Consider the following 57024-nt stretch of genomic DNA (forward strand, 5'->3'; position numbering starts at 1 on the left):
ACGTTCTCGGCCACGCTCAGCCCGTCCACCAGGTCAAGCTCCTGGTAGATCGTGGAGATCCCGAGCCGGATCGCCGCAATCGGGCTCGACAGCCGCACCTCCTCGCCGTTCAGCGTGATCGTCCCCTCGTCGGGCTGGTGAGCACCCGCCAGAGTCTTGATCAAAGTGGACTTCCCGGCACCGTTCTGGCCGAGCAGACAGTGCACCTCGCCCGCACGCACCTCCAGGTCGACGCCGTCGAGGGCGCGCACTCCGGGAAACTGCTTGACGATTCCTCGCATCACGAGGAGGGGTGCCGAGTCGGTTGACGGCTCCGGCATGGGGGGCCTCCGTGGATCTTTACGACGAAATCTCGATGGGGACTTCGCTGGAAACGTTGATGGAAGAGGATGAAGGGGGATCCCGCCCGTCCGGCCGGGCCGGACAGCACCAGCGTGGCGCCGCCGAGGTCGGCGTGAACGACGGCGTCACGAATCCGGTTTTCCGGTCGGACGGACGGGATGCTCAGAGGCGATACCGGGCGCTCACGAGGTATGGCGTCTCATTCGCGCTCCTTCTCGGGTGCCGGTGCCGCCAGGCGGACGTCAATGGCTGTGGGGTTGGAGAGCACCCTCTCCGTGACGATCCCGGCGGCGCCGCGCGAGGCCGCGCCGAAGCCGAGATCGGAGGCGACGAAGTCGCAGCGGGCGACGGATCCCTCCACGCCCAGCCGCTTCAGCTCCGCCTGCGCCACCGGGATGAGCCGGTCGGCGAGCTTGGCGAAGTAGCCGCCGATGACGATGACGCGGGGGTTGAAGAGGTTGACCAGCGTGGCCGAGCCCCGCCCGAGCCAACGGCCCACCTCTCCGATGGCCAGGTCGACCCGGGGATCGCCCGCGGCCCACCGCAGCTCGATCTCGGCCAGCCGCTCCTCCGGGTCGCGCATCACCCCGTCGTGCATGCCGTAGGCGTGGTCGGGGGTGGCCATCCGGACCAGCGCGGCCAGGCCGACCTTCGTCTCCCAGCAGCCGATCCGGCCGCAGCCGCAGCGCTCGCCCGAGGGGTCGACCATGACGTGACCCACCTCGCCGGCGAAGCCGTCGGCGCCGCTCAGCAGCCGCCCGCCCGAGATCACGCCGCCGCCGATGCCCACCTCGCCGGTGAGGTAGACGAGATCGGACGTGCCGGAGGCGACGCCGCCGGTGAACTCGGCGAGGGCGGCCAGATTGGCGTCGTTGTCCACGCTTATCGGCACGTTCGGGGGAACTCCGGCGCGTACCAGCCACTCCGCCACGGGGACGCCGTACCAGCCGAGGTTGGGGGCGACGTCCACGATGCCGGTGGCGGTGTCGACGAGACCGGGGACGGCCACGGTGATCCCGGCGACCCTGACCTCCAGGAGGTCGAGTTCGGTCATCGCCTCCCCTATCACCCGGGCCAGCTCCGTCAGGGAGCGCTCGGAGTCGCAGCCCATGGCGTCGAAGCTCACCCGCCGGTCGATCAGCACCCGGCCGCCCAGGTCGGTGGCGAAGGCGGCGATGTAGTCGACGTTGACCTCGAGGCCGAGGGCGCCGACGCCGGCCCCGTCCAGGGCGAGGGCCAGCCCGGGGCGGCCGACGGCACCCGCGTGCTGCGGCCCGATCTCCTTGAGGAGGCCGCGGGCCTGCAGCTCGCTGACGAGGCTGGTGACCGTGGTCTTGTTCAGGCCGGTCTCCATGGCGACGACCGACCTGGACCGCGGGCCGTGCTCGCTGACGTGACGCAGCACCAGGGACAGGTTGGACCGGCGCACCGTGGCCTGGTCGGCGGGGGTGCCGGCCGACCTGCTCGAACTCGTCGAACCGCCGTTGCGACTGCCGGTCCAGCTGCGGTGCACGTCACTCCCCTCAATTAATTTGCATGACTGGCCGAATTAAAGGCTCTGTTCCGATGGGGGCGCAAGGTTCGAAACGTTTCGATCTGCGTAACGTTTTCGTAACACGGTCGCGCGTTTACACGTGTAGGTCGCACGAATGACAGATGCAGAGTTGTTACCGGATCCGTAGTGCGCAGCAGGACACCTCTGTGTTACAAATCCAATTAATTTCTATCCGAGACAAATAAAAGCCAGGTGGCCGCGTGATCCAGGAGCAGCACCAGGCCCGCACCGTGGGCGGCACGCCCCAGGCCGCGGGCCACGCCTCGCTCCGCAGGACCAACCTCTCCCTGGTCCTGCGCCACCTGCGCGAGCACGGCTCCACCTCCCGCTCCGACATCGCGGAGGCCACGGGCCTGCACCGGGCCACCGTCTCCAACCTGATGGTCGAGCTCCTCGACCGGCGGCTGGTCCAGGAGGTGGGCGTCGACCACGCGGGCGCGGTCGGCCGCCCCCGGCGGGCGGTGGCGCTGCACGGCGCGCACATCGGCGCCCTCGGCCTGGAGATCAACGTCGACTACATCGCCGCCCACGGCGTCGACCTCGGAGGCAACGTCCTGGTCGACCGCCGCCTGGGCTTCGACGCGGCGGGCAGCGGCCCCAGCCTCTCGCTCCGCGAGCTCGGCCTGACGGCCCGCGAGGCCATCGAGGAGATGACGCGCGCCGGGGCCGTCCCGGCGGGCATCGGGGTGGCGGTCCCGGGCCTGGTCGACGTCGACCACGGGGTGGTGGCCTTCGCCCCCAACCTCGACTGGCACGACGTGCCGCTGGCCTCCCGGCTGTCCTCCGCCCTCGGCTCGCTGCGCGTGCCGGTGACGGTCGACAACGACGCGAACCTCGCCGCCCTGGCCGAATACACCTCGGGGGTCGCGGCCGGTACGGCCGACATGGTCTACCTCACCGGCGAGGTCGGCGTGGGCGGCGGCATCATCGTGGACGGCAGGCTGCTGCGCGGGGCCGACGGCTTCTCCGGAGAGGTCGGGCACCTGCCGGTCGACCCGAGCGGCGGGCGCTGCGGCTGCGGGCGGTTCGGCTGCTGGGAGACGAAGGTCGGCCTGGCCGCGCTGGTGCGCATGGCGACACCCGAGCGGGCGTACGGGCCGGGCGCGGGCCCGGTGCCCGACCCCGAGGAGCGGGTGGCGGAGATCGCCCGCGCCCTGGCCGCCGGCGACCGGCAGACCCTGATCGCGGTCGCGGAGGTCGGCCGCTGGCTCGGGCTCGGCGGCTCGATCCTGGTCAACCTCTTCAACCCGCGCGTGATCGTCGTGGGCGGTTTCTTCGCCACCCTGGCGGGATGGCTGCTCCCCTTCGCCCAGGCCGAGCTGGAGCGCCTGGTCGTCGCGGGCCCCGCCGCCCGCTGCCGGTTCGTCGCCTCCGACCACGGCTTCGGCGCGGCCTCCCGGGGCGCCGCGAACGTGGTGATCAACCAGATCGTCAGCGACCCCACCGCGATCATGCGGCCCGCGGCGCAGCCCTCCGGCGCCTGACTCGCGCCTCCCCCGCAGGGGTCAGAGCACGTCCTCCCGCAGCCGCGGGAAGACCTTGGAGACCTTGGCGAGCAGATATTCGCCGTAGGTTCCGTTGAAGGCGCGCAGGTCCTGGCCGTCCCAGCGGGCACGGCCGCCGCCGGTGGCCTCCCGCGAGGGCAGCGGGGGCACCTCCGCGTCCCAGGCGGGATCGAAGAAGAAGGGGAACGACAGCCGCTCGCGCCCGCTGACGTTGCGCACCCGGTGCGGGGTCGAGCGGTAGAAGCCGCCGGTGAGCCTGTCGAGCATGTCGCCGATGTTGCACACGAAGGTGCCGGGGATCGGCGGGGCGTCGATCCAGCCGCTACGGGCGTGCACCTGGAGTCCCCCGTTGCGGTCCTGGGCCAGCAGGGTGAGCAGGCCGTAGTCGGTGTGCTCCCCCACCCCCCACCCGTCGGAGGCGGGCGGAGCCGGAGGGTAGTGGAAGATCCGGAACAGGACGGTGGGCTCGGCGGTGTAGCCGGCGGCGAAGTAGTCTTCCGCCAGCCCGAGACTGAGCGCGACGCCGCGCATGACCGACTGCCCGAGATCGGTGAGCCGGTCGAGATATTCCAGGACCGTCTCGCCCAGCTCGGGCACCCGGGCGGGAAACAGGTTGCGGCCGTGCAGCGGCAGCCGGGCGCGGGGGGCGTCCTCGGGCAGCTCGGCCCCGAAGTAGACGCCCTCCTTCAGGTCTGGACGGCCGGAGGTCAGCTCGCCGCCCACCGGGAAGAACCCCCGCCAGGCGCGGCCTCCCCGCTCCATGGAGATCTCCGCCTTCACCTCGGGGGGCAGCGAGAAGAAGCGGCGGGCGGCGGTGTCGAGGCGGTCGAGGAGCGAGGACGGCACCCCGTGGCCGGAGACGTAGAAGAACCCGGTGTCGCGGCAGGCCCGCTCGATCTCGCGGGCGACCCGCTCGCGTTCCGCGTCGGACCCGCCCCGCACCAGGGCGCTGACGTCGATCACCGGTAGCCGCTCCATCCGGCCATCATCGCCCATCTGCCCGCTTTCCCGCGGAGGGGCGAATGGTGAAGACCTGGTCCAGGCCCACGATGCGGAAGACCCGGGCCAGGTGGCCCGGGATGGCGGCCAGCGCGATGCCGGCCTGGGCCTCCAGGGCACGGTTGCGGGCGACGAGCAGGACGGTGATGCCGCTGGAGTCGCACGCGGTGAGGCCGGACAGGTCGATGACGAGGTGCTGGCCCGGCAGCGGGGCGACGCGGTGGAGTGCCTCGCGCAGCTGGGGCGCGGTGTGGAAGTCGAGTTCACCGGCCACCTCCAGCACCGGACCGGCACCGGTGGCGCGGGCGGTGATCCTCAGCTCGCTCATCGAGCCTCCTCGCCGGCCGGGGCGGGAACCCCGAGAGCCAGGACTGCGGTGTCGTCGTCCAGGCCGTCGCCGAAGGAGCCCAGCAGGTCCTTCACCGCGGCGATGGCGGCGGGCGCGGTGGTGGGGGCGAGGGCCGCGGCGAAGGCGTGCAGGGCCTCCTCGCTGTGACGGTTGCCCTCGGCGTCGACGCGGGCCTCGGTCAGGCCGTCGGTGTAGAGCAACAGGGTGTCGCCGGGCGCGAGCCTGGTGGTGGTGGCCGCGAAGCGGGCGTCGGGCAGGACGCCGACGAGCAGGCCGCCGGGGGTGGGCTGGTAGTGGGCGCCGCCGTCGGCGCGCAGCAGCAGGGCGGCGGGGTGGCCGCCACTGGCGAGGGTGAGGGCGAAGCCGTCGCCGTCCGGGGTGAGCAGGCCGAAGATGACGGTGCAGTAGCGCAGGTCGTCTCCGGTGTACTCCTGGCGCAGCACGGTGTTGAGGGTGGCCAGCACCGCGACGGGGTCGGGAGCGTATACGGCGGCCGCGCGCAGGGTGTATCGGGTCAGGGAGGTCAGCGCCGCGGCTCCGGCTCCCTTGCCGCACACGTCGCCCAGGAAGAAGCCCCAGCGGCCGTCGCCGAGGGGGAACAGATCGTAGAAGTCGCCGCCGACCTGGTCGGCGGAGGCGATGTGGTAGTGGGCGGCGGCCTCCAGCCCCGGCACCGCCGGCAGGACCGCGGGCAGCAGGCTGCGCTGCAGGGTGGTCACCAGGCGCTTGAGGCGCTCGCGGTCGCGGTCGGCCTCCTGGCGGGCGCGCAGCAGCTCGCGTTCGTAGGCGCGGCGGTCGCGGGCGTCGAAGACGGTGGTGCGGATCAGCAGGGGCTCGCCGTCGGTGCCGGTTTTGAGTACGGAGGTGACCAGCACCGGAAGCCGGGTGCCGTCGGCGGCCCGCAGGTCCAGGGCCACCCCGCCGAGCTCGCCCTGCATGCGCAGCAGGGGCGCGAAGTGCGTTTCGTGGTACAGCTTGCCGCCGACGGTGAGCAGGTCGCTGAAACGGCGCCGGCCCACCAGCTGGTCGCGGGTGTAGCCGAGCCAGGTCAGCAGCGTGGTGTTGATTTTGGCGATCTGGCCGTCCAGGAGGGTGGACAGGTAGCCGCACGGCGCGTTCTCGTACAGGTCCTCGGCGCTGTCCTCCAGCAGCGCGTTGAACAGCGCCCGCGGAGCACTGTCGTTGCCGGGGTCGGCCGGTCCGGGGGTGGCCCCGGTGTCCGACATCACCGTGGGTCGGCCGCGAAGGAGATGATCGCCTGGGCGGTGGCCTGCGGGGCGCTCAGCTGCGGGCAGTGCCCGACGGCGTCCAAGGTGACCAGGTGGCTTCCGGGAATCTGGGCGTGCACGAACGCGCCCACCTCGCGCGGGGCGATGACGTCGCTGGCGCATTCGAGCACCAGCGTCGGCACGCCCACCTTGGCGAGGTCGGCGCGGTTGTCGGACAGGAACGTGGCACGCGCGAAGACGGACGCGATCCGCGGGTCGGTGCGGCAGAAACTGTTGGTCAGCTCCTGGCCCAGCTCGGGGCGGTCGGGGTTGCCCATGATCACCGGCGCCATCGCCGCCGACCAGCCCAGATAGTTGCTGTCGAGGGACTCCAGCAGCTCCTCGATGTCGGCCGCGCTGAATCCGCCCCGGTAGTCGCCGTCGTCGAGGTAGTGCGGCGAGGGGGTGAGCAGGACCAGCTTGGCGAACCGTTCGGGCTCGCGTGCCGCGGCCAGCACTCCGATCATGGCGCTGACCGAGTGCCCGACGAAGATCACCTGCCGGAGGTCCAGCTCCCGGCAGATCCGCAGTACGTCGTCGGCGTAGCCGTCCAGGGTCGCGTACCGCTCGGCGTCCCAGGCCGACATGTCCGATTGGCCCGCCCCGACGTGGTCGAACAGCACCAGGCGGAACTCCTCGGCCAGCGCGGGCACCACCAGGCGCCACATGTTCTGATCGCAGCCGAACCCGTGCGCGAGCATCAGCACCGGCCCGTCCTCCCGGCCGACCGTCACCACGTTGTTTCTGCCCTTCATGCTCATCGGCCCATCTTTCCACCTGTTCTCATCCCGGCGAGGATCCGGCCTCGCCGCCCAGGCCGTGCCCCGGATCGTTCCGCGGGGGCACAAAATCGTGACCGTGCGGTTGGTCCCGGCGGTCCGGGATCCGATGCGGTGGGGCGCACGCAAGCAGGCCTTGCGGGAGGGGGGCACCGGGCGTACCGTCCGGCCATGAACGTCGTTCATCACCCCCGCGTGGCCTGGGAGGGCGCGCGGGCCTTCGTCAACGCCGCCGGCGACAACGCCTACTGGTGGCTCAGCGACACGGTCGGGCGCTCCCTCGGTGTCACGCACCAGACGAAGCTCTCCGAGACGCGCCTGCGCCTGCTGCGCGAGGACGCCTGGCTAGCCGAGACCGCAGCCTGGCGGGTGCGCCTGGAGGACATGCTGCACGAGCGGCCCGACCTCGCGCCGGTCGTGCTCCAGCTGGTCACGGAGACCTCGCGCCGCCTCTCTCACTGAGAACCGGCGTGTCTCGCTGAGAACCGGTGTGTCTCTCTGAGGACCGGCACGCGAGGGGCCGGGCCGCGAGGCTTGGCGGTCTCTTCTACGATCGGGGGGTGACCGCCCCGATCTCACGTTCCAGTGCCCGGATCCTGCTGGTCGACGCCAAGGACCGCCTCCTGCTGTTCCGGTATCCGGCGCCCGCGCACTGGCCGGCCGAGCACTACTGGATCACGCCGGGCGGCGGGGTGGACGAGGGCGAGACGCTGGTCGCCGCGGCGGTCCGCGAGCTGCGCGAGGAGACGGGACTGGAGGTCACCGAGGAGCGCATGGGGCCCGTCGTGGCCCGCTCCTCGGGCCTCACCTGGTTCGGTGACGTCCGGATCGCCGCGGTCGACTCCTTCTTCTTCCTGCGCGTCGACGACCACACCGTCGACGTCTCGGGGCACGAGGAGCTGGAGCGCTCGGTGATCTCGGCGCACCACTGGTGGCCCCGGCACGACCTCCTGACCACCGGCGAAACGATCTTCCCTCTCAACCTGGGGGCCCTGCTGTCCGGTTTCCTGGCCGGGGACCTGCCCGCCGAGCCCCTCGTGCTGCCCTGGCATCACGACGAGTAGTGCCCGGCCGGCGGCGGTGAGCCGATGCCCGGCCCACCGCCGTGTCGCGTGCCGCCCCAGGGATTCGAACCCTGATCACCCAGGTCCTGAACCTGGTGCCTCTGCCGTTGGGCCAGAGCGGCCGGGCGTGCCGTACGGCACGCCGGTGTCACGATGTCGCTTGAGTCGTCGTGTCTTGAGTCGCTGTGTCTTGAGCCTTGAGCCGCTGTGTCTTGAGTCTTGTGTCGTTGTGTCGTGAGTCGTCGGAACGGCAGGGCTCGAACCTGCGGCCTTCCGGTCCCTGGCCGGATGCTCTTCCTGCTGAGCTACGTTCCGTCACGCGTCCGGGCCGGTTGGCGTGGGCCGTACCGGACGCGCCGCGGGCCTGCCGACCGGGCGGGGGTCGCCACTCCCCTCGCCGAGTCCCAGTCCCATGCCCCTCTCCTGCGAGGGCAGAGCCGCAGCGGGGGTTCGAACCCCGTCCTGCCGGGTGGAAGCCGGCTGCCTTACCGATTCGGCCTCTGCGGCGTGTCTCCCGGGATCTCCCGGGGGTGAATCCTCTCGCGCCCTCCCGGAGGAAACGCGTGAACGAATTCACGTTCAACGTGCTGCGCTGTGGAATTGTCGAGGGCGGGAAACGGGCTCCCGCACACGGTCGTCATAGCTGTCCTGCATGGTTTTCTGAAATGAAGAAGCCGCCTGGACGGGTGTCTCCGGCGGCTCGGCGGTCTCCCTCGCGAGAGTCATCCACCTGGCCACCCGGGGGGCAGATAACCGCCACTGAGCAGCGGGAACGCCCCAAGCATCCCCTGCCACACCGGTGACGCGCCGTGCTTCATCGTCGGTCCTTTCCAGGATTCGGAGCGGGTGCCCCGGCCTTTCTCCATTGAAAGGCAAAGGCGGCATCCGATGCCAATGGTTTTACCCGCGTTTCCCTCCGTCGGTGTTTTTCCGCGGCCGGTGCGGAATTCACCGGCCCTCGCCCGTGCGGGTGGCCGGCCGCCGGTTGGCGGATGGCGGGCCCCTCATCGCGGCCACCTTGCGGTTGTGAGGGAGCGCGGGGCTCACGCATGATCGATGGAAAGAGCCGACCGCGCGAACCGGCGTCCCCGTCTTCTGATTAGGTGAGTGACATGGCACTTCATCCGAACATCGATCCCGGGCTGGCGGCCGTCCTTGAGGCGAACCCCCTGCCCGTCGCGGACTTCGGCTCCCTGCGGCTGGAGGACCTGCCCGACGTCCGTCTCCAGATGGACGCGGCGCGCGCGGCGATGGCCCCGCTCGCGCCGGACGAGCGGGTCACGATCGAGGACCGGACGGTCCCCGGCCCCGACGGCGATCCCGACATCCGGCTGCGGATCTACCGCCCCGCCGGGCAGGAGGGTGCCGTCCCCGGCCTGTACTGGATCCACGGCGGCGGGATGATCATCGGCGACGTCGAGATGGAGGACGCGCGCCTCAACGAGTACACCGCCGCGCTGGGATGCGTGGTCGTCTCGGTCAACTATCGCCTCGCTCCCGAGCACCCGGACCCGGCGCCGGTCGAGGACTGCTACGCGGGCCTGGTGTGGACCGCCAAGAACGCCGCCGAGCTGGGCATCGACCCGGAGCGCATCGCGGTGGGCGGGATCAGCGCGGGGGGCGGGCTCGCCGCCGGAACCGTGCTGCTGGCGCGCGACCGCGGCGGCCCGGCCCTGGCGTTCCAGCTCCTGATCTGCCCGATGCTGGACGACCGCAACACCACCCCCTCCAGCCATGAGTTCGTCGAGGCGGTCGTGTGGAGCCGGGGGGCGAACCTCCTGGGCTGGAAGGCACTGCTGGGTGAGCGGGCGGGCGGCGACGACGTCTCCCCGTACGCGGCCCCGGCCAGGGCGGCCGACCTGTCGGGCCTGCCCCCGGCGTACATCGACGTCGGCGAGCTGGAGGTCTTCAGGGACGAGTGCTTCGACTACGCCCTGCGGCTGGTACGGGCGGGCGTCTCCACCGAGTTCCACCTCTACCCGGGGGCCTTCCACGGCTTCGACGGGATGATCCCCGAGGCGGAGATCAGCCGCCGGGCCGCCGCCGAGCGGGTGGTCGCGCTACGCAGGGCCCTGTTCGGCTGACGGCCCACCCGCCCGCCGAGGTCCCGGGGGCGAGGCCCGCACCACACCGGCGGGCGGCGTCCCCGGGCGGTCCGGCACCGGGGCCTCCGAGGACCGGGCGGGCGCGACCTTCACAGGGCCGGGCGGTGAGGTTCCCGGGGGACCTCGCGGGCGCGACCTTCACGGGGCGGGCGGCAACGTTCCCGGGGACCCCGCGGGCGCGGCCTCCGCAGGACCGGGCGGCAAGGTCGCCGGGAACTCCGCGGGGACGGGCGGTGAGGTTCCCGGGGAGCCGGGCGGCGGGATCAGCGCCAGCGCGTGCAGGAGCGCGTCGCGCTCGCCGCCGGCGCGCCTCAGCATGTGCCGGCAGATCCCGCAGATGCCGGAGAACTCCCGGCGGGCGAGGTCGCGGTAGCGAGGCAGCGCGGTCAGCGCCCCGGTGCCCAGAGTGCCCAGCACCGCGAGGAACGGGTCGGCGGCGAGGTCGGCGAGCGCCCGGCGCACGCCCTCGCGGTCGCCGGCCAGGCGATGCAGGTCGGCGGGCCCGGCCCCCATGATGACGTTCTCGTCGCAGCAGGCCGAGATCCGCCCGTCGTAGCGGACCGTCGGGGTGTGCGCGATCGCGCACCGGCCCAGCCGCTCGCCGGGCACGCGACGGGCTGCGGGGAACAGACCCCGGGCGCGGCCGTACGGCAGGGGCGCGACCGGGTGGATCTCGGCGTGATCACGCCATCCGGCCCCCAGCGCGCCCTCCAGGAGATCTCGCGCGTCCTCGATCTGGGCGGGGTCGTCCAGCACCTGGGCCACGAGCCACGCGCCCGCGTCCGCGACGGCGCGGGCCGCGGTGGCCACGGCGGCGCGCGGGCTCGTGTGGTGGGCGTCGACGCCCAGGACGACGCAGGACGACAGGCCCAGGACGGACCTGACCCATCCGGGGGGATCGCCCCCGGCGCCCCAGTGACCGCTGGTGTAGGGGACGAGCGCCTTGCCCGACTCGTGGATCCGCCGGGCGGCGTAGGCGAGCCCGCGCCGCTCCACGAACGGCTCCCCGCCGGAGACGCCGACGACCCGCAGGTCCTCGTCCGCGCAGAGCCCTTCGACGATCTCCTCGAAAAGGGCGTGGTCGGTGATGCGCGGGCCGTCGGGGCGGGAGTCGACCGAGCAGTGGGCGCAGCCGACGGGGCAGCGGTCGGTGATGAGGAGCAGCGCCGACCTCCCGCGTTGCCGCCGCAGGGCGTCGAGCTCGGCGAGCCTGAGCATGCCCCGACGGTACGCCGCCCGCGCCGCGCGGCGGTCGCCCGGCGGCGTGGACAGGCCGCCCCGCGCGGCCGCTTACGCCGTTCCGGCGGAAATCTAGGCCGTCCGTCCGTACGCGTAGGCCGCGCCCCGCGCCGGTCTGTCCGCGGGGGCGCGGCGATCGGCCGTCCGGCACCGGGCCCTTCGTCTCCCGGCGGGCCCGGAATACGCCTGCCAGGCGGTGGTTCGGGGAGCGCCGGATTCGTAACTTGATCGCGTGGGAAGCCCGAACGGCCCACGAAACCCCGTCCCATGGGAGGGACCAATGAGCGAGTCTCCACGCGTCCGCGATCTCGTGCAGCGCGCCGCATCCGACCCCGCGTTCGCCGAGCAGCTGCTCAGCAACCCGGAGTCGGTCGCCACCGAGTACAGCCTCGGCACCGACCAGATCGACCAGATCAAGGAACTGGCCGGTGCCGGTCTGCTCCAGCCCGCCGTCCAGGCGCACACGGTTCCCGTCAAGGAGCCCGGCGGCGGTGGCTACTACTAAACCGCGCGGCCACTACTAGCTCTCCAGGGGGTGTCGTGCACTTCAACTCGATACTGGTCAGCGTCACCGAGATCTGCACCGTAGGCTGCCGGCACTGCGGTTTCACCGGTTCCACGCGGGACCGCCAGCCGACCGCGGACGACATCGGGCGCTGGGTGGCACAGGCGTGCGACAGCGGCATCCCGGAGATCATCTTCACCGGCGGCGAGCCCTTCCAACGGTTCCGGATGCTCAAGTCCGGGGTCAGGGCCGCCGCCGGCCATTCCCGCCGACCGCGGATCTCGGTGTTCACCAGCAGCTTCTGGGGACGCTCGCCCGCCGCGGTGGACAAGATCCTCAAGCAGTTGCCCGGCCTCACCCGGCTGTTCCTCAGCACCGACGTCTACCACCAGGAACGCGTGCCCACCGAGCACGTGGTCAACGTGATCGAGGGGGCGATCGCCAGGGAGATCCCGGAGATCAGCCTGTGCATCACCATCGCGGAGGACCACGAGGAGGAGCAGATCCGGAGCCTGTACCGGCGCTTCGAGGACCGGGTGCGGGTGCACGTGGACCGGGTGATCCCCACGCCGTTCATCAAGACGGCCCACCAGGTGGGCCTTCCCCCCGACCCGGAGAACTTCTCGGCCTCCTGCTATCTGGAGACCCCGCTGATCAACCCGAACGGCGACCTGTCGGCCTGCCACATCGGCAAGGCCGGCGCCTACGTCACGCTGTCGGACCTGGCCTACTTCATGGGCAACCTGCACGAGAAGTCGTTCGGGGAGATCCTCGACGACGCCGACCACAACTACGAGTACCAGTTCCTGCGCGTGTACGGGCCGCAGGGCGTGGCTCGGATGGTCGCGTCCTCCCCCGCGGTGCGCAAGCTGTTCAAGGGGACGAACTTCACCAACGGCTGCGACCTCTGCTACAAGCTGCTCCGCTCGCTCGACGGGCGGGCCCGGCTGCGCGAGATCGCCGCCGACCCGTTCCAGCGCGAGCTGATCGACGCCGTCCGGCTGGTCCGGTTCGGCGAGCGGGCGCCGGAACCGCGGCGGCCCGCGCCCGCCCCGCCCGCGCCCGGCGGCCCCCTGCCCGGCGCCCCCGTGCCCGTGCCCGGCGCCCCCGTGTCCGTGGTCGGTGTTCCCCTGCCGCTGATCGACGCTCCCCAACCAGTAAGGAGTGGCATGTGACGAGCACGAACCTCGTCGGACTCGTACCCGCCGCCGGCCGGGGCACCCGGATGGCCCCGCTCCGCTACCCCAAGGAACTGCTGCCCATCGTGTACGAGCCCGCCGAGGGCGGCGCCCGGCTGCGTCCCGTCGCGGAGTACGCGCTGGAGTCGCTGGCGGGGGCCGGGGTCACCAGCGCGATCCTGGTGGTGGCCCCCTGGAAGCTGGAGGTGGTCTCCTACATCGGGGACGGGCGCCACCTCGGCGTCGACGTCGCCTACCTCTTCCAGGAGGAGGCGCGCGGCCTGGCCTGCGCGCTCGACCTGGCCCGCGGGTGGACCAGGGGACGCGACGTCGTGTTCGTCATGCCCGACACGATCTTCACCCCCTCCGACGCGCTGTCGCGGCTGCGCGGCGTCTACGAGCAGACGGGCGCGGACCTCGCGCTCGCGGTCTTCCCCACGCCCGACGCGCACCGGCTGGGCCCGGTGGTCGTGCGCGGGGACCGCGTGCACCGGGTGTTCGACAAGCCCGCCGACCCGCCCGTCATGAACACCTGGGGCGCGGCCATCTGGGGGGACGCCTTCGCGAGGCTCCTGCACGAGGAGCTGCTGCGGGACATCGGCCGGGGCGTCGCGAACGACACCGCGAACGGCACCGCGGCCGGGCCCGCGGGCGAGCCGGTGCTCGGCCACTACTTCGACCTGGCGGTCCGCAACGGCCTGCGGGTTCGGGCGGCCGAGTTCCCCGGCGGCACGTTCCAGGACGTCGGCACGCCGTTCGGCGTCCGCCGGTCCCTGGAGGGCCCCTCACTTCTGGCGGTGAGCCCGTGAGACTCCTGTTCTTCGCGATGAGCAGCGCCGGGTACGGCGAGACGCTCATCGGCATGTCGCTGGCCCGCCAGCTCAAGCCGGCCGGGATCGAGAGCTTCTTCATCGTGGAGCCCATGTCGGAGAGGCTGCTGCGCGGCAGCGGGTTCCCGTACCTGGTGCTCGACAACTCGATGCGCGGGTTCGCGACGCTGCTGGTGGACGAGACGGTCCGCGAGTTCCGCCCGGACGCGATCATCCTGTCCGACTACTTCACCTACTGCGGCGTGTTCCCCAAGCGCTACGGCGTCGACCCGTGGTTCATCGAGCGGTACAACCTGCCGATCATGCCGATCGACATCTGGGAGTGGGCCGACACCGACTTCGCGGTGGACGTCTTCCACGGCAAGTCGATGGACGTCAGCCGGAAGATCATGGAAATGCCCGCCCACCTGCGCCCGGCCCCGATCTGCCACCTCGAACCGGAACCGCACGCCTACCCCTTCCGGCTGTGGGAGGGCAACGAGCGGGTCAGCCGCCGCACCCGCCACCACCTGCGCGAGACGTTCGGCATGGCGCAGGAGGACCGGATGGTGCTGCTCGCGGTGGCCGGGTGGCAGCAGGACAAATACGCCGACGAGAACGGCGACCGGATGGCCGACCAGGTCCCCGAGCTGATGGTGCACTACCTGCGGCAGCTGCCGCCCAGTGCCCGCTTCGTGTTCGTGGGCAGCGTGCCGCCGGTGCTGGCGGGCCTGGCCGACCGCGCGCACGTCATCCCGGCGTGCTCGCCGCACCGGTTCAACGTGCTGCTGGGCTCGGTCGACCTGGTCCTGACGCTCAACCTGCCCGCCACCACCCTGGCCAGGGCGGTGCTGTCCGACATCCCCGGGCTGGTGCTGACCAACAAGTTCGACGTACCGGACAAGCCGGACATCGACCGGGTGGAGGCGGAGCTGGGCGGCCTGTCGGAGGACGTGCGGTCGTGGCTGTCGCGGACCCTGCCCATGTATCCGTTCCGGATGTGGCCGCTGGGCTTCCACAGCTTCCTCGACCCCATCCTGGCGAACAACCCCTACATGTCGACGTTCGCCCACGCCGAGCTGCTCGACGAGCCCGCCGTGCTGTCGGCGCTGCACGGGGTGCTGTACGACCGCGGGGTCCAGGACGATCTGGCGCGCGAGCGGGCCGCGTACCTGGAGAAGCTGACAGATCATCCCGGCACCCCCGAGGTATTCGCCTCGGCGGCGAGCCGCCTGGGCCTGGTGTGAGGTGGACATGAAACAGCTGAGCATGCACGTGACCGACCTGTGCAACGAGAAGTGCGGCTTCTGCGTCGTGGGGTCGCCACTGGCGAAGTCCGACAGCGTGGAGTACGGGGACCTGATCCGCTTCCTCGTCGAGAACTCCGGCCAGGACTACGCGTCGGTGAACCTGCACGGCGGGGAGCCGACGATCCACCCCCGCCTGTTCGACCTGCTGCGCACGATCAGGCTGCTGGAGTACCCGCGCGTGGAGATCCAGACCAACGCGCGGCGCCTGAAGGACCCCGAGTTCACCCAGCGCCTCGCCGACAACGGGGTCGAGCTGTTCGTGGTCTCGCTGCACGGCTCCACCTCGGTCGTCCAGGACTGCCTGACCCAGACGCCGGGCGGGTTCGACGAGACGATCGAGGGCATCCGCAACGCCAAGCGGTCGGGCGTCGCGGTGCGGACCAACACCGTCATCACCCGGCTCAACATGGGCCGGCTGATGGACATCTGCAAGCTCTGCGTCGACCTGGGGGTCGACCACGTCAACATCTCCAACCTGCACCCGGTGGGCAGCGGCTTCTTCGCCCTGGACATGCAGGCGCCCACGGTCGCCGAGACCCGGACGCACCTGCTGCCGGTGATCGAGATGATGCTCGCGTCACCGGCGCGGCTGACGCTGGAAGGCTTCCCGCTGTGCGTGGTCACGCCGCACGAGGAGCTGGCCATCGAGGACGGGACGCGCTCGATCCGGATGATGTACCAGGGCAGCGTCGTGGACGACTACGACGCGTTCATGGACGACGAGATGCGCTCGTACGGGCCGCCCTGCGACGGCTGCCCGCTGCGGGCGCAGTGCGGCGGCGTCTACAACGAGTACGCCGAGCGCCGCGGCTGGGAAGAGTTCGGCCTGCGCCGGCCGTCCCCCATCGGCGGGTGACCGGGATGTCCCAGCGGATCGCGATCTGGGCGGGCAGCAGCCTGCCCAACATCGGCGACCGGCTGCTGGCGGCGGTGACGGAGGCCCAGCTGTCCCGCCGCCTGCCGGACGCCACCTTCCGGCACTTCTGCCCGTGGAGCACCGCGGCCGGTCCCGCGCCGCTCCGGGTGGACCGGGACGGGCGCTGGCCCGGCGCGGGCTCCTTCGACGCCGTCGTGATGGCGGGCGGCCTGTGGAGCGGCCCGCCGTTCCGGCACCCGATCATGCAGGTGTTCTGCCTGGGACCCGACCCGGAGGCGTTCGATCCGGGCGTGTGGGTCGCCTGGCACGGCGTGGGGCTGCAGGACGACACCCCGGCGCCGGCGCGTGACGACTGGCGCGGCTACCTGGGGGCGGTCCGGGAGCGGATCGACCACCTGACCGTGCGCAGCGAGGCGGCCGCCCGGCGGATGGACGAGGCGACCGGCGCGCCGGGCACGGCGATCGTCCCCGACCCGGCCTTCGCGCTGGAGCCGCTGCCGCCCCGGGCCGTCCGGGCCGCACGGTCCGGGCGGCGCCGCCGGCCGCTGATCGGCGTCGCCGTCGGCGCCCCCGGGGTGACCTCGCAGCTGGTCACCCACCTCGTCGGCCGCAACCTCGCCGCGCGCGACGCGGCCGACCCCGCGCTGTGCGTGCCGCCGGAGCAGGTCATGGCCGAGGCGTCGGGGCCTGGGGAGCGCGCCGCGGCGCTGGGATTCATGACGGAGCTTGGCCTCACCCTGATCGAGCTGGCCGCCTTCGCCGACATCGAGTTCATCACGGTGCCCAACATCTACGGCGACGAGGAGGCCGGTGCCAGGTTCGCCCGGGCGGTGCCGCGCGCCCGCACCCGGGAGGTCCGCCTCCCCGGCGTCTCCGCCGACGGCGCGGGCACGTCCACCGGGGCCAACGAGCTCACCGAGGCCTTCGCCCGCTGCGACCTCGTCCTGGTCTCCCGCTACCACAGCGCGATCCTCGCGTTGCGCGGCGCGACCCCGTTCGTGGCGGTCGATCCCTTCTGGAGCCGCCGCAACGGCACGAGCAAGCTGCACGAGCTCACCGCCGAGCTGGGCATGGCGCACCGCTACTGGACGCACCACGGCACGCACCCCACCGAGGATCTCCTCGGGATCGTGGAGCGCGCGCTGGACGACGACCCGATCGAGGCCGCCGCCTACCGGGACACGCACGCGCGGGCGACGGCCGCCTTCGACCGGCTCGCCGAGGGGCTGCGCTCCGCTCGGCCGAGAGTGACACTGGGGAGATCGTCATGACCCTGAAGGCCGTACTCGTCTACTCCAACGACGACGGGTTCTCGCTGGGGGTCGAGCTGATCCGGGCGGCCGTGGCCGACCGGGTCTCCCCCTCGGAGGTCGAGCACCGGGTCTGGTTCCACGAGGACGTGGGCAGCCTGGCCGAGGACTACCTGGGGCACTACAACGCCTTCATGGCGCGGCTGTTCGACTACCGGCCGGACGTGATCTCCTTCTCCGCGTTCGTGTGGAACCACGACGAGTTCACGCGGATGGGGCGCATCGTCAAGCGGCACCTGCCGGACTGCCGCGTCGTGTGGGGCGGCGCCCAGGCCAACTCCCGGCGGATGGCCTCCCACCTGCTGCGCGAGTACCCGTGGATGGACCTGGTCCTGCGCGGCGAGGCCGAGGAGGCGTACCCGGAGCTGCTGGAGACCCTGGCGCGGGACGGCGACCTGGGCGCGGTGGCGGGCCTCACCCGGCGGGCCGACGGCGAGCCCGTGCACAACGACGACCCGCCCGACGTCGACCTGGGCGCGCTGCCGCTGGTCTTCACCGCCGACAGGCTCCCTCTGGAGCCGATCCTGCGGCGCAGGCCCGACGCGGTCCTGGCGTACGAGACGGGCCGGGGGTGCCGGCAGAAGTGCAAATTCTGCCTCTACAGCGCTCCCAAGCTCCGCGCGTTCCCCATGGAGCGGATCGAGCGCGAGCTGGCCTACCTGCTGGACGGGGGCATCCCCTACCTGCGGATGTGCGACGCGCACCTGGGCATCTCGCGGCACCGGGCCATGGAGATCTTCGAGATCGTCGCCGAGCACAACCGGGGAACGGTGGTGGACGTCTATCCGGACGTCAAGCACGTCGACCTCGACTACGTGCGGGCGATGAACCGCGCCGGGTGCCGCGTGATCACCCTGGGTATCCAGTCGTCCGACACCGACACCCTGCAGCTGGCGGCCCGCAGGTTCGACCGGGGACGGTTCGCCCAGGCCGCCTCCCTCATCCGCCGCCACCACAACCACGCCCTGGCCGCGGACATCATCATCGGCATGCCGGGCGACAACGCGGACAAGGTTCGCGACAGCGTACGGTTCGCCTACGAGAGCGGTGTGGAGAAGGTGCACTTCGCGCCGCTGATGGCCTTCCCGGGGACCGACTACTTCGAGTACGCGGAGCAGTACGGGATCGAGTTCTTCGACTTCCAGCCGCCGCTCGTCATCCGGTCTCGCGGTTTCGACGCCGAGGACTACCAGCGGGCGATGGTCTTCGCCGGGCGGGTCGAGGCGCTGCAGGACGCCGCGCCCACGCTGCTGCGCTGCCTCATCGCGGTCCCGGACTGCGACGTCGCGGCCTGGGCCGAGCGCCTCGACATGGGCTCGGGGGCCGACCCGGTGCGGCGCGTCGAGGAGGCGGGCCTGCCGCCCGAGGTGAGGCGCCTGCTGCTCGACGGGCTCGCCTGGGACGCCGCGGTCCTCGCCCAGCGGGCGACGACCGCGCAGGACCCGCCGGGGCTCGCCGACGACACGCTCGTCGAGGGCGTCACGCCGGACGCCGTCCACTGGGCGGACCACCCCGTCCACCTGCTGCTGCGCGACTTCACGCTGACCTTCGACGCGCTGGCCCGCGAGCGCCAGGGCTACCTGTTCCCCCGGGGCGGCGCCGTGGGCTACCCGCTGGGCGGGCCGCTGCTGGCGGCCTTCGAGGCGGCGGCCCCGGGGATCACGGTCGGCGAGTGGCGGGACAAGACACGGGCGGGCTCAGCCACCGAGCTGTCCCGTGAGGTATGTGACTCCGCCTTCAGGATCCTGCACGCCACCGGGGTCGTCGCGCTGCGCGGGGAGGGCTGAGACCTGACCGAGGTCCCGTCCGCGCAGGGACCTGGCGCGCGAGTCGTACTCGCGAGCCAGGTCCCTGCGCGAGGACAGACCCAGCTTGGCGAACACGCTGGACAGCTGGGCCTGCACCGTGCGGGGCGACACGAACAGCTTCGCGCCGATCTCGCGGTTGGTCAGCCCGCCGGACGCCAGCAGGGCCACCTGGCGTTCCGCCCTGGTCAGGGCCGCCCAGCCGACCCCCTGCCCGCGCGGCCCCCGGCCCCGTCCCGCGTAGGTGACGGCCTGGCCGACGTCCAGCCCCGCGCCCTCCTCCCACAGGGCGGCGAACCCGCCCGGGCCCAGCGCGGCCCGTACCCCGGCCAGGTCCGCCTCGTGCTGCGGCGCCACCGCCGGGGGCCGCGACAGCCCCAGCCGGTCGCGCAGCGACTGGGCCGCGCCGAACAGCCTCGCGGCGTGCTCGTGGCGGCGGTGCCCGGCCGCGAGCCCGGCCATGGCCTCCAGCGAGTCGGCCGTCTGGGCGCGCAGCCCCATGGCGGCTCCGGCCCGCAGCGCCGAGTGGTGCGCGGAGGCGGCACGGGACGGATCGTCGCGCCGGGTGACGCTGCCGAGGGTGAACAGGCACCGCCAGGCGAGCGGACGGTCGTCGGTCTCCCGGGCGCGCGCCATGGCCTCCTCGGCGAAGGTGAGGGCCGCCGAGGCCGAGGAGGCGCCGCCGGAGCCCAGGATCGCGGCGCCCAGCCCGGCCAGCCCCATGGCCGCCAGCCGGGCGGCGGTGCGCTCGCCCACCTCGACGACCTCGGAGAACACCTCCCTCGCCGCCTCGTACTCGCCGACGTCGAGCAGCATCCTGCCGAGCGTGTCGAGGCAGTCGCCGAGCAGCGGCGGGGAGTCCGCGGAGCGGGCGATCGCGACCGCCTCGGCGAGCCGCTCCCTGGCCGGTCCGTAGTGGCCGCGGCAGGCGGCCACCTCCCCCAGTCCCCTGAGCACCGCGGCCCTCCCCCAGACGTCGCCCATCCGGTCGGCGGCGGCCAGGCTCTGGCCGAGCGCGCTCTCGGCCTCCGCGTACTCGCCCTGGTAGACGGCCACCTGCGCCATGGCGAGCAGGCCCATCTCCAGGCTCAGCTCCGAGCCGCGCCCGCGGCCGGCGGTGACGCACCGCTCCAGGGCCGCGCGGGCCCCGGCGAGGTCGCCGGAGGCGAGGAGGGCCCGGCCCAGCAGGACGAGGGGCACGCCGCTCCACTCGTGGCCCATCGGGGCCTTGCCCCGGGCGGCGAGCTCGGTGAGGGTGGGGCCTGCGGACGCGGGCTCGCCCATCGTCCGCAGGCCCGCCAGCACCGCCAGCGCCCGCGTCTGCCCGGCCTCGTCCCCCAGCTCGCGGAACATGACCAGCGCCCGGCGGCAGGCGTCCGCGGCGTCGGCGTACTCCCCGAGGGCGCAGGAGAGCACCGCGCCGCTCAGCTCCGCTGCGGCCAGTACCTCTCCGCGGACCACGCCGCCCGCGGAGACCAGCGAGGAGATCCAGCCGCGCCCCTCGCGCGGGCGGCCCCGCAGGATCCAGTACGTCTCCAGCGCGCTCGCCAGCCTGGCCCCGACCATCGTCGGCCCTCCGGAGGTGCACCAGCGCAGCACCGCCCGCATGTTGGCGTAGGCGGCCTCGATGCGCTCCAGGTGCGGCGCGGCGGCACCCGCGCCGAGCGCCTCCGCCGCCCGCTCGGCCAGCGCCGCGTAGTACTCGGCGTGGCGCGCCCGCACGGGCTCGGTCTCGTCGGCGGCGCGCAGTTCCTGCCGGGCGTAGGCCCGCACGACCCGCAGCAGCCGGTAGCGGGTCACGGCGCCGCTGGTGTCGCACTCGACGAGGGACCTGGACACGAGCATGCCCAGGAGGTCGACGACGGCGTCCGGCCTGATGCCCGCGCCCGCGCAGATCCCCTCCACGTCGTCGATGACGAACCCGTCCTCGAACACCGCGAGCCTGCGCAGCAGCAGCCGCTCGCCGCCGGGCAGCATCTCGTGGCTCCAGCCGATCGCCGCCTCCAGCGACCTGTGCCTGGGGTGGGCGGTGCGGTTTCCCCCGGCCAGCAGCCGGAGCGGGTCGTCGAGCCGCTCGGCGATCTGCGCCGGCGACAGCATGATCGAGCGTGCCGCGGCCAGCTCGACGGCCAGCGGCAGGCCGTCGAGGCGGCGGCAGATCTCCCGCACCGCGTCCGCGGTCTCCGGGGTGGCGGGCCGCCCCTGCGCGGCGGCGCGCTCGGCGAACAGGCGGGCCGACAGCGCCACGTCCAGCGGGGCGAGGCGGCGGGTCACCTCACCGGGGACGCCCAGCGGCTCCCTGCTGGTGGCCAGCACGCCGAGCCCCGGGTAGGTGCCGAGCAGTTCCGGGACGATCACGGCGCACCGGTCGGCGACGCGCTCGCAGGTGTCGAGCACGAGCAGCGAGGGGCCCTCGCCGGGGACGACGCCGAGATCCGCGAGCTCCGCGAGGCCGGTGGCGGCCATGCCGAGGCCGAGGCCGATGCCGGTGGGGGCGGGGGCGGGGGTGGGGGTGGCGGGGCCGCCGAAGCCGGCGGTCAGGTCGCGGAACCAGACGCCGCCCGGATAGGCGTCGGCCCAGGCGCGGGTGTACGCGTGCGCCAGCCGGGTCTTGCCGACCCCCGGCGCGCCGGTGAGCGTGACCAGCCGCGCCGAACCGAGCAGGTCGCGCAGGTCGGCGAGTTCGGTGTCGCGGCCGACGGGGTCGCCGGACCAGTCCCGGGGCAGATCTCCGCCCACCGCTAGGCCACCAGACGCCGGGAGAACGACCGCAGCGACAGCGCGCCCGTGACGAGTGTTCCCACGGCGAGGACGGCCAGCGCGACCGCCTCGGGCATGTGCGGGACGGCGGGACTCAGCGCGCCGCGCAGCGCCTCGCTCACGTAGACGAGCGGGTTCGCCAGGACGACCGTCTGCAGCCACGGGATCGCCTCCAGCGCGGCCCAGGGGTAGTACACGCAGCCGAGCATCATGAGCGGGACGATGAAGATCGCGAACAGGGTGCTGAGCTGCTGGGGCGGGAGCAGCGTGCCGATGAGCAGGCCGATGCAGGCCGTCAGGAGGGACGACAGCAGCAGGACCGCGACCAGCAGCGGCCAGCGCCCGAAGTCGATGTTCGGGGCCTCGCCCGGCGCGTGCACGAACAGCACGGCGAGGAAGACGACCACCGCCGCGATCACCCCCTGGATCGCGCCCGCGACGATCTTCTCGACGCCGACGACCCAGACGGGGATCGGGGCCAGCGCCCTGTCGTCGATCTCCTTGGTGTACGAGAGCTCCATGACCAGCGGGGTCGTCACGGCGAAGATGCCCTGGAGCACGATGCCGGAGGCGACCAGGCCGGGGACCAGGATCGTGGTGAACGTCTCCGCGCGCCCGTCCGCGGAGAGCCCCTGGCCCGCCCCGTACCCGATCCTCGGCAGGACCACGGCGAAGACGAAGATGAACAGGACGGGCTGGACCACGGTGCGGGCCATGAAGGAGCGCAGGTCCCGCCGCAGCACCCGGAGGTCGCGGGCGAGCAGCGCGCCGAAGGTGCGCGCGTAGCCGCGTGACACGGCCGGGGGCGCGATGGTCGATGCCGTCATCGAATCTCCTTGTGCGTGGAGCCCCCGGGCCTCGGCTCAGGGACGGAGGCGCGGCGCGGTGCCCGCGTGGTTCGGAGGGTTCTCCGCGGGGAGGCGGTCAATCCCGGTACTCCCGTCCGGTCAGGGCGAGGAACACGGTTTCGAGGCTGGGCCGGACGACCCTGACGTCCTCCAGCGCCAGCCCGGCGTCCTGGCCCATGCTCACCAGGAGGGCCAGGACGCCCTCCGGGGCCGGGGTGAAGACGCGCAGCCTGTTGTCGGTGACCTCGGCGTCGGCGACGCCCGCCAGCTGCCCGGCCTGCGTGACGATCTTCTCCGGGTCGCCGTCGTAGGTCAGGGTCAGCACGGTCCGCAGGCTGGTGGACGCCTTGAGCTCGGCGAGCGTCCCGCAGGCCAGGACCTTCCCGTGGTCGACGATCGCGACCCTGTCGCAGAGCTCCTCGGCCTCCTCCATGTAGTGGGTCGACAGGACGACCGTCTGACCCGCGTCGCGGATCTCCCGCAGGATGTCCCACAGGTTCACCCGGGTCTGGGGGTCCAGGCCCGAGGTGGGCTCGTCGAGGAAGAGGATGTCCGGCCGGTGCATCAGCGCCCGCGCGATCATGATGCGCTGCGCCTGGCCGCCCGACATCTCGGTGATCTTGGCTCCGGCCCGGGAGCCCAGGCCGAACCGCTCCAGCAGTTCGGCCGCCCGCCGCCTGGCCTCCCGCGCGGGCAGCCCGGCGTAGCGGCCGCGGAACTCCAGGTTCTCGCTCGCGGTGAGCTGCCGGTCGAGGTTGTTGTACTGGGCCACGACGCCGATGCGGCGCTTGACCGCGATGGGGTCGCGCACCACGTCCGCGCCCCCCACCCTGGCCGTGCCGCCCGTCGGGGCGATCCTGGTGGTGAGCATCCCGATCGTCGTCGTCTTCCCCGCCCCGTTGGGCCCGAGGAGGCCGAACAGCTCGCCCCCTCGCACCCGCAGGGTGAGCCCGGCCACCGCCTCGGTCACCCCGGACGAGCTCGTGTAGGTCTTGCGCAGTTCGCTGGTCTCGACCGCGACGTCCGCCATGTCCGGCTCCCTCTTCGGCACGTGGCGCCCAGTGTGGGAGCGCCCGGTTAAGTCGCGCCTTGGTGACGGTTGGATTCCGGTTTGAGACGTCGCGGCACCCCTGGCCAGGGGTGACACCAGGCATTTCCATACCGGGTCCCAACCGTTATCCAACCGGCCGAGCCGACACTTCGTTCAGACGACGGGAGCCCGATGACACCCCCCAGCATCACCTTGCGGGCGAAGATCGACCTGACCGGCCCCGCGCTCCGGAGCGCGGGAAGCTCGCTGTGGCGGGCCTCCGACCCGCGACGGCGCTACCGCGACTACCTGTGCGCGATGCACATGGTCATCAGGGCGTCGGTGCCGCTGCTGCGGGTCGCGGCGGCCAGGTCCGCGGAGCTGGGCGAGACGGAGCTGGCCCGATACCTGGAGCGGCACGCGGAGGAGGAGGCCGGTCACGACGACTGGCTGCTGGAGGACCTGGCGCTGATCGACCCCTCGGGCGGGGACGCGCCGCGCGGCACGCCGCCCCCGTCGGTGGCGGGGCTCGTCGGGGCCCAGTACTACTGGGTGCTGCACCACCATCCCGTCGCCCTGCTCGGGTACATCGCGGTCCTTGAGGGCGAGGCCCCCTCCCCCGCCCTGCTCGAGCACATCGAGCGGAGCACGGGATACCCGCGGGCGGCGTTCCGCACGCTGTGGCGGCACGCCGCGCTGGACCCCGGGCACCGCGACGACCTCGACCGGATGCTCGACGGCCTGCCGGTGGTGCGGGAGCGGCAGGCCGCCGTCGGGACCAGCGCCCTGCACACCGTGCGCGCGGCGGCCGAGCTGCTGCGCGAGCTGGCCGGCGAGCCCGCCGGGGTGCTCTCGTGCACCTGAAGGACATCCTGGCGCTGCGCCCCGTACCCGCCGCCGCGGTGCTCATGGCGATCACCCGGCGGTGCCCGCTGCGCTGCCGCCACTGCTCGACCGGCTCGCTGCCCGCCTCCGAGGAACACCCCGGGGAGATGTTCCAGCGCTTCGCCGGGACGTTCGCGCGGGGGGACGGGCCGCGGCTGGTCATGCTCACCGGGGGCGAGCCGCTGCTCCGGCCGCGCCTGGCCCGTTCCCTGGCCGAGGCCGCCGCCCGCGGCGGTGCCAGGACGATGATCCTGTCGGGCATGTTCTTCGCCCCCCGGGTGCCCCCCGCCGCCGGCGAGGCGCTCCGGATCCCTCCCGCGATCGCCGGGGCGATCGACGCGGCCGACCACTTCTCCGCCAGCCTGGACGCCTTCCACGAGGAGGAGGTGCCCAGGGAGAGCGTCTTCGCGGTCATGCGGGCGCTGCTGGCGCGGGGCAAGGACCTCAGCTTCCACGTCACGGGGACCGGGCCCGGCGACCCCTACCTGCGCGACGTCACCGCGGCGATCCGGCGGGAGTTCGGCGACCGGGTGCCGATGCTGGTGGGCCGGGTGCAACCCGTCGGCCGGGCCCGCGCCGTCGCGCCCGGCACGCCCTCGCTCCCCGCCGCACCGGCCGGGACCGCCCCGCGCGCCGGGCTCCCCGCGCCCGCCGGAACCACCGGAACCACCGGGGCCTTCGGAACCGCCGGGGCGGTGACGGCCTCCGAGGCCGGCCCGCCCACCGGAACCGGAGCCGGAACCGCCGGGAGCGCGCTGCCGTGCGCGATGGCCGCCTGGCCGACCGTCGGGTTCGACGGGACGATCACCGCGTGCTGCAACCAGGACGTCGTCGACCACCGTCCCGTCCCCGGCCACCTGCGCCTGGGACACGCGGGCACCGACGACTGGGCCACGGTCAGGCGGCGCTGCCTGGAGTCCGGCGTGCTGCGCGCCCTGAGAACGTACGGCCCGCTGTGGCTAGCCGGCGCCCCGCCGGGGCGGGGGTACTGCGAGACCTGCCGGACGCTGGACGTGCCGCCTCCCGCGCGGACGCCCGCCGCCGCCTTCATGGAGCGGCAGGTCCTCGGCCTGCAGCTGGCCGGCGGCGGGCCGGGGTTCGCCAGGCGGTACGGATGCCCTCCCTACGACGATCTCGTGTCACTCGGCCACCCTGAGAGGGAACATGACCTTTGACCCTGTTCACGAACTGGCCCGCGCGGGGATCGACCTCACCCTCGTCAGCCCCGAGCAGCGCGAGGTCGTCCTCTCGCTGAGCGAGGCCGAGGTCGCGCTCCTGGCCTCCATCCACGAGCGGCTGAGGGACGGCGCCCCCGAGGTCGAGGCCCACATCGTCGGCGGACTCCTGTTCTGATCGGGGACGATCATGCGATGCCCTTCCTGCCTGGCCGAGACACCGGGGCGGCCCCGGTTCTGCCCGTCGTGCGGCACGCGCCTCGCCGCGCCGATGGCGGCGGAGGTGCGCAAGATCGTCACGGTGGTCTTCTGCGACCTGGCCGAGTCCACCGCGCTGAGCGAGCACCTCGACCCCGAGTCGCTCCGCGCGGTCCTGATCCGCTACTTCACGCTCATGCGCGACCAGCTCGCCTGGCACGGCGGCACCGTCGAGAAGTTCATCGGCGACGCCGTCATGGCCGTCTTCGGTGTCCCGGAGCTGCACGAGGACGACGCGCTGCGCGCCGCCCGCGCGGCGGTGGACATGCGGGCGGCGCTCGAAGGCCTCAACGACGACCTCGAACGTGACCTGGGGATCCGGCTCAGGGCCCGCATCGGCGTCAACACCGGCGAGGTCGTCACCTCGGGCCACGCCCACGGCGATCAGGCGCTCGTCGCGGGCGAGGCGGTGAACGCCGCCGCCCGGCTCCAGCAGCTCGCCGGGTCGGGGGAGATCCTGCTCGGGCCCGAGACGTGGCGCCTGGTCGGCCCCTCCGCGGTGGGCGTCGCGGTCGGGCCCCTGGTGCTGCGCGGCAAGCGGCATCCGGTCACCGCCTGGCGGCTGGACTCGATGCGCTCCGACGACCCCGCGGTGATCCGGCGGTTCGACGTCCCGTTCGTCGACAGGCGGGAGCCGCTGCACGAGCTGGACCGCACCCTGGACGGGATCATCAGCCGGCGCCACTGCCGCATCGTGACCCTGCACGGCGAGGCCGGGGTGGGAAAGACCCGGCTGGCGCGGCTGTGGGCGGAGCGCGCGGGGCGGCGGGGCGTCCTCGTCGGTTCCGGCCGCTGCCGCCCGTACGGCGCGGGGGGCACGCTGCTCGGGGTGGCCGACGCGGTGCGCGATCTGGTGACGGTGGGCACGCCCGACCCGGAGGCCCTGGCCGTGCTCCGCGGCGGCCTCCTGAAGGACGGCACGCCCAATCCCTCCCACCGGGAGACCTCCTGGGCCCTGCGCAGCGTCCTGGAGAGCCTCGGGCGCTCCACGTACGTGCTGATCGTGCTGGACGACGTGCACTGGGCCGGCGGCCCGGTCTTCGACATGCTCGGCGAGCTCGCGGAGGAGCTGCGCGACGCCGCGGTGATGGTGCTGTGCGTGGCCCGCTCCGACCTGTTCGACCGCATGCCGGGCTGGCAGCCCGCCTCCCGGCTGGCCCTGCCCCGGCTCGGGCCGGCCGACTCGCGGATCCTGGTCTCCGAGCTGGCCGAGGTGACGGCGCACGACGGCGCCCTGCTGGAGCGGATCGCCGAGCGCGCCGAGGGCAATCCCCTGTACCTGGAGCAGCTCGTGGCCATGCTCGGTGACGGCGGGGAGCCGCACGGCCTGCCGCTGACCGTGCACGCGCTCATCGCGGCCCGCGTCGACCGGCTCGGGCCCGATGCCAGGGCGATGCTGGAGTGCGCCACCGTGGTCGGCAGGGAGTTCAGCGTCGAGCAGTTGCGGGCCGTCTCGGGAACCGGCGAGCCGGGCGAGCTGCTGGAGGAGCTCGGGCGCAAGTCCTTCGTCGAGCACCGCACCGAGGCGACGTTCCGGTTCGCCAGCGGCCTCATCCAGGAGGTCGTGTACGGCGGCATGGCCAAGCGCCGGCGGGCCGAGTTGCACGAGCGGTTCGCCGACTGGCTGGCCGCGGGAGAGGGCGGGGACGAGGCCGTCGGCACACACCTGGAGCAGGCCTACCGGCACCGCGCCGACCTGGGCCCTCCCGACGAGCACACCGTGCGGTTGCGCGGCGCGGCCGCGGCACGGCTGTCCGGGGCGGGCACTCTCGCACTGCGCAGGAGTGACCTGTCCAGGGCGGAGAAGCTGCTCAGCAGGGGTGCGGAGCTGCTGGGGCCCGCCCATCCCGGCTGGCCGCAGGTCAGCGGGCGCGTCGCGGAGACCGCGATCACCCTGGGCGACGTCGAGCGGGGGCGGCTGCTGCTCACCGAGGTGCTGGAGCGCGCGACGGGCGACGCGGACGCGCTGGTGGCCGCGCACGCCTCGCTCTACCTGAGCCACTTCGATCCCGCGAGCTCCTTCGAGGTCGCGCGCCAGGCCATCCCGGTCTTCGAGGTGGCCGGCGACGACCTGGGGCTGGCCAGGGCCTGGACCCTGGTCGCCCAGGAGGCCCAGGGGCGCGGCAGGTTCGCCGAGACGAGGGGGATGCTGCAGCGCGCCCTGGAGCACGCCGTGCGGTCCGACGCCGAGCTGGAACGCGCGACGATCCTGGGCAACATGGCCGCCTCCCTCTGGCTCGGCCCCGAACCGGCCCCCGTCGCCATCTCCCGGTGCCGCGACCTGCTGGCCACCCACGGCAGGGACCGCGGGGCCGTGCGCGCGGTCGTCCGCTGCCCGCTGGCGGTCCTGCTGGCCACGCGGGGAAAGTTCGACGAGGCCAGGGCCACCCTCGCGGCGGCCGAGCAGTCCTTCGCCGACCTCCGGCACGCCTACGCCGACGCGTTCATGCCGATCTTCTCCGCGGCCGTCGAGTCGCTGGCCGGGCGCTGGGACGTCGCCGAGGACCTGCTGCTGCGGGCGTGTGCCAGGGCCGAGGCCCTCGGCGACGCCCAGCTCCTGGTCACCGCCTCGCGCGACCTGGCCGGCACGCTGCTGCGCAGGGGGGACCCGGCCGGGGCCGAGCGGTGGGCGAGCACGGCCCTCGCGGGCTCGCCGGGGGACGCGCCGATGAACACCGCCGAGCTGCACGCGATCCGGGCCGAGGTACTCGCCGCCCGGGGGGCCGAGAACCCCTCCCGCGAGCTCATGGACCTGGCCCTGCGCGAGGCCCGCGGCACCGACTCCCCCGCCTGCCGCGCCACCGTGCTGCTCGGCAACGCCCGCAGCCTCGCCCTCCTGGGGGCGCACGAGGAGAGCGGGGCGGCGGCGCGCGGCGCGGCGGCCGAGTTCGCGGCCAAGGGGCATCTGGTCGGCAAGGGATGGGCGGCGGGACGACGATGACCACCAATTCGGACCTCACCTGGCGGCTCGGCGCCGAGGACGACATCACCATGTCCGCCGCGGGCAACGCCGCCGTCACCCCGGAGTGGGCGTGGCACGGCGCCACCGGGCGCGGCGTGCGGGTCTGCGTCGTGGACAGCGGGGTCGACCGCGAGCATCCGATGCTCGCCCCGGTGCACGCGACCCACGCCGTGGTGACGGGCCCGGACGGCAGGGCCGTCGTGCGGGAGAGCGACGGCGCCGACAGCTGCGGGCACGGGACGGCGTGCGCCGGGATCATCCGCTCGGTCGCGCCCGGGTGCGAGCTGCACAGCGTCCAGGTGCTGGGAGCGGGCTTCTCGGGAACGGGCGACGCCCTCGTCACCGGGCTCCGCTGGGCCATCGAGCAGGAGTTCGACGTGGTGAGCCTGAGCCTGTCGACCAACAGAAAACACCTGGCCGAGCCGCTGCGCGAGCTCGGCGACCTCGCCTACTTCCGGCGGACGGTGCTCGTGGCGTCCGCGCACAACCTGCCGGTGGAGAGCTTTCCCTGGCGGTTCTCGTCGGTGATCTCCGTGGGCAGCCACGCCGAGGACGATCCCGGCCTGATCCTCTACAACCCCCGTCCACCCGTGGAGTTCTTCGCCCACGGATCCGACGTGGAGGTGGCCTGGCCCGGCGGCGGGCGCACCCGGTGCACCGGCAACAGCTTCGCCACCCCCCATGTCGCGGCCCGGTGCGCGCTGATCCTGAGCAAGCATCCGGGGTTGACGCCCTTCCAGGTGAAGACCGTCATGTACCTGACCGCTCAGAACGTGAGGAGGCCCGATGACAGGGAACGGTGAGATGGTCGCGGCCATCTCGGCCGCGGTCGCCGGCTCGGAGAGGGAACACCGGCTCCTGCTCCAGTCGATCGTCGACACGGCGCGCGTGATCTTCGGCGCCAAGGCCAGCTCGATCTTCCTGGTGAACGAGGAGCACGGAGACCTCGTCTTCGAGGCGGTCTCCGGCGAGGGCGAGCAGGTGCTCGTCGGGCGGCGCTTCCCCGCCACGCGGGGCATCGCCGGGTGGGTGCTGAACGCCAGGGACGCGCTGATCGTCGACGACCTCTCGGCCAGCACCGTGTTCGCCCGCGACATCGCCGAGTCGACCGCGTACGTGCCGGGCGGGCTCATGGCGGTGCCGCTCATCCACGACGACGAGGCGCTGGGGGTGCTGGAGGTCCTGGACCCCCACCCGCAGGCGCGGGCGAGCATCGACGAGCTGGCGCTGCTGACGCTCTTCGCCTCGCAGGCGTCGGCGGCGCTGCGGATCGTGCAGCGCAACCGCTACGCCCGGCGGGTCCTGGACGGCACCGGAGCCGAGTTCGGCGACCTCGTGTCCATCGTCTCCACGCTGGCCAGTGGGAGCGCGGGAAGGCGACAGGCCGGACTGCGTCTGATCGGCTCGCTTCACGAGCTCCTGGTTGACAACCAGAGCTGACCAATTCAGGCAGAATTCACCCATTTACTAATACTAAAGCGCATATATCATGACAATTCTGTAAGCCCGCCTCGACATAACCCGGTTAACCTTCCGAAATCGCCTGAACAGTCAATGGAGAATTCCCCCGTGGGTGCAACCGTAGTGCGCGAGGAGGCAGAGGCGGGAGAAACCACCTTCGCCGTGCTCGGCCCTCTCGAGGCCCGCCGCAACGGCGGCCTGGTCCCGCTCGGGCCCTTCAAACAACGTGTGCTCCTGTCCCTGCTGCTCTGCCACGCCAACAGGATCGTGCCGGTGGACCAGCTCAGCACGGCGGCGTGGAGCGAGGAGCCGCCCCGGACCGCCCTGAAGAACGTCCAGGTCTACGTGTCCGCGCTGCGCAAGAACGTGCTCGGGACGGCCAACCGCGACCGGCTGACCTACCGTCCCCCCGGCTACCAGCTGCGGCTCGGCCCGCAGCACCTCGACATCCTGGTCTACGAGACCCTGGCCCGCAGGGGCCGCCAGTACCTGCGCGACCGCGAGATCACCAAGGCGGTGGGCTCGCTTCACGAGGCGCTGAAACTCTGGCGGGGCGACCCCCTGCCCGACATGGCGCAGGTGCCGCTGATCAGCGACGAGCTCTCGCGGCTGCACAGCGAGCGCATGTCGGTCTACGAGGACTGGGCGGAGGCGGAGCTCATCCTCGGCCACCACGCCCACATCATCGACTCGCTGGAGGAGAACGTCCGCAGCCATCCGCTCAGGGAGCGGCTGCGCAGCACGCAGATGATCGCGCTGTTCCGCTGCGGGCGGCAGTCGGAGGCCCTGGCGAAGTACGAGGACATGCGCCAGACGCTGGCCCGGGATCTCGGGCTGCAGCCCAGTCCCGTCCTGGAACGGCTCTACCGGGCGATCCTCGCGGGCGCCCCGTCCCTGGACAGCCCGTTCTCCGGCGGCTCGCAGCACCTCGGCACCACGCTGTTCGGCGGCCCGCGGCGCGGCGGCGCGGTCGTACTCAGGTCGCCCTCCTCGACCGGCGGCGGCCAGGACGTGATCGCCCACCTCAGCCAGCTCCCCCGCGACCTGGCCGACTTCACCGGCCGCCGCGAGACCGTCCAGGAGGTCCTCGACGTCTTTCGCGACCGCCGGCACAGCCCCCCGGTGGTGATCTCCGGTCCGGCGGGAGCGGGCAAGACGGCACTGGCGGTGCACGCCGCCCACCTGCTCCGCGAGCGCTTCCCCGACGGGCAGCTCTTCGTACGGCTGCGCACGGCGGGCGGCCGGGAGCGCTCGGTTCCCGACGTGCTGGCCGAGATCCTGCGCACCTGCGGCTTCGACGGCGACCCGCCGCGCCGGGCCGGCGAGCGGGTCGCCGCCTGCCGGGCCTGGCTCGCGGAGCGCAGCATCCTGCTCATCTTCGACGAGGCGTCGAGCGCGGCACAGATACGGCCCCTGCTGCCCGGCACCGGCGACAACGGGGTGCTGATCACCGGCAGGAGGCGTCTGAGCGCCCTGGAGTCGGCGCACCACGTGGCGCTGGAGGGCTTCACCCCCGGGGAGGGCGTCGAGCTGCTGCGGCGGACCGCCGGCGCGGAGCGCGTCGACGCGGACCCGGCGGCGGCCCTGCGCGTGGTCGCCACCTGCGGCAACCTGCCCCTCGCCGTCCGCATCGCCGGAGCGCGGCTGGCCGCCTCCCGGCACGTCCTGCTCCCCCTGTTCGCCGACCGCCTCGCCGACGAGCACTCGCTGCTGGACGCGCTGTCGGTGGACGACCTGTCGATGCGCGCGTGCGCGGCCACCTACGAGCGCGACCTCGGGCCTGACCTGTGGGCCTCGCTGCGGCGCCTGGGCGCGCTGCCGACCGGCGAGTTCACCGTCGACGACCTGGCGGCGCTGCTCGGCTCCGACGTACGGCTCGCCGCGGGCGTCGCCGACAGGTTCGTCGAGGCCCACGTGGTCACCGCGGAGTCCCGGCCCTCTCCGGTCTACCTGATCGCCGACTGGCTGCGCCTGTACGCACGGGAGCGGCTGGAGCGGGAGGAGTCCGCGACGCAGCGCACGGCGGCCGAGAGGCGGCTGCGCGAGGCGCGCGCCCGCACCTGGGCGGGCCCGGCCCGGTGACCGGTTCACCAACTCAACAAAAGCGCACCAAAGGATAAATGTCACATTAAAGGGACTTCCTATATTTCACTTAACGGACCGAACCTCGGCGGGCTCCCACCGGGAAGCCGGAATGCCGGGAAGCCCGGGAGAACCGGTGAAGGGAATTGTTCCGGGACCGAAAATCCCGGCAACCCTTTCCCCATCTCGCCTGCCCCGTCCGTCCCGCTTTCCCGGCCCCGGAATCGGAACGGGCCGATCCCCGAAACGCGGAGATCAGCCGCCGGGCCGCCGCCGAACGGACGGTCGCGCCGCGCCGGACCCCGCCTCGCTGACGGCGGGACGCAGGCGCACCAGCCGCATGGCCAGGTGAGCCCGGAGCCGGCCCGCGGAGTCGGCGAGGGAGAAGCCGAGAACGGCCTCCGCCCGCGCGATGCGCGCGGCCAGCGAGCTGTGGTGCAGGTGCACGGCGACCGCGGCCCGGCGGACCGTCCCCTCCGCGCACAGGGCGCGCACCGCCTCCAGCGCCTCGGTGCCGTACGGCCGCCGGGAGAGCTCCTCGACGGCTCGCACGTCGGCCAGGGCGGCGATCTCCTCGTCCGGCACGTGGGTGGCGAACAGGGCCAGCGCGCCGAGACCGGTCCAGTCGACCACCCGATCCGCCGGGTGCGGGCCGGTGAAGCGCAGGGCGGTGCGGGCCGCCGCCCAGGATTCGGCGGCCCCGGCCCCGCGTGTCTCCGGCCCGACGCCGACGCGCCAGGTGTCCGGTACCCCGGGCAGCTCGCCCGGCCCGTCGATCGGGGGACTGACCAGCAGCGCCACGGTGTCACCCAGCAGGGCGGCGCGGACGTGGCGGTCGGCGACCCGCAGCCGGGTGGCCACGGCGGCCCCGTCGCGTCCCTCCCGATCGTCGTCGGCCAGGACGGCGAGCACCTGGAGGGGGGTGGCTGGACCGAAGCCGAGCAGCCGCAGGGCGCGTGCCCGCTCGGCCTCGCCGACGTCGGCCGACAGGACCAGCTCCACCAGGGCGGGGTCGGTGCCGGCCTGGGCCTGGGCGGCGGCCCGCTCCAGGATGACCTCCGCCGCGCCCGCGAAGCGCTCCAGGACGATCTCGTCGAGGCCGTGCGCCCGCCCCTCGCGTTCCATCCACACGGCGCCCAGCGCCGAGCCGAGCTGACGGCGGATCGCCGGGCCGGGAGGCTCCTCGCACGGCTCGGGCGCCCCGCCGGGAACGACCCGCGCCCGCCTGCCGGTGACCGCGTCGACGAGCCCGACCGGGCACTGCGCCAGGCGCGCGGTGGCCTGGAGCAGCGCCGGGACGCCGGCGTGGTTTCGCACCAGCACGTCGAAGTAGGCGATGACGCGGACGGCGCTCTCCGCGTCGGAATCGAGCGCCGACAGCCTCAGCAGTAGTCCCTGCACGGCTCCACACTAGGTCGCCGCCCGCGTTCCCGGCCAGGACAGCGCACACCGCACACCGGACACCGGACAGCGGACAGCGGACAGCGGATCGGACGCTCAGCGCGACACCGGGTAGTTGGCGCGGATGAGGCCGTGCGGGTCGCGGGAGCGCTTGACGTCGCGCAGCCGGGCCAGCACGTCGGCGGGGAACGCGGACGCGGCCCGCTCGCCGGGGCTCAGAGAGGTGTAGGGCTTGCGCCCGCTGGTCCACGGGACCAGGGCCGCGGCGATCTCGTCCTGGCGGGCCCGTACGGCGGCGGCGGCCTCGGGCGAGGGCGCGAGGCCGAACATGCCCAGCAGGTAGGGCTCGGCCAGGTGCCCGCAGGCGCCGCCGTCCCGGGCCGGGCGGGACAGGGCGCCGCCGAGGTGACGGATCTGCACGCTCAGCAGCGGGTCGATCGGCGCGGCCAGCAGCGCCGCCGCGACCGCGTCGTCCAGGCCGGTCAGCAGTTCCCCCCGGTTCAGCCCGGCTCCGGGGGCGACGGGCTCGGCGCAGATGGAGCCCAGCTCGGCCACCGGCAGCGGGCCCCGGCTGTCGGAGATCACTCCGTCGATCTTGTCCAGGCGGCGCAGCAGGTCCTGCGCCTCCCCCGTCTCGCCCAGGAACGTCACGTCCACGGCGACCGTGGGCGCCGCCCCGGGGAGGCGCAGCAGATCGAACCAGACGCTCAGCTCCTCGGGGGCGTCGGCGGTGATCTCCCGGAACGCCTGGAGCACGCGCGGGGCGCTCTCGCCGGGCCACAGGACGCGCCCCCCGTACAGGCGCGGCGCCGGGTGCAGGTCGAACTCGACGGCGGTCACCAGGGCGAAGTCGCCGCCTCCGCCGCGCAGCGCCCAGAACAGCTCGGCGTCGGACGCGGCACCGACCGTGGCCCGCGCGCCGTCGGCGCCGACCACGTCGAAGGCGCGCACGCCGTCGGCGGCGAAGCCGTGGCGGCGGCCGAACCAGCTCAGGCCCCCGCCCAGGGTGTAGCCCACCACGCTGGGCCCCGAGGAACTGCCGGCCAGCCCCGTCAGCCCGTGCGGTCCGGCGGCGGCCAGCACCTCGCTCCACCTCACCCCCGCCCCGACCCGTGCGGTGCGCCGCTCCGGCCGCACGTCCACCCCGCCCAGCCGCCCGGTGCGCAACAGGATCGTCCCTTCCACGTCGCCGCTCGCGCCGTGTCCCAGGGGCTGGGCGGTCACGCTCAGCCCGGCCAGGCGGGCCCAGGTGACCAGCGCGGCCACGTCGTCGGCGTCCTCCGCCTCGACAACCGCCAGCACCGGCTGGTCGACCGCCAGGTTCCACGCCCGCCCGGCCCGCTCGAACCCCTCGTCGCCGGCCGCCAGCACCGGCCCCCGGACCGCGCGCCGCAGGTCGTTCCCGATCGTCATGATGGTTTTTCTCCCTTTCGTCGTGTCCACTGTCGGACAGCCGGGCTGGGATCGAGCTGAGGTCGGGCTGAGGTCGGGCACCGAACGGCGCGAGACTCCGGCGGCGAGGATCCAGGCGGCTCTTCGGCCGCCGGACGGACCGCCGATCCATCGGGATCGGCTCAGGAACCGGGCCTCGCCGGCCCTCGGCGGCTAAGGAAAGGGGATGCCGTCAGCCGCACGGACGGCGGGCGGCCACGAGCACCGGGCCCCCCTTGACGGTGGGGAAGCTCCGGACCTCCTGGAGTCCCGACGACGCCAGGACCTCGGCCATGCGGTCCGTGTCGTAGGTGTTGCCACCGTTACGGACGGCGGTCCACCGGCCGACCGCCTGCCGCAGGGGGTCCTGGGAGGCCGGGTTGGTTCCCACGACGATCCATCCCCCGGGGAGGAGGGCGTCGGCCATTCGGGGCAGGGCGGCGTTCAGCACCGCTTCCGGCAGGAAGGGCGCGGGCAGCCAGATGAGGTCGTAGGCGGAGTGCTCGGCCACCTCGGCGACGTCCAGCCGGCGTAGCGACACGCGCTCGGCCGCCTCTCCGGCCTTGGCCATCTCGACGCGGGCGAGATCCAGGACGCGGTCCAGGATGTCGATGCCGAGGACGTGGGCGCGGGGGAACTCCTGGGCCAGGGCGACGGCGATCGCCGCCACCCCGGTTCCGACGTCGAGGATGCGGCTGCCCGCGACGTCCAGACGGTCGGCCAGGCCGGTGAGCCGGGGGACGACCCTCGTGGCGAGCGCGCGGCCGGTCGCGGCGGAGGCCCTTCCCTGGTTCAGCAGGACCTCGTCGTCCTGGTCGGCCCAGCCGCCGCCCGCGACGTCGTTCCCCTCGTGTGCCGCGGCGGCGACGGCCTGGCGCAGCGAACTCAGCTTCGCCTCCCCCGCGCTTCGAGCCGTCGGGCCTTCGCCGGGGCGGAGCGACGGATGCGGGGTGAGCTCGTCCCCGTTCCGCTCCACCAGCCCGGCCGCCTCCAGCACGGCGGTCCGTTGCGGGGCGGCGGCCAGAACATCGGCCAGCGGGGCCGTCAACGCGTCGCGCATCGTCCCGATCACGGCGGCCAGAGCCCAGGAGGCCGCCTCCAGAGCGGCCACCGGATCGTCATCGAAGGCCGAATCTGACTTATCGTAAACGGACACGAAACCCCCATAAAAGCGCCTACCAGCACTAGCAACCAGAAATAGTACAGGTCAGGGGCTTCGAGACGGCCGGCCGAAGACCGAGGGCCAGGCCCGGGGAAACTCGTTCCAGAGGCCCGGCCCTCGACGGGGTCACATCCCTTTGCCGACGAGAAGGCTCGGATGTGGGGGCCGGTTGCAGGCGGTGTCCCGCCGCTTCCGGGGGGCGGGGACATTACGGCGTCGCCCGCCGGTCAGCCGGCGGGGTTCCAGCCGTCCGAGCCGGCCAGGTACCTCTGCGGCGTGTAGTTCGCGGCCTGGGAGTCGCTGAGCTGCGGCCGGTTGGAGTTGACGGTCGCGCCGGCCCCGGTGTTGCGGTATTCGAGGAAGCGGGCGTTCTGCCACGTGTTGCTCGACATGTTCGTCCAGGGCTGTGAGGTCGCGATCGTCGCGCTCAGCGTCGACTCCTGGTACAGCACCTGCGCGTCGGGCCGCCACGGCCGCCCCAGCGAGGTGTTGTTGGCGGCGGCGCCGGTGACGCGCGACCTGTAGAACAGGTAGCCGTACGTCTTGCCCGCCGCGGTGCTGGCCGCGGTGATGGGGCCGCCGCTGCTGCGCTTCTCGTAGATGTCGCAGCTGTGGAAGACGATGGTGCCGCCGCCGAAGATGAAGTCGACGGTGCCCTCGACGTAGGAGTTCTTGACGTACGCGCGGGCCGAGTCGTTGACCAGGAGCGTGTCCTGGTCGCCGAGCACGCGGACGTTCGTCAGGGTGGTGCGGTCGCCGTCCAGCCGCAGTGCCACGGCCTGGTGGCCGCTGGGGATGGTGCTCTCGTCCAGGTCGTTGGAGAAGGTCAGGTTGTCGGCGGTGACGTCGCGGGCCGAGATCAGGGCCGTGTAGCTGCCGGAGGTGCCGGAGGTGTACGCCGACCGGTTGTTGACGATGAGCGTGTTCGACGGCGAGGAGCCCAGCCCCTGGAGGGTCACGTAGGGCTTGTTGACGTTGACGATCTCCCGGTAGCTGCCCGGCTTGATCGTGATGACCACTCGGCTGCCGTTGTTCGACGGCACCGCGTCGATCGCGGCCTGCACGGTCCGGTACCGGCCGGTGCCGTCGGAGGCCACCGTCGGGGTCCCCGTGGTGGGGGTGGGGGTGGGTCCAGAGAGCTGGTTGAAGGTCCACTGCATACGCGCGACGTCGGAGCAGCTCTCCTCGACGACGGGATTGTTACCCGCGGTGGAACCGTCCCTGTTGCTCACGCACAACCCGGAGACGACACTCCTGACCAGATACTTCCCGGAGGCCGCCGAAGAGGCGGTGAAGGTCCACTGCTGCTGCGGCTTACTCCCGTCCCCACACCCCCACTGCTGCAACTGGGTACCCGAGACCGTCGAGGAATTCGGCACATCCACACACCGGCCACTACCGGCATTGACCAGATTGAACCCGCCACTCCGAGCCACGACCCTCCACTGCTGATCGGCGGCGGCCGCATCACAGGCCACCTGCACCAGCAAGGCACCGTTGTCGGCCGACGCACCGGCCACATCGACACACTTACCACTGGACCCGGAGGCCAGCGTGTACACACCACCCGCGACCGGCGCGACGGCCGCCTGCGACGGCCACGCCACCGCCACCACGGCGGATGCGACCACCAGGGCCGCGGCGGCGGGAAGACCCACCAATCGGGCCGCGAACCGTCCTCGACGGCGGGGGGGATGTTGAGCGCGAGTCCATCGATTCTCATCCTCGAAGTTCGGTGGGGCGGTTCCTCGTGGTCGGCCGGTCATCTGCCGCAGGACATCGGTGCGCCCCGGCGACGGTGGTCTGTCAGCGGTCGATCGAGGTCAGGTCGGTGAGGCGTTGAGGCACCGAGTCCGTTCGCGACGTGTCTCGTGACCGGTCCCGGCCGAACCTCCCGGGTGCGGGAGATCGGTTTCCGCAATGTAAATAGCCGGAATAAGTTTGTCAATCCTACAAACTAAAGGGGGTGACCAATCTGCTCGAACGCATGAAAATAAGCGCTGAAACATTCAAACGATCAGTGCGCCGCCCCTCGGCATGACGATCGCGGAGGGGTCGCGTGGCGCGGTGAGCCGGTGCGGCCGATCGTCCGCACACCGACGGGCGGGCAGGCTCCCCCCTTCGGCACGGGGTCACCCCGGGACGGGCCCGGTCACCGGGTCCGCCGGCCACGGAACTGACGGTGGGAGAACGTAGGCTTCCGGCTGCCATCACGAACTGCCATGACGAACTGCCATGACGAAAGAGGACGCATGCCGACGGGCCTGACCTTCCGGCTGTTCGGCCCGCTGGAGGTCGCCGACGAGGCCGGCCACCCGCTTGACCTCGGCACGAGGAAGCAGCGCGCCCTGGTGGCGATGCTGGCGCTGGAGCCGGGCAGGGTGGTCTCGCTGGACCGCCTGATCGACGAGCTGTGGGCGGGCGAGCCGCCCTCCGGGGCGACGAGGACCCTGCAGGCCTACATCGCGCACCTGCGCAGGGTCCTGGAGCCCGGCCGCAGGCCGCGTACGCCGCCGAGGGTGCTGCTCACGCGCGAGCCGGGATACCTGCTGGCCGTCGTCCCCGGCCAGGTCGACCTGGCGCGCTTCGCGGCGGGCGCGGAGGAGGGACGCAGGGCACTGGCGCGCGGCGACCACGGCGGGGCGCGCCGGGTGCTGGAGGAGACGCTGGAGCTGTGGCGGGGTGAGCCGCTGGGTGAGTTCGCCGGTCAGGAGTTCGCCCGGCCCGCCGTCGCGCGGCTGCGCGAGCTGCGGGCCACCGCCGTGGAGGACCGGTTCGAGGCACGTCTGGCGCTGGGCGAGGGCGGCGCCTGCGTGCCGGACCTGGAGGGCCTCGCCGAGGCCCACCCCTACCGGGAGCGGCTCTGGGGGCTGCTGGTGCTGGCGCTGTACCGGGCCGGCCGGCAGGCCGACGCGCTCGCCGCGCTGCGCCGGGTCCGCGCCCTGCTGGCCGACGACCTCGGCATCGAGCCGGGGCCGCGGCTGCGGAGCCTGGAGCGGGCGGTGTTCGAGCAGGCCGCCGAGCTGGAGATCCCCGGCACCGCTCCCGGCCCGCTCGCCGGTGCGGGCCCGTTCCCGTCTCCCGCCGCGTCCGTCCCGCTCGCACCGGCCCCGATCACGCCCGCCGCCCGGCCCGCGGCCGGGGCCCCTGAGGCCGGTGAGACGCTGGTCGCCAGGGAGGCGCAACTGCGCCTGGTGGCCGGGCGGCTGGCCTCGGCGCGGCGCGGCGACGGCGGGGTGCTGCTGGTGACCGGGGAGGCCGGGATCGGCAAGACCCGGCTCGCGCGGGCCGCGGCCGACGAGGCCGCCGGGCGGGGGTTCCGGGTGGCCTGGGGGCGCTGCGTGGACGGTGCGGCACCCGCCTTCTGGCCCTGGACCCAGGTGCTGCGCGAGTGCGGCGGAGCGAACCCGCTCCACGGCGAGGCGGCGTCACCCGGCGGCGGTCCCGGCCTCGACCCCGACGCCGCGCTGTTCGAGCTGTACGAGCGGGTGACGACGACACTGATCTCCGGCGACGGCCCGCTCCTGGTGGTTCTGGAAGACCTGCACTGGGCCGACGCCTCCTCCCTGCGCCTGCTGGCCTTCGTCGCGGGCGAGCTGGCCCGCCACCCGGTGCTCGTGGTGGCGACCCTGCGTCCCGAGCCGGGCGACCACCCCGCGCGACTGCGCGACACCCTCGGCGCGCTGTCCAGGGAGCGGGGGACCGAGCGCGTGGAGCTGTCCCCGTTCGGCGCGGAGGACGTGTCGTCGTACCTGCGCCTGCGGCGGATCCCCGAGGATCCGGGGCTGGTCGGCGTGCTGCTGGAGCGGACCGGCGGCAACCCCTTCTACCTGAGCGAGCTGCTGCGCCTGCGTGAGGGCGAGGGTGAGCGCTGCCTGGCGGCCGGGCTGCCCGCCGGGGCGCGCGACGTCATCGAACGCCGGGCGGCCAGGCTTCCCGAGGAGACGCGGGAGCTGCTGCGGGCGGCGGCGGTCACGGGGCGCGAGGTGGAGGTCGACGTGCTCGAAGCCGTCACGGGCATCCCCGCCGAGCGGGTGATGTCCCTGCTCGAACCGGCGGTGGCGAGCGGGCTGCTGGCCGAACCGCCCGGCGGCCCCGATTACCGCTTCTCCCACGCCCTGGTGCGCGACGCGCTGCTGTCCGGGCTCGGCCGCCTGGCGCGTGCCCGGCTGCACCTGCGTACGGGCGAGTGCCTGGAGACCAGGCCCGGAGCCGAACCCGCCACGCTGGCCCATCACTTCGCCGCGGCCGCCAGGGTCGGCGGCGCGTCCAGGGCGGTGGAGCACGCCTCCCGCGCGGCCGGGCGGGCCGCGGCCCAGCTCGCGTACACCGAGGCCGTCGAGCTGTGGGAGCTGGCCCTGAACTCGCTGCCGGCCGGCGGCGGCGGCAGGGCCAGGTGCGCGCTGCTGACCGAGCTGGGGCAGGCCCGCCGCACGGTGGGGGACGCCACGGCGGCCCGCCGGGACGTGGACGAGGCGATCGAGCTGGCCCTGCGGCTGGGTGACAGGGACGCCCTGATCTCCGCGATGACCGTCGCCGGCGGGCTCGCCCTGTGGTTGTGGCGCCCGTACGGGGTGGTCGACGCCGCGATGGTCGCCGTGCTGGAGGACCTGCTGGCCGGGCCGCTCGGCGACCGCGACCGGGCCGCGCTGCTGGGCACCTTGGCCGTGGAGCTGCACTACGGGCCGCGCCGCGCCGAGGGCGAGCGGCACGCGGCGCGGGCCGTGGAGATCGCCCGCGACCTGGACGATCCCGCGCTGCTGGCGCGGACCCTGAACAACTACCTGCTCGCCTGCTGGGTGCCCGGCCGCAACCCCGAGCGGCTGCGGGCCGCGGAGGAGATGCTGGCCCTGCCGCGCCTGCCGCGCGCCACCGAGCTGGTGGCCCGGGTCCTCCGGATGGCCTGCCTGCTGCGCGCCGGTGACCTGACCGGCTGGGATCTCGACCTGGCCCGCTGCGAGCGCCTGGTCGAGGAGGTACGCCGCCCCGAGCTGGAGGCCATGGTCCGCATCGCCCAGACCGCCAGGTGCACCCTCGAAGGCCGCTGGGCGGACGCGGAGTCGCTCGTCACCCGTTTCGGGAAAATGGGGTACGGCTCCAGTGTCTGGGGGCAGGAGTTCCGGCTGCTGCTGACGACGTTCACCTGCGACCGGGGGCGCGGCCGGGTCGCGGAGACCCTCGACGAGCTGCTGGCCTCGGCGGAGGACCCGTCGCTGGCGCCGTTGCGCCCGATCGCGGTGCTGGCCGCCCTCGACTCCGGCCGTCCGGATCTCGCCCGCGAGCTGGTCGCCCGCTGGGGCACCGAGGTCGCGGACGACTGGATCTCCGACTTCCTCATCCCCGTCTGGGGCCTGGTCGCCGCCGGGCTCGGCGTCCCCGACCCCGAGGAGCTGTACGACAGGCTCGCCCCGCACGCCGACCAGCTGATCGTCGCCGGGACGGGCAGCACGGCGTGGGGCTCCACCCACCTGGTCCTCGCCGAGCTGGCGGCGCGGCTGGGGCGTGCCGGCCGGGCTCGTGAGCACGCCCGCGAGGCGGCCGAGACGCACCGGCGGCTCGGCCTCGCCTACCTGGAGGAGCGAAGCCTGCGGCTGCTGGCCCGCCTGAGCTGATCCGTCCTGGTTCGAGCTCCGCCGGGCCGGCCACCGAGCTACCAGCGCTGGTGGACCTGCGGGCGGATCAGCTCGTCGTAGATCTCCCGTACGCCCGCCAGGGTGGCCTCGGGCAGCGCGTCCACGGAGGCGGCGGCCGCGTTGGCGCGGGCCTGCCCGGGATTGCGGGCGCCGGGGATGACCACGGAGACGCCGGGCTGGTCGATGATCCAGCGCAGCGCGAACTGCGCCATGGTGGTCTCCGGCGGCACCAGCGGCGCCAGGCGGCGGACCGCCTCCAGGCCGGTGGCGAAGTCGACCCCGGAGAAGGTCTCGCCGACGTCGAAGGCCTCGCCGTGCCGGTTGTAGGTGCGGTGGTCGTCGGCGGTGAAGACGGTGGACTCGTCGTACTTGCCGGACAGCAGGCCGCTGGCCAGCGGGACGCGGGCGATGATGCCGACCCCGGCCTCGGCCGCCGCCGGGAGCACCTTCTCCAGCGGCTTGAGCCGGAAGGCGTTGAGGATGATCTGCACGGTGGCCACGCCCGGCCGGGCGATCGCGGTCAGCGCCTCGTCGCAGGTCTCCACGCTCACCCCGTAGGCGGCCACGCGGCCCTCCTCGACGAGGGTGTCGAGGTCGTCGAAGACCCTGTCCGTCGCGTAGACCGCGGTGGGCGGGCAGTGCAGCTGCACCAGGTCGAGGGTGTCGACGCCGAGGTTGGCACGGGACCGGTCGGTCCACGCCCGGAAGTTGTCCAGGGTGTAGGCGGACGGCTCCTGCGCGACGCGGCGGCCCATCTTGGTGGCCACGGTCAGCCCCGGCCTGGCCTTGATCAGCTGCGAGACGATCTGCTCGCTGCGCCCGTCGCCGTACACGTCGGCGGTGTCGACGAAGGTGACCCCCGCGTCCACGGCGGCGTCGAGGGTGGCCAGGGCCTCGTCCTCGCCGACCTCACCCCAGTCGGCGCCCAGCTGCCACGCGCCGAGCCCGACGACGCCGATCTGCCTGCCTGTCTTGCCCAATTCGCGCTGTTCCACATCAGCGATCGTAGCCCGCGCGGCATGGTGGGAGTCACAGGCACCCGGGTACGGCAGGTCGGCGGTACGGCACGGTGCGTGATCCGTCCTACCTCGACACGCTCGGCATCACGTGGGCGTCGGGACCGGGAAAGACGAGGCTTTCGTGCGCGTCGCCCTCCCAGCGGACCACGTAGGGCGGGCTTCCGTCCTCGTTGCGCAGCTCGATGATCAATCCGATCTTGCGAGGAGCGCCGTTGTGGGCGCCCTCCACGATCAGCTTGTCGCCTATGGTTGCCTTCATCGTGGCCTCCTGGATCAGCAGGATGCCGGCTGTCCGGCCATCCTCCCCCTTACCCTCCATGGGATCACTCCGCGGCGTATTCGTCCAGGTGGGAGGCACATTAAGGTCGGTGGGACCGCCCCGCCGCATTCAGACTTTACTTATATAAGTCGATACTGAGACAGTGAGGCCATGCACGCGCTCGACGTTCTCGGCGATCCGGTCCGGCGCCGGATCCTGGAGCTGCTCGCCGACGGCGAGCTGGCGGCCGGTGAGATCAGCGCCGTGGTGCAGGAGGAGTTCGGGATCTCGCAGCCCGGCGTCTCGCAGCACCTGCGCGTGCTGCGCGACAACGGGTTCGCGACCGTGCGCGCCCAGGGAACCCGGCGGCTGTACGCCGTCGACCCCGCCCCGCTGCGGGAGGTGGACCTGTGGCTCGACCGCTACCGGCACTTCTGGAACCGGCATCTCGACGCCCTGGGCACCGAGATCGCGCGGGGAAGGCGGGAGCGGCGCATCAGGGAGGCGGAGACCCCGCCCCCGAGCACGGACGGCGACCTCCCGTGACCCTCGGCGGGCTTCCCGCTCAGGAGGACCGCCCGTGACCCCGGATGGACTCCCCGCTCAAGAGGACCTCCCGTAACCCCGGAGGGACTCCCCGCTCAGGGGGACCGCCCGTGAGCTCGGGTGAACTCCTCGCTCAGGAGGGATCCGCCCACAGCTTGCGTACCGTGGCGAAGACCCGCTGGTTGTGGGAGATCTCGACGACGTTGCCGTCGGGATCCTTCAGGGCGCAGATGTAGCCGACCGGGCCGGGCATGTCGCGGGGCTCCCAGTGCAGGCGGCCCAGCTCGCGTGCCCGCTCGGCGATCTCCTCGACGTCGGCGCGCTCGGGCACCTCGATGCCGATGTGCGCGAACGGCGTCAGCAGCCCCAGCTGCCGGCCTCTGTCTCTGTCGAACGAGACGAGCACCAGGACCATCGGGGTCTCGGCCTGCCCGTCGTTGGAGAGCCAGGCGCTCTCGCCGTCGGCGTCCTGGAAGCGCTCGACGACCACCAGCGGGGTCAGCGACGTGTAGAACTCGATCGCCTTGCCGAGATCGCCCGTGGGCAGGGCGACGTGCGTCCACCGCGCCCTGGTCAGATCACTCATGAAGGTCCTCCGGTTGTTCCGTGTCGATCCGGGTGGTCGCCGGTGTCCGGGAGCCTCAGATGGAGCCCCTTTCGAAGGGCCGTCCCAGCGCCCCCGGCGCGCGGCGCCGGTTCGTGAAGAGCAGCATCGCGAACAGAGCGAGCAGGTACGGCGCCACTATGAGTAGTTGCGAGTTCAACGTCAGGCCCAGCGCGGGCAGCGCCAGGCGCATGGCGTCGGCCAGGCCGAAGATCGCGCAGCCGAGCAGGGTACGTCCCAGCCGCCAGCCGCCGAAAATCACCGCCGCGATGACGATGTACCCACGACCGGCCGTCATGTTCTGGTTGAACGAGCCGACCTCGCCGACCGCGAGGTAGGCGCCGCCCAGCCCGGCCAGCGCACCGCACCACAGCAGGGCCTGGCGGCGGCGCGCGTCGACCCGGATGCCGGTGACGTCGGCGGCCTGCGGCTGCTCGCCGACCGCCCGCAGCTCCAGGCCCCACCGGCTGCGCTCGACCAGCCACCAGGTCAGCGGGACGATGACGACCAGCAGGTAGACCGGCCAGCGCTCGACGAACAGCGGGGGGCCGATCAGCGGGATGTCGCGCAGCCAAGGAACGCTGACCTGCGACACCTGGTGGGAGCCGAAGTCGCTGATCGTGATCAGGTAGCCGGTCAGCCCGAGCACGAGGGCGTTGAGCACCAGGCCGGCCACGAAGGTGTTGATCTTCAGCCGGTGCGAGAGGTTGCCGTGGACGAGACCGATCAGGAGCCCGACCAGGACGCCCGCGAGCAGGCCGGTGGCGGCGCTGCCGGTGGCGGCGGCCGTGGCGATCGAGCCGAACGCGGCGCCGAGCATCATCGCCTCGACGGAGATGTTCATGGCACCGGCCCGCTCGGCGAGATACTCCCCGCACGCCGCGAAGGCCAGCGGCACGGTGAGCCGTACCCCGCTGGACAGGATGGTGGAGACGTCGTCCGCGGCGATCACAGGGCGGCCCCCTCCGCGACGGGCGCGGACCGGTGTCCGGCGTGCGCGGCGGGCGCGGCGGCCCCGCGGCGCCGGATCGCGGCGACGACGGCGGGCGGGGCGACGAAGGCCAGCACCAGCAGGGCCTTGACCACGTCCACGACGAACGGGGGCACTCCGGTCGCGGCGAGGAAGCCACCGCCGGAGCGCAGCGCGCCGAACAGCAGGGCGACGGGTACGGCCGGCACCGGCCGGTTGCGCGCGACCAGGGCGACCAGCAGGCCGTCCCAGCCGATGTTCATCGCCATGTCGGGCTGCAGCCGGTGGACGCCCACCGGGCTGGTCAGCAGCACGGCCCCGGCCAGCCCGGCGAAGGCGCCGGAGACGGCCAGCGCCACGCCGCCCAGCGCGTCGACGCGTACCCCGGCGTGCCTGGCGGCGAGCGGGTTGAGGCCGAGCATGGCGAGCCGGAACCCCCACCGGGTACGGGCGATCGCCGTCGCGACGACCGCGGCCGCGGCCAGCGCGATCAGCAGGCCCCCGTTGACCTCCAGGCCCGGGTACTCCCCGAACGAGCCCAGCAGGGCGCTCTCCGGCAGCGGGTTGGACTGCGGCGCGACGACGGCGTCACCGACCCGCGTCTCCCGCAGCAGCCACGGCGTGTTCACCGCGAACGCGACGAGCTGCTGGGCGACGAAGGTCATCAGCAACGTGCTGACCACGATGTCGACGCCGCGCAGCCGGTACATCAGCGAGCTGAGGCCGGCCCACGCGCCACCGGCCAGCGCGGCGGCCACCAGCACGACCACCAGCAGCGCCGGGCCGGTGACCGCCAGGCGCAGGCCCACCCAGGCGGCGAAGAGGGCGCCGACGAGCACCTGGCCCTCCTGCCCGATGTTGAACGCGCCTGACCTGGCGCTGACGCACGCGCCCACGGCGACGAGCAGCAGCGGCGCCGCGTACAGCAGGGTGGAGCTCCAGGCCGCCCGGTCGGCCACGCTGCCCTGGAAGAGGGCCCGCACCGACGCGAGGGGGGAGCCGCCGGTCAGGGCGATCAGCAGTGACGACAGGGCGAGCGCCACGACCACGCCCGCGACGGTCACGAGGGCGGTCTTGGGAGCGGGGGCGAGGAGGGCGAGCAGGCGACGGCCGGACGTGTCCTGGCCCGGGTTCGGACGGGCCTCGTTCACGCGGCCACCCCGCCCACCAGCATGCCGAGCCGCTCGGCCGTGGCCTCCCCCACGGGGAGGACGCCGGTGATCCTTCCCGACGAGATCACCGCGATCCTGGAGGCCAGCGTCATGACCTCCTCCAGCTCGGTGGAGATCAGCAACACGGCCACCCCTCCCGACGCGGCGTCGCGCAACCGCCGGTACATGTCCTCCACGGCGCCCACGTCCAGCCCGTGCGAGGGCTGCGCCACGACGAGGACTGCCGGACGGGCCGAGAGCTCGCGGGCGAGCACGACACGCTGCCGGTTGCCTCCCGACAGGTTGCGCACCGGGGTGTCCACCGAGGGGGTGACGATGCCGAACTCGGTCACCAGACGGCGGGCCACGGCGTGCGCTTTCCTCCGGTTGAGGAACACCCGGCCGCTCACGGCGTCCAGCGACTTCATGACCAGGTTCTCGGCGACGCTCATGTCCAGTACCACCCCGGAGCCGTGCCGATCCTCCGGCACGATGCCGAGCCCGGCGGCCCGCAGCGCACCCGGGCGGTTCAGATCGACCGGCCCGCCGGAGATCTCGACCGACCCGGAGTCCGGTACGACGAGCCCGGACAGCACGTCGCCCAGGGTCGACTGGCCGTTGCCCTCGACCCCGTACAGGCCGACGATCTCACCGGGGGCGACGTCGAGGCCCAGATCGGACAGGACGGGCACGCCGTCGACGGTGAGGACCAGACCGCGAAGCCGCAGGGCGGGGATCGCGGGTGCCATGGGTGTTTCGGGGGTCGTGGGCGCTGTGGGTGTTTCGGGGGTCGTGGGCGCTGTGGGTGTTTCGGGGGTCGTGGGCGCTGTGGGTGTTTCGGGGGTCGTGGGCGCTGTGGGTGTTTCGGGGGTCGTGGGCGCTGTGGGTGTTTCGGGGGTCGTGGGCGCTGTGGGTGTTTCGGGGGTCGTGGGCGCTGTGGGATCGGTGGATGCCGGGGGCGCCGGGATGCCCGCCCTCCCCGCGCCCGCTTCCCCGGCCCCACCCGTCCGGGCCTCGCCGGTCGAGGGGGCGACCTGCAGCAGGCCGAGGGCGGCGGCCTCGGTGCCCGGGGAGACCTCCCTGCCGATCATCTGCCGGGCCAGCTCGCGCGGGCCCGTCTCCGCGGTCGCGCTCCGGAAGACGACCTTCCCCCCGCGCAGCACGGTCACCCGGTCGGTGGCCGCGGTGATCTCGTCCAGCTTGTGGCTGATCAGGATGACCGCGCGGTTCTCCGAGCGGACCACGCGGCGCAGCACGCCGAACAGCTCGGCCGACTCCGCCCGGGTCAGCACGGACGTCGGCTCGTCGAGGATGAGCACCGACGGGTCCCCGCGCAGGCACTTGATCAGCTCGACCCGCTGCCGCTCGCCCGCGGAGAGCCGCGCGACCCTGGCCAGCGGGTCGATCGGCAGGCCGTAGCGCCGGGAGATCTCCCGCACCTGGTCGCCGGCGGCGGCCTTGTCGATCTTCCCGGTGTCACCCAGGATGACGTTCTCCCAGACCGTCAGCGGGTCGATCAGGCTGAAGTGCTGGTGCACCATGCCGATGCCGAGCACCGCGGCCTGCCTCGGGCTGCCGATGTCGACGGGTTCGTCATGGCGCAGGATGGTTCCGGCGTCCCGCTGGACGAGTCCCAGCAGGATCTTCATGAGCGTCGACTTGCCGGCCCCGTTCTCACCGAGCAGGCCGTGGATCTCGCCCGGGTACGCGTCGAGGTCCACGGCGTCGCAGGCGACGACCGGACCGTAGCTCTTGCTGATTCCCCGCAGCCGGAGCGCGGGCACCGGTGGCGGGGCGAGCTCCCTCGCCCGTTCGTCGTCCGTCATGTCAGGAACCGAGCCTCTTCACTTCCGCCTTGGGGTCGATCTTCCCGCTGCCGACGTCGGCGATGAACGTTTTCAGCCTCTCCTCCTGCTCGGGTGTGGGCTCGCAGATCTTCACGGTGGGGAACGGATCGACGCCGAGCCTCCAGACCTTCTCCACGCCCACCCGAAGTTTCGCCACGGCGAAGTCCTCCAGCGCGGCCCGGAAGTAGTCTCCGGGGCTGAAGAGCACCGAGATGTCGAACGTGGGCCCGGTGGAGGCGCACCGGTCCGTGCCCGGGGTGAGGGTGAGCACGCCGTTGGCGTTGGCCAGCTCCGCCGACGCGTCGGTGGCACCGCCCAGATAGGGGTAGACGACCTTGACGCCCTGGCTGATCTGGGCCTGGGTGGCCTCCTTGGCCTTGGCCGAGTCGTTGAGGTCGCCGCTGTAGGTGACCGTCAGCGTGGCCTCGGGGACCACCAGCCGGATGCCCGCCCTGAAGGCCCTGGCCGCCGTGGTGGTGAAGTCGACCTCGGGGCCGGTCACGAACCCGGCCTTGGTCTCGCCCTTCTCCTTCATGAGCAGGCCCGCCGCGTATCCGGCGGCCAGCAGGCTCTGGTCCGCCTCGTCGGTGGAGAGCATGATCCTCGGGGTCTGGGGGATGTTGTCGGACGAGGGCACGTACCAGGCGGTGCCCGCGCACACCGGCTCCTCGGAGGCGGGTATCGCGTCCCTGAGGTCCGCGGCGCCGAGGGCCACCATGTCGACCTTCTGCCGGCAGAGCGCCCGCGCGGCGTTGAGCGCCTCGCTGGTGTTGACGCCGCCGCGCTTGATGATCGTCCAGCCCTTCGAGGTGGCGAACCGCTCCGCCGTGTCGACGAAGCTCTGGTAGTAGCCCTTGTCGTTGATGTCACCGGGGCTCAGCACCCCGATGACGACCCTGCCGTCGCCGTTGACGTCCGGCTGGCCCGCGGGCACGGTGCCGCCGCCCGTCTTCGCCCCGGTGCCCGCCGGGGCGGGGGTGGCGGCCCGGGGCGCCGTGGCGTCGCCACTCGCGCACCCGGCCGGCGCCGCCACGGCGAGACAGGCGGCCAGCGCGGCCGTGACCCGGCCCGTTCGATGGTATGCGGCCATGACGATCCTCTCGATCTGATACGCACGTGCCGCCCACGGGGCGCGAGCGGGGGAAGGAACTTGGTCGCGGGCAAAGGGGTACGGGCTTGCCGGGGGCAGGTCGGGACGCTGCCATTTAACAGCCGTCGCCGTTCGTCGTGTCCACCGCCCGCCGGGCACCGGAGAAACTCCCCACCACCGGGCACGGGAGAACTCGCCGCCACCGGGCACCGGACGACTCACCGCCGGGCACGGGAGAACCTCCCGGCGGGCACCGGCGGGAGGCCCTCCCTGTCCGGCTCGCCGCCGCCCCGCACAACCGTGCGGTTCCGGCGTACGATGCGGGCATGCCGAACATCGGGCCCGTGGAGTTCCTCATCGTGGCCACCGTGCTGGTGGTGATCCTGGTGATCGTCATCGGTGTCGTCATGGCCGCCAGGAAGGGCGGCCGTGCGATCGCCGACGCTCGTGCGACCACCGGCGGCCGGGTGCACGTCATGCCGTCGACGCCCGAGCGGCTGCACGAGACCGTCACCGGGCTGACGCGCCAGGGGCGCAAGATCGAGGCGATCAAGGAGCTTCGCCGCCACACCGGGCTCGGCCTGCAGGAATCCAAGGCGATCGTCGACGCCGTGGCCGGGGGGCACGACATGTGGAGCCATCACCTCATGGCCCGCTTCGCTCCCGCCCACCCCATGGTCCCGCCGAGCGCCGGTGCCACCGCTGTCACCGGCCCCGACCTGGCCACTCGCGTGCGCGAGCTCAAGGCCGCCGGCCGCGTCGAGCAGGCGGTCTACCTGGTACGCGGCGAGACGGGCATGGGCGAGCACGAGGCCGAACTGTTCGTCGAAACCCTCTGAGCCCGCCCAATCCTCCAGAAGAACCCCTTCGAGGCCCTCTGAGGCCCGGAGCGCTCAGCCCGGCTCGGCCGGGTGATCCCCGAAGCCGACGAACATGATCCGGTGCAGCACCTCGACGTGGCGGCGGGTGACCTCGACCGCCTTCAGCGGATCGCCCTCGGCCAGGGCCGCGACGAGTGCCGCGTGCCCGCGGTTGGACTCGCGCAGATACTCCAGGGGGAAGGGCAGGTAGTAGCGGTAGAGCTCCCGCACGGCCGAGCCGTACTGCTCCACCGCCTGTGGCAGGCCGGTGGCCGCGGCCACCGCCAGGTGGAAGCGCTCGTCGCAGGTCCGGAACTCGGCCCAGCTGGAGACACGGTCCATGCACGCCACCAGCTCCTCCAGCTCCCCCAGCCGCCGCGGGCCCGGGTTCGTGGCGGCCAGGTGCGCGATGCCGCACTCCAGGAGCAGCCGCTGGTCGATCAGCCGGTGGACGTCGGCGGCGGCCGACCGGTAGGCCTCGGTCTCGCGCACCCCTCCGGTCGCGGGCCGCTCGGCCACCATGGTGCCGCCGCCGCGCCCGCGCCGCCGCTCCAGGACGTCCTGGTCACAGAGTGAGACGAGCGCCCTTCGTACGGTGATCTCCCCGACGCCGAGGGCGCGGGCGATCTCACCGACGGGCGGCAGCCGCTCCCCCGGTTTCAGCAGGCCCAGCTCGACGGCCATCGCGATGCGGGCACGGACCGTGTCGAGCGCGTTGAGCCGCCGGATGCCGACCAGGGCGGGGGCCTTGAGCACGATGAGGGGACTGCCGGACGACATGCCACCACCGTACTGGCCAGAAAACAGATCATAGTGATCAAAATTGCTTTAAATGCTCATAATGAGATATTTTTTATTTCATAGTCGGGAGGTAGGTGGGTCATGTCACGTCCCCTCTCCATAGCGCTCGCCCAGGCGGCTCCCCGGCAGGTCGGGGAGCCGATCTCGAATCCCGCGCGCGAGGTCGAGGAGCTCGCCGGACGCTTTCCCGGGGTGCGCCTCGCCGTCCTCCCCGAGCTCCGCCCCCTCTATCGGGGGCGAGCCGCCTCTTCCCTCTGGGCGCCGGCGAGGGGCTGACCATGCGATCCAGCAGACCGGCTCTGAAGCGCGCTCTGACGCTCGGCGAGGTCGTGATGTTCGGCCTGGCCTACGTGACGCCGCTGATCGTCCTGGGCATCTTCGGCATCGTGTCCGAGACCACCGGCGGCGCGACCGCCGCCGCGTACGCGCTCGCGCTGGTGGCCATGCTGTTCACGGCCCTCAGCTACGGCAAGATGGCCGCGGTCTACCCGATCGCCGGATCCGCCTACACCTACGTGCGGCGGACCATCGACGCGCGGGCGGGCTTCCTCGTGGGCTGGGCGGTGCTGCTCGACTACCTCTTCCTGCCCATGGTCATCTGGCTGATCGGCGGCGCCTACCTGTCGGCGCAGTTCCCCGACGTCCCGTCATGGGTGTGGATCGTCGCGTTCATCACCGTGACGACCATGCTCAACGTGGTGGGCATCAAGGTCGCGGCCAGGGTGAACGTCCTGCTGATGACCTTCCAGATCGCGGTCCTGGCCTTCTTCGTGCTGCTGTCGATCGGCTACGTGGCCGGCTCGTGGGGGCCCGGCGCGCTGTTCGACGTGGCGCCGTTCGACAACCGGGCCACCACGCTCTCCAGCGTCGCGGCGGGGGCCGCCATCGCCGCCTACGCCTTCCTGGGCTTCGACGCGGTCACCACCCTCGCGGAGGAGACCATCGAGCCGGAGAGGACGATCCCCCGGGCGATCCTGCTGATCGTGTTCCTCGGCGGCGTGATCTTCATCGTGGTCGCGTACTTCACGCAGCTCGTGCATCCCGGCGGCGTCTTCGAGGACTCCTCCTCCGCGGCCTTCGAGATCGCCGGGATAATCGGCACCAGCCTGTTCGGCGCGGTCTTCCTGGCCGGTCTGGTCGTCGCCCAGTTCGCCTCCGGCCTCGCCGCGCAGGCCGGCACCTCGCGGCTGCTGTACGCGATGGGGCGCGACAGGGCGCTGCCCCGCGTGTTCGGCTACCTCCACCCCAGATGCCGCACGCCCGTGTTCGGCCTGGTGATCACCGGCGCCACGGGGCTGATCGCGCTGCGGCTGAACATGGCCACCTCCACGTCCTTCATCAACTTCGGCGCCTTCACCACCTTCGCCTTCGTCAACTTCAGCGTCATCGCCTTCTACATCAGGGAACGCCGCGCGGGCCGGTCCCGGGGGGTGGTGCCGTACGTCCTGGCCCCGGCGGTCGGGGCGGTGGTCAACCTGTGGCTGCTCAGCCGGCTCGACGCCCACGCCATCACCCTCGGCCTGATCTGGCTCGGCCTGGGCGTGATCTACCTCGCCTACCTCACCCGCATGTTCCGGCTGCCGCCGCCCGAGCTGGAGTTCGCCGAGGAGAGGCCCGTCATCGCGAGCGCCGACAACGACCCGCGCCCGCTCTAGGCGGCCCCTCCCCCGGCGGTGTCACGCGTGGGGTCGCGGCGCGACCGGCCACATTCCGAGCAGGCCGTGAAGCGGCTAGCCGGACGTCCCGAGCAGACCGTTCGGGTCGAGTACGAACTTGGACGCGGCGCCCCGGTCGAAGTCCTCGTACCCCTGGGGTGCCCGATCCAGCGGGATCGGCACGGCGTTGACCGCCTTGGCGATCTGCACCCTGTCGTGCAGGATCGCCTGCATCAGGTAGTGGTTGTAGCGCATGACGGGGCACTGGCCCGTGCCGAGGCTCAGCGACTTGGCCCAGCCGAGGCCGAGCCGGATGGACAGCGACCCCTGCTTCGCCGCCTCGTCCCGGGCACCCGGGTCACCGGTCACGTACAGGCCGGGGATGCCGAGCGCGCCGCCGGCGCGAGTGATCTCCATGAGCGAGTTGAGCACGGTGGCGGGCCGCTCCTCGCCGGAGTCGTCACCGTGGCCGTGTGCCTCGAAGCCCACGGCGTCGACGCCGCAGTCGACCTCGGGCTCGCCGAGGATCTGCTCGATCTGGTCCTTCGGCTCGCCCCGCGACACGTCGACGGTCTCGCAGCCGAAGCTGCGGGCCTGCTCCAGGCGCTCCTTGTTGAGGTCGCCGATGATGACCACGGCCGCCCCAAGGAGGAGCGCCGAGACGCCCGCGGCGAGCCCGACCGGTCCCGCGCCCGCGATGTAGACGGTCGATCCGGGCCTCACCCCGGCGGTGACGCAGCCGTGGAAGCCGGTCGGGAAGATGTCGGTGAGCATGGCCAGGTCGAGGATCTTCTCCATCGCCTGGTCCCTGTCGGGAAACTTGAGCAGGTTCCAGTCTGCGTAGGGCACCAGGACGTACTGCGCCTGCCCGCCGACCCAGCCGCCCATGTCGACGTAGCCGTACGCCGAGCCGGGCCGGTCGGGGTTGACGTTCTCGCAGATCCCGGTCTTGCCCTCCTTGCAGTTGCGGCAGCGGCCGCAGGAGATGTTGAAGGGGACGGAGACGAGGTCGCCCACCTTCGTGAACTCCACGCCCGGACCGACCTCGACGACCTCACCGGTGATCTCGTGACCGAGGACGAGGCCGACGGGCGCGGTGGTACGGCCCCGGACCATGTGCTGGTCGCTGCCGCAGATGTTCGTCGCGACGGTCTTGACGATCGCGCCGTGCGGTACCTTGCGGCCCACGTTGGCCGGGTTCACCCCGGGCCCGTCCTTGAGCTCGAACTCGGGATAGCCGATGTCCTCGACCTCCACCTTGCCCGGCCCCTGGTACGAGACGGCCCTGTTGCTCGGCATGACGTCCTCCCTGTTTCCTCGTGGTGCCCTTCCGCGCGACGCCGGCGGGGCGGCCGGTCGCCGCCTGCGAGGGGAGGAGAGGGGGACGGTGACGACCGAGCCCAAACCAAAGGTGACTTTTCACTCTTTTCCACCATATACCTGCTGGTCACAGCGGTATCGGGGAACCACGCCCATCCGGAATCCGCCTCCCCTCACCTCACCCCACCGGGTCGGGCCGGGCTGAGCTGAACCGGGCCGGGCCGGGCCGGGCCGGGCCGGGCCGGGTCGGGCCGGGCTGAGCTGAGCTGAGCTGAGCTGAGCTGAGCTGAGCTGAGCTGAGCTGAACTGGGCCGAGCCGAGCCGAGCCGAGTTGGGCTGGGCCGAGCTGGGCAATCGGCGTGACACCGGGGATCTCTATCCGGCGGGGGTCCGGCAGCGGCGGTGGACCTCGTCGACCCGCTCGGTGAGCCCCCTGCGGTCGAGGTGTTCCAGGAGCGGCACCGCGACCCTGCGGCTGGTGCCGAGGACCTGCCTGGCCTGGCTGACCGTGAACGGCTGCGGCAGCCGGGCGAGCAGCCGTCCCGCCAGGACGTCGGCGCCGGGCAGCAGCACGATCCCGTCGGCGATCCTGAGCAATGTCCCCGCCCGTGCGGCCGCCGCCAGCTCGCGGGGCCCCAGCCCCAGCTCGGCCAGCCTGCCCGCCTCCGGCGCCAGGAAGGGGCGCGCGGACAACTCGGCGCCGAGCCGCTCGACGGCCCGGACGACCCGCGCGGGCAGCGCCGCGTGGCCGGCGGGGCCGCTCACGATCCGCCCGGCGTCGAGGGCGAGCGGAGGGCGTACCAGCGCCGCGACCAGCTGCCGTTCGGGCAGGGCCAGCTCGTGACGGGCCGCCTCCACCGGCATGCCGGGCTCCAGCGGATGCGCCGAGGCGTGACGCCGCACCACCTCGGGGAGGCGCTCCCCCAGCCGTGACCAGTGCGCCGGGTCGGCGTGCCAGTCGCCGCACACCGTCCTTCCCGGGACACACCCCATGGCGGCGAGATCACCGGTGCGCAGCAGGAGGTGGGTCCGCAGCAGGGAGGCCGCGTCCGGCGGGGCCGCCGCCAGCTCGGCCGCCCGCTCCCGCGCCGCGCCCCGGCGGCGCAGCCCCGGCGGGCGCGGGTCGAGCACGCCCGCCCGCGCGAGGACCCGCACCTCGCCCCGGCCGCGCCCGGGATCGCGCAGCAGCAGCACGTCGCCCGCGTGCAGGGGGAGCCGTCTGGCCAGGCGCAGCCGGGCGATCCGCCCGCCGAGCGGCCGTACGGCGCACACCACGGCCGCGGAGCCGATGTGCGCGGTCAGCCGCCCCGGCAGGTCAGCGGCGTCCCAGCCCTCGGCGTCACCCACGCCACCGGGCGGCGGGGTGGCCCGCTCCCGGGATCCTTCCGGCCGGACATTCTCGCTCCGCCGCGGGCCACCGCCCCCGGGGCCATCCGCCTCCGGCCGCCCTGGCCGCCACGGGTGGCCACCTTCGGACCTGTCCGCCTCGGATCCGCCAGGCCACCACAGGCCACCGCCTCGGGGGCCGGACGGGCTCAGACGCACGTCGACCAGGTCTGTGTACGTCCACGCGCCCGGGGTGACCAGGGCCAGGCCACGCCCGGCGGCGCCCTGGCCGCGCAGGTTGAGGGCGACCCTGGCCACGCCGGTCACCGAGGTCACCGGCTCCTTCAGGCACTCCAGCGCCCGCACCCGCACGGACACGCCGTCGAGATCCAGCTCGTCCCCTGCGGCGACCGTGCCCGCGGGCAAAGTCCCGGTCACGACCGTGCCACTGCCGCGTACGGTGAACGCCCGGTCGATCCACAGCCGCACCGGCCCCCCGGGATCGGGGACGGGCAGCGCGGCCACCAGCCGGTCCAGTGCCCGCCGCAGCTCGTCGAGGCCCTGCCCGGTGCGTCCGCTCACGGCCAGCGCCTCGGCACCGTCCAGCCCGCCCGCCGCCAGGCGGGCCCGGGCCCGCTCGGCGACCGGCGCGGGGTCGGCGAGATCGGCGCGGGTCACCGCGAGCAGGCCGTGCCGCACCCCCAGGGCCTCCAGCGCCACCAAGTGCTCCTCGGACTGCGGCATCCAGCCCTCGTCGGCCGCCACCACGAACATGACGGCGGGCGCGGGACCGGCCCCGGCCAGCATGGTGCCGAGAAAGCGCTCGTGGCCGGGTACGTCGACGAAGGCCAGCCGCTCCCCCGAGGGCAGCTCCGTCCAGGCGTACCCGAGCTCGATCGTCAGCCCCCGCCGCCGCTCCTCGGCCAGCCGGTCGGGCTCCATCCCGGTGAGCGCCCGCACCAGGGTGGACTTACCGTGATCGACGTGGCCCGCCGTGGCGACGACGTGCATCAGCCGTCCACCCGCGCCCCGCGCGCCGACCGGCCACCCGTACCCCGCACGTCACCCACCGGCCCCGAGAACGGCCCGCAGCACGTCGCCGTCCCGGTCGGCGGGCACGGCGCGCAGGTCGAGCAGGAGGCGGCCGCCCTCCACGCGGCCGACGACCGGGGGTTCCCCGGTCCGCAGCGGCACGGCGAGGCGTTCGGGCAGGCTGATCGCGGCGCTCGGTAGCGTCACGCCCGGCGCCCCGCCACCGCCCACCGCCGCCTCGCTCGGCACGGCCCTCGCGTCGACCCCGGCCTCGGCCAGTCTGCCCGCGAGCGCGGCGGCGCGCTCGCCGAGCAGCGCGGCATCGGCGTGCAGGGCCTCGTACACGGGGGTGGCGGGGCCGCGCAGGGTGGCCTCCAGCGCGGCCAGCGCCAGCTTGCCCACCCGGAGCGCGCGGGCCAGCGGGTGTCTCCTGCACCGCTCGACCAGGTCGCGGCGG

General features: G+C 73.1%; 48 protein-coding genes and 3 tRNA genes (1 of these 51 only partly in view). 23 read left to right on the top strand and 28 right to left on the bottom strand.

Features of this window, described 5'->3' with window-relative positions:
* On the bottom strand, positions 1 to 320 hold a 320-nt coding region (locus ACSDR0_RS19550; RefSeq protein WP_435290272.1), incomplete at its 3' end, for an ATP-binding cassette domain-containing protein.
* Positions 321 to 541: 221 nt separating this feature from the next.
* The gene (locus ACSDR0_RS19555; protein WP_435290273.1) at positions 542 to 1855 is read right to left on the bottom strand and encodes an ROK family protein; all 1314 of its coding nucleotides are present in this window, start codon (positions 1853 to 1855) and stop codon (positions 542 to 544) included.
* 242 nt (positions 1856 to 2097) lie between these two features.
* On the opposite strand from ACSDR0_RS19555, the gene ACSDR0_RS19560 reads away from it, so the two are divergent.
* On the top strand, positions 2098 to 3381 hold the full coding sequence (locus ACSDR0_RS19560; RefSeq protein ID WP_435290274.1) for an ROK family protein: 1284 nt from the start codon (positions 2098 to 2100) through the stop codon (positions 3379 to 3381).
* A 21-nt stretch (positions 3382 to 3402) separates the two neighbouring features.
* Here the strand turns inward: ACSDR0_RS19560 and ACSDR0_RS19565 are convergent, their stop codons facing one another.
* The 4 genes from ACSDR0_RS19565 to ACSDR0_RS19580 are packed head-to-tail and all read right to left on the bottom strand — an operon-like array spanning position 3403 to position 6773.
* A complete protein-coding gene (locus ACSDR0_RS19565; protein WP_435290275.1) occupies positions 3403 to 4380 on the bottom strand; it encodes an isopenicillin N synthase family dioxygenase in 978 nt (325 codons plus the stop codon).
* A 7-nt stretch (positions 4381 to 4387) separates the two neighbouring features.
* Complete coding sequence (locus ACSDR0_RS19570; protein WP_435290276.1) at positions 4388 to 4729, bottom strand: STAS domain-containing protein; 342 nt, start codon at positions 4727 to 4729, stop codon at positions 4388 to 4390.
* On the bottom strand, positions 4726 to 5976 hold the full coding sequence (locus tag ACSDR0_RS19575; RefSeq protein ID WP_435290277.1) for a PP2C family protein-serine/threonine phosphatase: 1251 nt from the start codon (positions 5974 to 5976) through the stop codon (positions 4726 to 4728). Before ACSDR0_RS19575 ends, ACSDR0_RS19570 begins: the two co-directional genes overlap by 4 nt.
* Positions 5976 to 6773, bottom strand: a complete 798-nt coding sequence (locus ACSDR0_RS19580; protein ID WP_435290278.1) for an alpha/beta fold hydrolase — start codon at positions 6771 to 6773, stop codon at positions 5976 to 5978. The genes ACSDR0_RS19575 and ACSDR0_RS19580 overlap by 1 nt, the downstream gene beginning before the upstream one ends.
* A 195-nt stretch (positions 6774 to 6968) precedes the next feature.
* Between ACSDR0_RS19580 and ACSDR0_RS19585 the strand changes: the two genes are divergently transcribed.
* Together ACSDR0_RS19585 and ACSDR0_RS19590 are read left to right on the top strand one after the other, a co-directional pair.
* Positions 6969 to 7259 carry a hypothetical protein gene (locus ACSDR0_RS19585; protein ID WP_435290279.1) on the top strand — a complete coding sequence of 97 codons (291 nt, stop codon included), beginning with the start codon at positions 6969 to 6971 and terminating at the stop codon, positions 7257 to 7259.
* Positions 7260 to 7357: 98 nt separating this feature from the next.
* Complete coding sequence (locus ACSDR0_RS19590) at positions 7358 to 7861, top strand: NUDIX hydrolase (protein WP_435290280.1); 504 nt, start codon at positions 7358 to 7360, stop codon at positions 7859 to 7861.
* Positions 7862 to 7910: 49 nt separating this feature from the next.
* On the opposite strand, the gene ACSDR0_RS19595 is transcribed toward ACSDR0_RS19590, so the two are convergent.
* The 3 genes from ACSDR0_RS19595 to ACSDR0_RS19605 all read right to left on the bottom strand — a co-directional run bounded on the left by ACSDR0_RS19595 (position 7911) and on the right by ACSDR0_RS19605 (position 8368).
* Positions 7911 to 7983 (bottom strand) — tRNA-Leu (locus tag ACSDR0_RS19595).
* A gap of 120 nt (positions 7984 to 8103) precedes the next feature.
* Positions 8104 to 8176: transfer RNA gene (locus tag ACSDR0_RS19600), tRNA-Pro, on the bottom strand.
* Positions 8177 to 8296: 120 nt separating this feature from the next.
* Positions 8297 to 8368 (bottom strand) — tRNA-Gly (locus ACSDR0_RS19605).
* Between the two features lie 605 nt (positions 8369 to 8973).
* Between ACSDR0_RS19605 and ACSDR0_RS19610 the strand changes: the two genes are divergently transcribed.
* Positions 8974 to 9945, top strand: coding sequence for an alpha/beta hydrolase (locus ACSDR0_RS19610; protein WP_435290281.1), 972 nt, complete (start codon positions 8974 to 8976; stop codon positions 9943 to 9945).
* Between the two features lie 159 nt (positions 9946 to 10104).
* Here ACSDR0_RS19610 and ACSDR0_RS19615 read toward each other — a convergent pair whose 3' ends face one another.
* Positions 10105 to 11184 (bottom strand): radical SAM protein, encoded by a 1080-nt coding sequence (locus ACSDR0_RS19615; protein ID WP_435290282.1) that lies wholly within the window; start codon positions 11182 to 11184, stop codon positions 10105 to 10107.
* Positions 11185 to 11485: 301 nt separating this feature from the next.
* Here ACSDR0_RS19615 and ACSDR0_RS19620 point away from each other — a divergent pair, with 301 nt between their 5' ends.
* Genes ACSDR0_RS19620 through ACSDR0_RS19650 form a run of 7 tightly spaced genes read left to right on the top strand, consistent with a single transcriptional unit; the run spans position 11486 to position 18981 of the window.
* Positions 11486 to 11710 carry a hypothetical protein gene (locus tag ACSDR0_RS19620; RefSeq protein ID WP_435290283.1) on the top strand — a complete coding sequence of 75 codons (225 nt, stop codon included), beginning with the start codon at positions 11486 to 11488 and terminating at the stop codon, positions 11708 to 11710.
* 35 nt (positions 11711 to 11745) lie between these two features.
* On the top strand, positions 11746 to 12885 hold the full coding sequence (locus tag ACSDR0_RS19625) for a radical SAM protein (RefSeq protein WP_435290284.1): 1140 nt from the start codon (positions 11746 to 11748) through the stop codon (positions 12883 to 12885).
* Entirely contained in the window at positions 12882 to 13697 is an 816-nt protein-coding gene (locus ACSDR0_RS19630) for a sugar phosphate nucleotidyltransferase (RefSeq protein WP_435290285.1), read from the top strand. The genes ACSDR0_RS19625 and ACSDR0_RS19630 overlap by 4 nt, the downstream gene beginning before the upstream one ends.
* Positions 13694 to 14944, top strand: a complete 1251-nt coding sequence (locus tag ACSDR0_RS19635; protein ID WP_435290286.1) for a DUF6365 family protein — start codon at positions 13694 to 13696, stop codon at positions 14942 to 14944. Before ACSDR0_RS19630 ends, ACSDR0_RS19635 begins: the two co-directional genes overlap by 4 nt.
* A gap of 7 nt (positions 14945 to 14951) precedes the next feature.
* The gene (locus tag ACSDR0_RS19640) at positions 14952 to 15863 is read left to right on the top strand and encodes a radical SAM protein (protein ID WP_435290287.1); all 912 of its coding nucleotides are present in this window, start codon (positions 14952 to 14954) and stop codon (positions 15861 to 15863) included.
* Positions 15864 to 15868: 5 nt separating this feature from the next.
* Positions 15869 to 17155: a polysaccharide pyruvyl transferase family protein gene (locus ACSDR0_RS19645; protein WP_435290288.1), complete on the top strand. Its 1287-nt coding sequence runs from the start codon at positions 15869 to 15871 to the stop codon at positions 17153 to 17155.
* On the top strand, positions 17152 to 18981 hold the full coding sequence (locus ACSDR0_RS19650; RefSeq protein ID WP_435290289.1) for a B12-binding domain-containing radical SAM protein: 1830 nt from the start codon (positions 17152 to 17154) through the stop codon (positions 18979 to 18981). Before ACSDR0_RS19645 ends, ACSDR0_RS19650 begins: the two co-directional genes overlap by 4 nt.
* On the opposite strand, the gene ACSDR0_RS19655 is transcribed toward ACSDR0_RS19650, so the two are convergent.
* The 3 genes from ACSDR0_RS19655 to ACSDR0_RS19665 form a co-directional block, all read right to left on the bottom strand.
* A complete protein-coding gene (locus ACSDR0_RS19655; RefSeq protein ID WP_435290290.1) occupies positions 18892 to 21738 on the bottom strand; it encodes a helix-turn-helix transcriptional regulator in 2847 nt (948 codons plus the stop codon). The genes ACSDR0_RS19650 and ACSDR0_RS19655 overlap by 90 nt on opposite strands.
* Before the next feature lie 2 nt (positions 21739 to 21740).
* The gene (locus ACSDR0_RS19660) at positions 21741 to 22586 is read right to left on the bottom strand and encodes an ABC transporter permease (RefSeq protein ID WP_435290291.1); all 846 of its coding nucleotides are present in this window, start codon (positions 22584 to 22586) and stop codon (positions 21741 to 21743) included.
* 97 nt (positions 22587 to 22683) lie between these two features.
* Positions 22684 to 23637 (bottom strand): ABC transporter ATP-binding protein, encoded by a 954-nt coding sequence (locus ACSDR0_RS19665; protein WP_435290292.1) that lies wholly within the window; start codon positions 23635 to 23637, stop codon positions 22684 to 22686.
* Positions 23638 to 23829: 192 nt separating this feature from the next.
* Between ACSDR0_RS19665 and ACSDR0_RS19670 the strand changes: the two genes are divergently transcribed.
* The 7 genes from ACSDR0_RS19670 (at position 23830) to ACSDR0_RS19700 (ending at position 32460) form a co-directional block, all read left to right on the top strand.
* A complete protein-coding gene (locus ACSDR0_RS19670; protein ID WP_435290293.1) occupies positions 23830 to 24501 on the top strand; it encodes an iron-containing redox enzyme family protein in 672 nt (223 codons plus the stop codon).
* A complete protein-coding gene (locus tag ACSDR0_RS19675) occupies positions 24492 to 25697 on the top strand; it encodes a radical SAM protein (protein WP_435290294.1) in 1206 nt (401 codons plus the stop codon). The genes ACSDR0_RS19670 and ACSDR0_RS19675 overlap by 10 nt, the downstream gene beginning before the upstream one ends.
* Complete coding sequence (locus tag ACSDR0_RS19680; protein WP_435290295.1) at positions 25687 to 25875, top strand: aroma-sacti cluster domain-containing protein; 189 nt, start codon at positions 25687 to 25689, stop codon at positions 25873 to 25875. The genes ACSDR0_RS19675 and ACSDR0_RS19680 overlap by 11 nt, the downstream gene beginning before the upstream one ends.
* A gap of 12 nt (positions 25876 to 25887) precedes the next feature.
* A complete protein-coding gene (locus ACSDR0_RS19685) occupies positions 25888 to 28896 on the top strand; it encodes an adenylate/guanylate cyclase domain-containing protein (protein WP_435290296.1) in 3009 nt (1002 codons plus the stop codon).
* Positions 28893 to 29720: a S8 family peptidase gene (locus tag ACSDR0_RS19690; RefSeq protein ID WP_435290297.1), complete on the top strand. Its 828-nt coding sequence runs from the start codon at positions 28893 to 28895 to the stop codon at positions 29718 to 29720. Before ACSDR0_RS19685 ends, ACSDR0_RS19690 begins: the two co-directional genes overlap by 4 nt.
* Positions 29704 to 30357, top strand: a complete 654-nt coding sequence (locus ACSDR0_RS19695; RefSeq protein ID WP_435290298.1) for a GAF domain-containing protein — start codon at positions 29704 to 29706, stop codon at positions 30355 to 30357. The genes ACSDR0_RS19690 and ACSDR0_RS19695 overlap by 17 nt, the downstream gene beginning before the upstream one ends.
* A gap of 129 nt (positions 30358 to 30486) precedes the next feature.
* Positions 30487 to 32460: a BTAD domain-containing putative transcriptional regulator gene (locus ACSDR0_RS19700; RefSeq protein ID WP_435290299.1), complete on the top strand. Its 1974-nt coding sequence runs from the start codon at positions 30487 to 30489 to the stop codon at positions 32458 to 32460.
* A 255-nt stretch (positions 32461 to 32715) separates the two neighbouring features.
* Here ACSDR0_RS19700 and ACSDR0_RS19705 read toward each other — a convergent pair whose 3' ends face one another.
* The 4 genes from ACSDR0_RS19705 to ACSDR0_RS19720 form a co-directional block, all read right to left on the bottom strand.
* Positions 32716 to 33861 (bottom strand): helix-turn-helix domain-containing protein, encoded by a 1146-nt coding sequence (locus ACSDR0_RS19705; protein ID WP_435290300.1) that lies wholly within the window; start codon positions 33859 to 33861, stop codon positions 32716 to 32718.
* A gap of 96 nt (positions 33862 to 33957) precedes the next feature.
* Entirely contained in the window at positions 33958 to 35274 is a 1317-nt protein-coding gene (locus ACSDR0_RS19710; protein WP_435290301.1) for an FAD-binding oxidoreductase, read from the bottom strand.
* 211 nt (positions 35275 to 35485) lie between these two features.
* Positions 35486 to 36448 carry a class I SAM-dependent methyltransferase gene (locus tag ACSDR0_RS19715; RefSeq protein ID WP_435290302.1) on the bottom strand — a complete coding sequence of 321 codons (963 nt, stop codon included), beginning with the start codon at positions 36446 to 36448 and terminating at the stop codon, positions 35486 to 35488.
* A gap of 233 nt (positions 36449 to 36681) precedes the next feature.
* Complete coding sequence (locus ACSDR0_RS19720; protein ID WP_435290381.1) at positions 36682 to 38112, bottom strand: pectinesterase family protein; 1431 nt, start codon at positions 38110 to 38112, stop codon at positions 36682 to 36684.
* A 594-nt stretch (positions 38113 to 38706) separates the two neighbouring features.
* On the opposite strand from ACSDR0_RS19720, the gene ACSDR0_RS19725 reads away from it, so the two are divergent.
* The gene (locus tag ACSDR0_RS19725) at positions 38707 to 42066 is read left to right on the top strand and encodes a BTAD domain-containing putative transcriptional regulator (RefSeq protein ID WP_435290303.1); all 3360 of its coding nucleotides are present in this window, start codon (positions 38707 to 38709) and stop codon (positions 42064 to 42066) included.
* Positions 42067 to 42104: 38 nt separating this feature from the next.
* On the opposite strand, the gene ACSDR0_RS19730 is transcribed toward ACSDR0_RS19725, so the two are convergent.
* Positions 42105 to 43082, bottom strand: coding sequence for an aldo/keto reductase (locus tag ACSDR0_RS19730; RefSeq protein WP_435290304.1), 978 nt, complete (start codon positions 43080 to 43082; stop codon positions 42105 to 42107).
* A gap of 88 nt (positions 43083 to 43170) precedes the next feature.
* Positions 43171 to 43365: a DUF1918 domain-containing protein gene (locus tag ACSDR0_RS19735; protein WP_435290305.1), complete on the bottom strand. Its 195-nt coding sequence runs from the start codon at positions 43363 to 43365 to the stop codon at positions 43171 to 43173.
* 171 nt (positions 43366 to 43536) lie between these two features.
* On the opposite strand from ACSDR0_RS19735, the gene ACSDR0_RS19740 reads away from it, so the two are divergent.
* Complete coding sequence (locus ACSDR0_RS19740) at positions 43537 to 43911, top strand: ArsR/SmtB family transcription factor (protein WP_435290306.1); 375 nt, start codon at positions 43537 to 43539, stop codon at positions 43909 to 43911.
* A gap of 133 nt (positions 43912 to 44044) precedes the next feature.
* Here ACSDR0_RS19740 and ACSDR0_RS19745 read toward each other — a convergent pair whose 3' ends face one another.
* The 5 genes from ACSDR0_RS19745 to ACSDR0_RS19765 are packed head-to-tail and all read right to left on the bottom strand — an operon-like array spanning position 44045 to position 49573.
* Complete coding sequence (locus ACSDR0_RS19745; RefSeq protein WP_435290307.1) at positions 44045 to 44497, bottom strand: VOC family protein; 453 nt, start codon at positions 44495 to 44497, stop codon at positions 44045 to 44047.
* Positions 44498 to 44552: 55 nt separating this feature from the next.
* On the bottom strand, positions 44553 to 45467 hold the full coding sequence (locus ACSDR0_RS19750) for an ABC transporter permease (RefSeq protein WP_435290308.1): 915 nt from the start codon (positions 45465 to 45467) through the stop codon (positions 44553 to 44555).
* Complete coding sequence (locus tag ACSDR0_RS19755) at positions 45464 to 46636, bottom strand: ABC transporter permease (RefSeq protein ID WP_435290309.1); 1173 nt, start codon at positions 46634 to 46636, stop codon at positions 45464 to 45466. Before ACSDR0_RS19755 ends, ACSDR0_RS19750 begins: the two co-directional genes overlap by 4 nt.
* Positions 46633 to 48462, bottom strand: coding sequence for an ABC transporter ATP-binding protein (locus tag ACSDR0_RS19760; protein WP_435290310.1), 1830 nt, complete (start codon positions 48460 to 48462; stop codon positions 46633 to 46635). The genes ACSDR0_RS19755 and ACSDR0_RS19760 overlap by 4 nt, the downstream gene beginning before the upstream one ends.
* Position 48463: 1 nt before the next feature.
* Positions 48464 to 49573 (bottom strand): BMP family ABC transporter substrate-binding protein, encoded by a 1110-nt coding sequence (locus ACSDR0_RS19765; RefSeq protein WP_435290311.1) that lies wholly within the window; start codon positions 49571 to 49573, stop codon positions 48464 to 48466.
* A 326-nt stretch (positions 49574 to 49899) separates the two neighbouring features.
* Between ACSDR0_RS19765 and ACSDR0_RS19770 the strand changes: the two genes are divergently transcribed.
* The gene (locus tag ACSDR0_RS19770) at positions 49900 to 50412 is read left to right on the top strand and encodes a hypothetical protein (RefSeq protein WP_435290312.1); all 513 of its coding nucleotides are present in this window, start codon (positions 49900 to 49902) and stop codon (positions 50410 to 50412) included.
* Between the two features lie 54 nt (positions 50413 to 50466).
* On the opposite strand, the gene ACSDR0_RS19775 is transcribed toward ACSDR0_RS19770, so the two are convergent.
* Entirely contained in the window at positions 50467 to 51213 is a 747-nt protein-coding gene (locus ACSDR0_RS19775; RefSeq protein WP_435290313.1) for a FadR/GntR family transcriptional regulator, read from the bottom strand.
* Between the two features lie 102 nt (positions 51214 to 51315).
* Here ACSDR0_RS19775 and ACSDR0_RS19780 point away from each other — a divergent pair, with 102 nt between their 5' ends.
* A complete protein-coding gene (locus tag ACSDR0_RS19780) occupies positions 51316 to 51510 on the top strand; it encodes a hypothetical protein (protein ID WP_435290314.1) in 195 nt (64 codons plus the stop codon).
* 2 nt (positions 51511 to 51512) lie between these two features.
* Complete coding sequence (locus tag ACSDR0_RS19785) at positions 51513 to 52889, top strand: APC family permease (RefSeq protein WP_435290315.1); 1377 nt, start codon at positions 51513 to 51515, stop codon at positions 52887 to 52889.
* A 75-nt stretch (positions 52890 to 52964) separates the two neighbouring features.
* On the opposite strand, the gene fdhA is transcribed toward ACSDR0_RS19785, so the two are convergent.
* The 3 genes from fdhA to selA all read right to left on the bottom strand — a co-directional run.
* Positions 52965 to 54188, bottom strand: coding sequence for a formaldehyde dehydrogenase, glutathione-independent (gene fdhA, locus ACSDR0_RS19790; protein WP_435290316.1), 1224 nt, complete (start codon positions 54186 to 54188; stop codon positions 52965 to 52967).
* 396 nt (positions 54189 to 54584) lie between these two features.
* Positions 54585 to 56546 carry a SelB domain-containing protein gene (locus tag ACSDR0_RS19795; RefSeq protein ID WP_435290317.1) on the bottom strand — a complete coding sequence of 654 codons (1962 nt, stop codon included), beginning with the start codon at positions 56544 to 56546 and terminating at the stop codon, positions 54585 to 54587.
* Positions 56547 to 56597: 51 nt separating this feature from the next.
* Positions 56598 to 57024: the end of an L-seryl-tRNA(Sec) selenium transferase gene (selA, locus tag ACSDR0_RS19800; protein WP_435290318.1), read on the bottom strand. It continues 863 nt past the right edge of the window; 427 of the gene's 1290 nt are visible here — the last part of the coding sequence; its start codon lies beyond the right edge, outside the window — the gene reads right to left on this strand; the stop codon is at positions 56598 to 56600.

Source organism: Streptosporangium sp. G11, assembly GCF_051192615.1.
Lineage (GTDB): Bacteria > Actinomycetota > Actinomycetes > Streptosporangiales > Streptosporangiaceae > Streptosporangium.

Bases quoted from the DNA above. Each gene is read 5' to 3' on its own strand.
- ACSDR0_RS19565 (WP_435290275.1), bottom strand. From the start codon at position 4,380: ATGGAGCGGCTACCGGTGATCGACGTCAGCGCCCTGGTGCGGGGCGGG.
- ACSDR0_RS19570 (WP_435290276.1), bottom strand. From the start codon at position 4,729: ATGAGCGAGCTGAGGATCACCGCCCGCGCCACCGGTGCCGGTCCGGTG.
- ACSDR0_RS19575 (WP_435290277.1), bottom strand. From the start codon at position 5,976: ATGTCGGACACCGGGGCCACCCCCGGACCGGCCGACCCCGGCAACGAC.
- ACSDR0_RS19580 (WP_435290278.1), bottom strand. From the start codon at position 6,773: ATGAAGGGCAGAAACAACGTGGTGACGGTCGGCCGGGAGGACGGGCCG.
- ACSDR0_RS19585 (WP_435290279.1), top strand. From the start codon at position 6,969: ATGAACGTCGTTCATCACCCCCGCGTGGCCTGGGAGGGCGCGCGGGCC.
- ACSDR0_RS19610 (WP_435290281.1), top strand. From the start codon at position 8,974: ATGGCACTTCATCCGAACATCGATCCCGGGCTGGCGGCCGTCCTTGAG.
- ACSDR0_RS19615 (WP_435290282.1), bottom strand. From the start codon at position 11,184: ATGCTCAGGCTCGCCGAGCTCGACGCCCTGCGGCGGCAACGCGGGAGG.
- ACSDR0_RS19620 (WP_435290283.1), top strand. From the start codon at position 11,486: ATGAGCGAGTCTCCACGCGTCCGCGATCTCGTGCAGCGCGCCGCATCC.
- ACSDR0_RS19640 (WP_435290287.1), top strand. From the start codon at position 14,952: ATGAAACAGCTGAGCATGCACGTGACCGACCTGTGCAACGAGAAGTGC.
- ACSDR0_RS19645 (WP_435290288.1), top strand. From the start codon at position 15,869: ATGTCCCAGCGGATCGCGATCTGGGCGGGCAGCAGCCTGCCCAACATC.
- ACSDR0_RS19650 (WP_435290289.1), top strand. From the start codon at position 17,152: ATGACCCTGAAGGCCGTACTCGTCTACTCCAACGACGACGGGTTCTCG.
- ACSDR0_RS19660 (WP_435290291.1), bottom strand. From the start codon at position 22,586: ATGACGGCATCGACCATCGCGCCCCCGGCCGTGTCACGCGGCTACGCG.
- ACSDR0_RS19665 (WP_435290292.1), bottom strand. From the start codon at position 23,637: ATGGCGGACGTCGCGGTCGAGACCAGCGAACTGCGCAAGACCTACACG.
- ACSDR0_RS19670 (WP_435290293.1), top strand. From the start codon at position 23,830: ATGACACCCCCCAGCATCACCTTGCGGGCGAAGATCGACCTGACCGGC.
- ACSDR0_RS19680 (WP_435290295.1), top strand. From the start codon at position 25,687: ATGACCTTTGACCCTGTTCACGAACTGGCCCGCGCGGGGATCGACCTC.
- ACSDR0_RS19685 (WP_435290296.1), top strand. From the start codon at position 25,888: ATGCGATGCCCTTCCTGCCTGGCCGAGACACCGGGGCGGCCCCGGTTC.
- ACSDR0_RS19690 (WP_435290297.1), top strand. From the start codon at position 28,893: ATGACCACCAATTCGGACCTCACCTGGCGGCTCGGCGCCGAGGACGAC.
- ACSDR0_RS19695 (WP_435290298.1), top strand. From the start codon at position 29,704: ATGACAGGGAACGGTGAGATGGTCGCGGCCATCTCGGCCGCGGTCGCC.
- ACSDR0_RS19710 (WP_435290301.1), bottom strand. From the start codon at position 35,274: ATGACGATCGGGAACGACCTGCGGCGCGCGGTCCGGGGGCCGGTGCTG.
- ACSDR0_RS19725 (WP_435290303.1), top strand. From the start codon at position 38,707: ATGCCGACGGGCCTGACCTTCCGGCTGTTCGGCCCGCTGGAGGTCGCC.
- ACSDR0_RS19735 (WP_435290305.1), bottom strand. From the start codon at position 43,365: ATGAAGGCAACCATAGGCGACAAGCTGATCGTGGAGGGCGCCCACAAC.
- ACSDR0_RS19740 (WP_435290306.1), top strand. From the start codon at position 43,537: ATGCACGCGCTCGACGTTCTCGGCGATCCGGTCCGGCGCCGGATCCTG.
- ACSDR0_RS19745 (WP_435290307.1), bottom strand. From the start codon at position 44,497: ATGAGTGATCTGACCAGGGCGCGGTGGACGCACGTCGCCCTGCCCACG.
- ACSDR0_RS19760 (WP_435290310.1), bottom strand. From the start codon at position 48,462: ATGACGGACGACGAACGGGCGAGGGAGCTCGCCCCGCCACCGGTGCCC.
- ACSDR0_RS19765 (WP_435290311.1), bottom strand. From the start codon at position 49,573: ATGGCCGCATACCATCGAACGGGCCGGGTCACGGCCGCGCTGGCCGCC.
- ACSDR0_RS19770 (WP_435290312.1), top strand. From the start codon at position 49,900: ATGCCGAACATCGGGCCCGTGGAGTTCCTCATCGTGGCCACCGTGCTG.
- ACSDR0_RS19775 (WP_435290313.1), bottom strand. From the start codon at position 51,213: ATGTCGTCCGGCAGTCCCCTCATCGTGCTCAAGGCCCCCGCCCTGGTC.
- ACSDR0_RS19780 (WP_435290314.1), top strand. From the start codon at position 51,316: ATGTCACGTCCCCTCTCCATAGCGCTCGCCCAGGCGGCTCCCCGGCAG.
- ACSDR0_RS19785 (WP_435290315.1), top strand. From the start codon at position 51,513: ATGCGATCCAGCAGACCGGCTCTGAAGCGCGCTCTGACGCTCGGCGAG.
- fdhA (WP_435290316.1), bottom strand. From the start codon at position 54,188: ATGCCGAGCAACAGGGCCGTCTCGTACCAGGGGCCGGGCAAGGTGGAG.
- ACSDR0_RS19795 (WP_435290317.1), bottom strand. From the start codon at position 56,546: ATGCACGTCGTCGCCACGGCGGGCCACGTCGATCACGGTAAGTCCACC.